32 protein-coding genes, 3 tRNA genes and 1 pseudogene are annotated in these 40,413 nt (G+C 73.3%); 24 read left to right on the forward strand and 12 right to left on the reverse strand.

The features are described from left to right. The 5 genes from AB0K65_RS02295 to AB0K65_RS02315 all read right to left on the reverse strand — a co-directional run. Positions 1-1,323, reverse strand: a 1,323-nt coding sequence (locus AB0K65_RS02295) for a copper resistance protein CopC (protein WP_365713400.1), incomplete at its 3' end; no start/stop codon positions are given. A 20-nt stretch (positions 1,324-1,343) separates the two neighbouring features. After that, a complete protein-coding gene (locus tag AB0K65_RS02300; protein WP_365713663.1) occupies positions 1,344-1,772 on the reverse strand; it encodes a copper chaperone PCu(A)C in 429 nt (142 codons plus the stop codon). 62 nt (positions 1,773-1,834) lie between these two features. Next, a complete protein-coding gene (locus tag AB0K65_RS02305; protein ID WP_365713402.1) occupies positions 1,835-2,575 on the reverse strand; it encodes an SCO family protein in 741 nt (246 codons plus the stop codon). A gap of 35 nt (positions 2,576-2,610) precedes the next feature. Next, positions 2,611-3,444 carry a YcnI family protein gene (locus tag AB0K65_RS02310; protein WP_365713404.1) on the reverse strand — a complete coding sequence of 278 codons (834 nt, stop codon included), beginning with the start codon at positions 3,442-3,444 and terminating at the stop codon, positions 2,611-2,613. Positions 3,445-3,559: 115 nt separating this feature from the next. Then, the gene (locus tag AB0K65_RS02315) at positions 3,560-4,366 is read right to left on the reverse strand and encodes a hypothetical protein (RefSeq protein WP_365713406.1); all 807 of its coding nucleotides are present in this window, start codon (positions 4,364-4,366) and stop codon (positions 3,560-3,562) included. Positions 4,367-4,569: 203 nt separating this feature from the next. Between AB0K65_RS02315 and AB0K65_RS02320 the strand changes: the two genes are divergently transcribed. Further along, a complete protein-coding gene (locus AB0K65_RS02320) occupies positions 4,570-5,031 on the forward strand; it encodes an ATP-binding protein (protein ID WP_365713408.1) in 462 nt (153 codons plus the stop codon). Between the two features lie 115 nt (positions 5,032-5,146). On the opposite strand, the gene AB0K65_RS02325 is transcribed toward AB0K65_RS02320, so the two are convergent. After that, positions 5,147-6,607, reverse strand: coding sequence for an aminopeptidase P family protein (locus AB0K65_RS02325; protein ID WP_365713410.1), 1,461 nt, complete (start codon positions 6,605-6,607; stop codon positions 5,147-5,149). 208 nt (positions 6,608-6,815) lie between these two features. After that, positions 6,816-8,321, reverse strand: a complete 1,506-nt coding sequence (locus AB0K65_RS02330; RefSeq protein WP_365713412.1) for a PP2C family protein-serine/threonine phosphatase — start codon at positions 8,319-8,321, stop codon at positions 6,816-6,818. Positions 8,322-8,736: 415 nt separating this feature from the next. Here AB0K65_RS02330 and AB0K65_RS02335 point away from each other — a divergent pair, with 415 nt between their 5' ends. Both AB0K65_RS02335 and AB0K65_RS02340 read left to right on the forward strand, forming a co-directional pair. Beyond that, positions 8,737-9,507, forward strand: coding sequence for a bifunctional DNA primase/polymerase (locus AB0K65_RS02335; protein WP_365713414.1), 771 nt, complete (start codon positions 8,737-8,739; stop codon positions 9,505-9,507). A gap of 218 nt (positions 9,508-9,725) precedes the next feature. After that, entirely contained in the window at positions 9,726-10,400 is a 675-nt protein-coding gene (locus AB0K65_RS02340; protein WP_365713416.1) for a hypothetical protein, read from the forward strand. A 232-nt stretch (positions 10,401-10,632) separates the two neighbouring features. Here AB0K65_RS02340 and AB0K65_RS02345 read toward each other — a convergent pair whose 3' ends face one another. From AB0K65_RS02345 to AB0K65_RS02355, 3 genes are all read right to left on the reverse strand, one after another. Further along, the gene (locus AB0K65_RS02345) at positions 10,633-11,601 is read right to left on the reverse strand and encodes a DUF5926 family protein (RefSeq protein ID WP_365713418.1); all 969 of its coding nucleotides are present in this window, start codon (positions 11,599-11,601) and stop codon (positions 10,633-10,635) included. Between the two features lie 463 nt (positions 11,602-12,064). Then, on the reverse strand, positions 12,065-12,667 hold the full coding sequence (locus AB0K65_RS02350) for an ATP-binding protein (RefSeq protein ID WP_365713420.1): 603 nt from the start codon (positions 12,665-12,667) through the stop codon (positions 12,065-12,067). 72 nt (positions 12,668-12,739) lie between these two features. Then, positions 12,740-13,561, reverse strand: coding sequence for a glycerophosphodiester phosphodiesterase (locus AB0K65_RS02355; RefSeq protein ID WP_365713422.1), 822 nt, complete (start codon positions 13,559-13,561; stop codon positions 12,740-12,742). Positions 13,562-13,734: 173 nt separating this feature from the next. Between AB0K65_RS02355 and AB0K65_RS02360 the strand changes: the two genes are divergently transcribed. From AB0K65_RS02360 to AB0K65_RS02410, 11 genes and pseudogenes are all read left to right on the forward strand, one after another. Continuing rightward, positions 13,735-15,219, forward strand: coding sequence for a trypsin-like peptidase domain-containing protein (locus tag AB0K65_RS02360; RefSeq protein WP_365713424.1), 1,485 nt, complete (start codon positions 13,735-13,737; stop codon positions 15,217-15,219). A 47-nt stretch (positions 15,220-15,266) separates the two neighbouring features. After that, positions 15,267-15,351 (forward strand) — tRNA-Ser (locus tag AB0K65_RS02365). Positions 15,352-15,708: 357 nt separating this feature from the next. Further along, the gene (locus AB0K65_RS02370; RefSeq protein WP_365713426.1) at positions 15,709-17,406 is read left to right on the forward strand and encodes a DUF2079 domain-containing protein; all 1,698 of its coding nucleotides are present in this window, start codon (positions 15,709-15,711) and stop codon (positions 17,404-17,406) included. 260 nt (positions 17,407-17,666) lie between these two features. Then, positions 17,667-18,845, forward strand: a complete 1,179-nt coding sequence (locus AB0K65_RS02375) for an acyl-CoA dehydrogenase family protein (protein ID WP_365713428.1) — start codon at positions 17,667-17,669, stop codon at positions 18,843-18,845. Beyond that, entirely contained in the window at positions 18,842-19,924 is a 1,083-nt protein-coding gene (locus tag AB0K65_RS02380) for an OB-fold domain-containing protein (protein ID WP_365713430.1), read from the forward strand. Before AB0K65_RS02375 ends, AB0K65_RS02380 begins: the two co-directional genes overlap by 4 nt. A gap of 1 nt (position 19,925) precedes the next feature. Next, entirely contained in the window at positions 19,926-21,098 is a 1,173-nt protein-coding gene (locus tag AB0K65_RS02385) for an acyl-CoA dehydrogenase family protein (protein ID WP_365713432.1), read from the forward strand. After that, positions 21,095-21,463, forward strand: a pseudogene (locus tag AB0K65_RS02390) (MaoC family dehydratase); the annotation flags it as partial. The gene AB0K65_RS02385 and the pseudogene AB0K65_RS02390, both read left to right, overlap by 4 nt. A gap of 191 nt (positions 21,464-21,654) precedes the next feature. Further along, positions 21,655-22,821 carry a lipid-transfer protein gene (locus AB0K65_RS02395; protein ID WP_365713434.1) on the forward strand — a complete coding sequence of 389 codons (1,167 nt, stop codon included), beginning with the start codon at positions 21,655-21,657 and terminating at the stop codon, positions 22,819-22,821. Positions 22,822-22,873: 52 nt separating this feature from the next. Continuing rightward, positions 22,874-23,851, forward strand: a complete 978-nt coding sequence (locus AB0K65_RS02400) for a DUF1906 domain-containing protein (protein ID WP_365713436.1) — start codon at positions 22,874-22,876, stop codon at positions 23,849-23,851. 181 nt (positions 23,852-24,032) lie between these two features. After that, the gene (locus AB0K65_RS02405) at positions 24,033-24,599 is read left to right on the forward strand and encodes a SigE family RNA polymerase sigma factor (RefSeq protein ID WP_365713438.1); all 567 of its coding nucleotides are present in this window, start codon (positions 24,033-24,035) and stop codon (positions 24,597-24,599) included. A 133-nt stretch (positions 24,600-24,732) separates the two neighbouring features. After that, on the forward strand, positions 24,733-26,379 hold the full coding sequence (locus tag AB0K65_RS02410) for a long-chain fatty acid--CoA ligase (RefSeq protein WP_365713440.1): 1,647 nt from the start codon (positions 24,733-24,735) through the stop codon (positions 26,377-26,379). A gap of 94 nt (positions 26,380-26,473) precedes the next feature. Here AB0K65_RS02410 and AB0K65_RS02415 read toward each other — a convergent pair whose 3' ends face one another. Further along, positions 26,474-30,514, reverse strand: a complete 4,041-nt coding sequence (locus AB0K65_RS02415; protein ID WP_365713442.1) for a PAS domain-containing protein — start codon at positions 30,512-30,514, stop codon at positions 26,474-26,476. A gap of 298 nt (positions 30,515-30,812) precedes the next feature. After that, the gene (locus AB0K65_RS02420) at positions 30,813-31,268 is read right to left on the reverse strand and encodes an SSI family serine proteinase inhibitor (RefSeq protein WP_365713444.1); all 456 of its coding nucleotides are present in this window, start codon (positions 31,266-31,268) and stop codon (positions 30,813-30,815) included. A 218-nt stretch (positions 31,269-31,486) separates the two neighbouring features. Between AB0K65_RS02420 and AB0K65_RS02425 the strand changes: the two genes are divergently transcribed. The 10 genes from AB0K65_RS02425 to AB0K65_RS02470 all read left to right on the forward strand — a co-directional run. Continuing rightward, positions 31,487-31,577: transfer RNA gene (locus AB0K65_RS02425), tRNA-Ser, on the forward strand. Between the two features lie 217 nt (positions 31,578-31,794). Continuing rightward, positions 31,795-31,867: transfer RNA gene (locus AB0K65_RS02430), tRNA-Arg, on the forward strand. Between the two features lie 330 nt (positions 31,868-32,197). Next, positions 32,198-32,545, forward strand: coding sequence for a hypothetical protein (locus AB0K65_RS02435; RefSeq protein WP_365713446.1), 348 nt, complete (start codon positions 32,198-32,200; stop codon positions 32,543-32,545). 155 nt (positions 32,546-32,700) lie between these two features. Beyond that, a complete protein-coding gene (locus AB0K65_RS02440; protein WP_365713448.1) occupies positions 32,701-33,066 on the forward strand; it encodes a PH domain-containing protein in 366 nt (121 codons plus the stop codon). Between the two features lie 132 nt (positions 33,067-33,198). Then, positions 33,199-34,203 carry a Bro-N domain-containing protein gene (locus AB0K65_RS02445; protein ID WP_365713450.1) on the forward strand — a complete coding sequence of 335 codons (1,005 nt, stop codon included), beginning with the start codon at positions 33,199-33,201 and terminating at the stop codon, positions 34,201-34,203. Positions 34,204-34,333: 130 nt separating this feature from the next. Next, positions 34,334-35,233 (forward strand): DUF2797 domain-containing protein, encoded by a 900-nt coding sequence (locus tag AB0K65_RS02450; RefSeq protein ID WP_365713452.1) that lies wholly within the window; start codon positions 34,334-34,336, stop codon positions 35,231-35,233. Positions 35,234-35,613: 380 nt separating this feature from the next. After that, positions 35,614-36,567: an amidohydrolase family protein gene (locus tag AB0K65_RS02455; protein ID WP_365713454.1), complete on the forward strand. Its 954-nt coding sequence runs from the start codon at positions 35,614-35,616 to the stop codon at positions 36,565-36,567. A gap of 101 nt (positions 36,568-36,668) precedes the next feature. After that, complete coding sequence (locus AB0K65_RS02460) at positions 36,669-37,406, forward strand: response regulator transcription factor (protein ID WP_365713456.1); 738 nt, start codon at positions 36,669-36,671, stop codon at positions 37,404-37,406. 5 nt (positions 37,407-37,411) lie between these two features. Further along, positions 37,412-38,983, forward strand: coding sequence for a HAMP domain-containing sensor histidine kinase (locus tag AB0K65_RS02465; protein ID WP_365713457.1), 1,572 nt, complete (start codon positions 37,412-37,414; stop codon positions 38,981-38,983). A gap of 26 nt (positions 38,984-39,009) precedes the next feature. Next, a partial coding sequence (locus AB0K65_RS02470) for a bifunctional glycosyltransferase family 2/GtrA family protein (RefSeq protein ID WP_365713458.1) occupies positions 39,010-40,413 on the forward strand: 1,404 nt, incomplete at its 3' end.

The following is a 40,413-nucleotide window of genomic DNA, read 5'->3' on the forward strand; positions in this document are numbered from 1 at the left end:
CTCCGTACCGGCTTCCCCGGTAACCGCCTCCGGCTCGGTTTCTTCCGCGTCGGTCTCTTCCGCCGCCAGGGCGGTCGTCGTCGGTGCGCCCAGTCGCCGGGTCCAACGGCGCGAGACCCAGGCGATGCCCACCAGGACGGCGACCAGACCGATCTTCACCAGGAGGAGCCGCCCGTAGGAGGTGCCGGTCAGGGCCGACCACGAGCCGACCTGGCGCCAGGACTGGTAGAGGCCCGTCGCCGCCAGCACGACGACCGACGCGAAGGCCACCTTCGAGAAGCGTTCCACGGCGGCGCGCTCGATGTCGGGCGTGCGGTAGAGGGCGACGAGCAGTGCCGACAGTCCGCCCAGCCAGGCAGCGACCGCCAGCAGGTGCAGGATGTCGACGGGCATCGCGATCCCCGGCTGGAGGCCGGTGGAGGCGTGTTCGGCGAGGGCCCAGGTGCCGGCGATCCCCGCCGCGACGACCGCGCCGCCGATGGCGAGGCCGAACGTCAGGTCCTTCTTCTCCTTCTCGTCCGTCCGCTTGGTGTAGGCCCCGAAGAGCACGGCGACGAAGAGCGCGGCCGCCCCCAGGAGCATCAGCCGGGAGATCAGCGCGGCGCCGGTCTTGGTCTCCAGGACGGCCTTGAGCCCGCCCAGGTCGAAGGCGTCGGCGAGCTCTCCCGACCCGGTGTACGGGTTGCGGAGGAGCAGCATGACCAGGGTGGCGGCGGTCAGGGTCAGCCAGCCCCGGACCACGAGCCGCTGCACGGGCCGCAGGCCCGCTCCGCGCGGCCAGCAGGCGAGGACGAAGGCGCCGCCGCCGACGAGGACGACGAAACCGCCGTACGAGAGGTAGCGGGCGATGCCGTAGAGCGCGCCGACCAGGCCGCCGCCCGGCTCCTGGTCGGGGAGTGCGACGGAGGTCTGGGACGGGGCGCCGATGGAGAAGGTGAAGGCGCCGGCGATGGGATGGCTGTCGGCGGAGACGGTCTGCCAGGCGACGGTGTAGGTGCCCTCCGGCAGGCCGGAGCGGAGGCCCACTCCGTAGCGGACGATCGATCCGCTGCACAGGTCGCGTATCTCGCCGGTGTCGATGCGCTTGCCCGACGGGTCGAGGACCCGGATCGAGTCGTCGCTCATGGCGACCTGTTCGGAGAAGGTGAGGTTGACTTCCTTGGGGGCGGTGGCGACCACCGCCCCGTCCTGCGGGTCGCTGCCGGTGAGCGCGGCATGCGCGGACGCGGGCGCGGCGGCGGCGAGCAACGCGCCCAGGAGCGCGGCCGCGACGAGCAGCAGCCGGGTCAGGGCGGTTCCGAGGCGCGGGGCGGTGGCTGGCATGTGTCAGTCCCTCGACTGGCTCAGTGTTGCTGCGGGTTGTGGGTGGCGGCCTCGACGGGAAGCTCGACCGTGATGGGGTCGGCCTTCTCGAAGTGCAGCTCGATGCTGACCTTGTCTCCCTGCTTCGGCTTCTGCTTGATGCCCATGAACATGATGTGGCTGCCGCCGCGCTCCAGGTTCAGCTCACCGTTGGCGGGGATGTCGAAGGACTGCACCTCCCGCATCTTCTGGTCCTTCGTCTCGTGGATCTGGACGTCGTCGGAGAGGGGGCTGGTGACGGAGGTGAGCTTGTCCGCCGTGTCGCTGTCGTTCCTGATGGTGAGGAAGCCGCCGGCCATGTCCATCACGGGCTGCGGCATGAAGGCGCCGGTGACCTCGAGCTCGGGCTTGGTCTGCGACGAACACCCCGTCAGGGCCAGCGCCGGGACGAGCGCGCCGACGGCGAGCAGGGTGAGGGAGCGGGTGGTGCGGGGCGTACAGGTGGTGCGGGTGGTACAGGTGGTGCGACGGGTCACGGGTTCTCCCCCTTGATGATCTTCGGCAGGTCCTTGGCGTAGTCGTCCACCGTGGTGTCCTCGCCGTAGAGGACGTAGCCCTGGTCGGTGGTGGGCGAGAACGCGATCACCTGGGCGCCGTGCATCGAGACGACGGTGCCGTCCTTCTCCTTCTTCGGCGGGTCGATGCCGATGCCGATCTGGCGGGCGCCCGCCTGGATCGTGGAGAAGTCGCCGGTGAGACCGATGAAGGAGGGGTCGCCGGCGGCGGGGAGCCACTTGCCGAGCTCGGCCGGGGTGTCCCGCTCGGGGTCGGTGGTGACGAGGACGACCTGGAGCTTGTCCTGGTCCGCCTTGGGGAGCTGCTTCTTGGCGACGGCGATGTTGCTCATCGTCAGCGGGCAGACGTCGGGGCAGTGGGTGTAGCCGAAGTAGATCAGGGTCGGCTTGCCCTTCGTGCGCTCGCGCAGGTCGAACGGCCGGCCCTTGGTGTCCGTGAGGACGAGGTCCGGCTTGGCGAAGGGGCGGTCGAGGACCGTCGCCGCCTTGTCGGTGGCGGTGTCGGAGGAGACCTCGGCCACCGGTGACGTTCCGGCGCCGGTCTTGGTGTCGTCACCGCCGGCGAGGCCGACGGCGGCGGTCACACCGAGGGCGGCGACGATCGCGACGGCGGCGGCGATCAGGGGAGCGCGCCGGCCGGGCCGGGGCTGCTCGTCGTTCCGCCCGTCGTTCCGCTCGTTGTTCTTCTGGACAGACATGTGTTCTCTCTCGGGAAGAGGATCGGGCTCCGGCGTCAGGCGGAGCGGCGGCGACCGGCGAGCACGCCGAAGGCGACGCCCGCGATGCCGACGAGGATGCCGACGACGCCGAGCACACGGGCGGTGGTGTCGCTGTCACCCGACCCGGCGGCTTCGGCGTGGGCGGTGTCGCCCGCCTTCTCGTCGTGACCGGCCTTGTCCTCGGTCTTGGCGCCGTCGGTCTTGCCGTCGGCCGCCGTGCCGCCGCCGTGGTGGTCATCGGTGGCCGCGGACAGCTTCAGCACGGGAGCCGGGTTCTGCGGCTCGCCCGCGCCCTCCTTCGGCTCCTCGATCCAGCGGACGACCTCGTTGTTGTCGTACGTCTGGATGGCCTTGATGACGAGCTGGTCGGTGTCCTCCGGCAGGCGGCCGAGGGAGAGCGGGAACTGCTGGAACTGTCCGGGGCCGATCTTGGCGCCGTCGGCGGTCCAGGTGACCTTGGTGACGGCCTCGGTGATCTTCTTGCCGTGCAGCTCCAGCGGCTTGGCGAGCTTGGCCTTGGTGACGACGGGCGTCCAGCCGGGCACCGGCTGCGGCATCACGGACGCGAGCGGGTGGTCGGCCGGGAAGTTGACCTCGACCTTGATGGTGGAGGCGTTGTCGCGCTCGTTGGGGACCTTGACGTTGACGGTGGCGTAGCCGCCCTGCCGGGCCTCGCCCTGCGGCTGGACGCCTACGTGCGCGAAGGCGGGGCCGGAGAGCAGCACGACGGAGGAGAGGGCGATGCCCCCGGCGACGGCGACGCGGGAGAGGCGGGCGGCACCGGAGCCACGGGAGGCCCCGGAGGCGTGAGCGGTACGGGAGGCGTGAGCGGTACGGGAAACGTTCATGGCAGAAGACACTCCAGCTCAGGAGGATGGGTGGGAGCCCGGCGCGCCGAAGGACCGGGAGGCCGGGCACGCGCGGACGACCGCGGACCCGCTCCGGTCGAGCGAACGGTCCGCGTCAGGCTGCGAGGACGCAGGCGGCGGCCGGCGGGCCGCGCCGGATGACCGTGTGCTGGAGTGCCTCCGCCACCGGCGGCGGATCGTCGACCGCGGTACGGGCGGGGCGGCGCGATGCGGCCGCCGGAACACCCGGAAGCCCGGCGAGCAGCGCCCGTACGAGAACGAGCGCGGCGCGCAGGGAGAGGACGAGGGCGGCCTGGGCCAGCTCCGTCGCTCCCTGTGCCGAGAGCCTGCCGAGCCGGCGCAGGGCCAGGTCGCCCCGGCGCAGCAGCCAGCCCATGGCGAGCGCGGCGAGCAGGTGGCCGAGGGCCATGGGAAGGTCCGGCAGCAGGCCCCCGCTCCCCTGGGCGCCGTCCGCCATGTGGGCGGTGTGCGTACGGCCTCCCGCCGCGGCCGGGTCGAGACCGGCGGCGGTGACGATCCGGGTCGCGTCGGCGGGGCTGAGGGAGGCGGCACCCGCGCCGCAGACCAGCTTGGCGGCCATGCGGATCAGGGCGTCGTTCGCCTCGGGGCCGAGACCTCCGCCGGTCGCGGAACCGGCGCCGAAGGGACGCTGTCCGAGAGCGAAGAGGGTGTGCAGCCCGAACTGTCCGAGGGCCAGGGCCCCGACGACCGCGGGCAGGGAGCGCTCGCGGCCCGTGAAGAGGACCACGAACGCGAACACGCCCAGGAATCCGGCGACCGCGCTCCAGGGGGCGATCCCCGCGCAGGCGGCCAGAGCGTGGCCCAGGCCGGACAGCACGACACAGACCGCGGCGAACACCGCGGCCCGCAGCAGCTGGGGGGCGAGCGTGGGGGCAGACATGGCGGGCCCATCATCGCACCAGGCACCCCACGGCCATGCGGCAGGTCCGGAAGATCACACTTGGGCGTCTTGGACCGACATACACCGGCGCGCGAGGCGAGTGCATCCGCCGAACGAGCGCTGTTGTGCTCCCGGAGGGCTTACGGACGGTCGAGGGCGGCAATACGTATCGGTATGTCGAGCCGCGGCCGGGAGGCTGGAGCATGAGCATCTGGTGGTCTCTCCATCTGCGGCGCGAGGCCGCGAGCGTGCCGCTCGCCAGACGGCTCCTGCTGGGCACGATGGAGACGGCCGGCGTCGATCCGGACATCTCCTTCGAGCTGTCCGTCGCCCTGACCGAAGCGTGCGCCAACGCCGTCGAACACGGCGGCGACCGGAACACCGGGGACACCGGGGACGCCTCGGAGGCGTATCGCGTGACGGCGTACCTGGACGGCGAGACCTGTCACATCGAAGTGGCCGACTCGGGCCCCGGATTTCCGGCGGGACAGCCCGCGCTGGTCCGGCGGGCGGCCCAGGACGAGGAGAACGGCCGGGGTCTGCGCCTGATCGAGGAGCTGGCCGACCACGTCCACTTCGGCAACCGCACGACCCGGGGCGGGGCCGTGGTCACCTTCGACAAGATCGTGAAATGGCGGGCGGACGCCCCGCTGGCGCTCACCTGAACCTCCGCGTGCGCACGGGACCGCGGCCCGCACGCCCCTCCCCGTACGCGCACACGGGAAAGCCCCCGCCGATGCCGTTCGGCGGGGGCTTCTCCGACGACGGGCGGCGGGAGCGTCAGCCCTTCAGGCCGGCCATCCACGCCTCGACCTCGTCGGACCGGCGCGGCAGCGAGTCCGAGAGGTTCCGGTTGCCGTCCTCCGTGACGAGGATGTCGTCCTCGATCCGGACGCCGATGCCCCGGTACTCCTCGGGCACGGTCAGGTCGTCGGCCTGGAAGTAGAGGCCCGGCTCGACGGTGAGGCACATGCCGGGCTCCAGCGTCGTGTCGACGTAGGCCTCGGTGCGTGCCGCGGCGCAGTCGTGCACGTCCATGCCGAGCATGTGGCCGGTGCCGTGCAGGGTCCAGCGGCGCTGGAGGCCGAGCTCCAGGACGCGCTCGACCGGGCCTTCGACGAGGCCCCATTCGACGAGCTTCTCGGCGAGGACGCGCTGGGCGGCGTCGTGGAAGTCGCGGTAGGCCGCGCCGGGCTTCACCGCGGCGATGCCGGCCTCCTGCGCCTCGTACACGGCGTCGTAGATCTTGCGCTGGAGCTCGGTGTACCGGCCGTTGATCGGCAGCGTGCGGGTCACGTCGGCGGTGTAGAGCTCCGTGGTCTCCACGCCGGCGTCGAGCAGCAGCAGGTCGCCGGAGCGGACCGGGCCGTCGTTGCGGACCCAGTGCAGGGTCGTGGCGTGCGGGCCGGCGGCGCAGATGGAGCCGTAGCCGATGTCGTTGCCCTCGACGCGGGCGCGCAGGAAGAACGTGCCCTCGATGTAGCGCTCGCTGGTCGCCTCGGCCTTGTCCAGCACCTTGACGACGTCCTCGAAGCCGCGCGCGGTCGACTCGCAGGCCTTGCGCAGCTCGGCGATCTCGAACGCGTCCTTGACCAGCCGCGCCTCCGAGAGGTGGACGCGCAGCTCCTCGTCGCGCTCGGCGGTGACCTTGTCGGTCAGGGCTGCCTCGACGGCGGCGTCGTGGCCGCGGACCACGCGGACCGGACCGGTGGCCTCGGCGAGGGCGGCGGGCAGCTCGCGCACGTCCTTGGCCGGAAGCCCGAGGAGCTGCTCGGCCTCGGTGAGGGAGTGGCGGCGGCCGACCCACAGCTCGCCCTGGCCGTCGAGCCAGAACTCGCCGTTCTCGCGGTCCGAGCGCGGCAGGAGGTAGATCGTCGCCGTGTGCCCGCCGGCCTTGGCAGGCTCCAGCACGAGGACGCCGTCCTGGGTCTGGTCGCCGGTGAGGTAGGCGTACTCGGTGGAGGCGCGGAAGCTGTACTCGGTGTCGTTCGAGCGCGTCTTCAGATTGCCCGCGGGGATCACCAGGCGCTCGCCGGGAAAGCGCGCGGACAGCGCGGCGCGGCGGGCGGCGGTGTGCTCGGCCTGGGGGATCGGCCGCAGGTCGTGCAGCTCGGTGTCGGCCCAGCCCGACTTCATGTTCTCGGCCAGCTCGTCGGAGACGCCCTGGTACAGGCCGTTCTTGCGCTGCTTGATCGGCTCCTCGGTCTCTTCCGGGGTTTCCGGGGTGAGCTCCTCGGCCACGGGTCTGCCTCCTCTTGGTACGACACTGAACCCCCACCATCGTACGGTCGTACGGAAGGGGGCCCAGGGTCGAAGGACCTGTTACCGGAGTCATCCGCAGTCCGGTCGTCCCCTACCGGCCGGTACCGGCCGGTGACCCGCGGATTCGGGGACGCCGGAGGCGGTACGGGTACGGGGCCGGGGCGGACAGGTCGCGGCGAAGCCCGCCTCAGTCGAACCGGGCCGCGAGGAGGACGACGTCCTCGCCCGCGGGATCCGGGGCGTGCGGGTCGTCGGGCAGCATGCTCCGCAGGACGTGGTCGGCGACGGCGCCCGGGTCACCGCGGTCCGCCTTCGGTACGGAGGCGGCGGCCGCGTGCAGCCGGGCGAAGGCCCGGTCCATGGGGTCGCCGGTGCGGCGGAGCAGTCCGTCGGTGTAGAGGAGCACCGTTTCTCCGGGCGCGGGGGCGAGTTCCACGCTCGGCGCCTCCCAGCAGGCGAGCATGCCCAGCGGGGCCGACAGCGAGGTCTCGACGAACTCGGTGCGGTGCTCGCCGACGACCAGCGGCGGGGTGTGCCCGGCCCCGGCCAGGACGATCCTCCGCCGCGCCGGCTCGGCGTAGGCGAAGAGCGCGGTCGCGGAGCGGGCCGGCTCGGTCAGCCGGAGCAGCAGTTCCAGGTCGGAGAGGACGGCGACGGGGTCCTCGCCCTCCATCACCGCGTACGCCCGCAGGGAGGCGCGCAGGCGTCCCATCGCGGCGAGCGCGCTCGGTCCGGTCCCGGAGACGGAGCCGACGGCGAGCCCGAGGGCGCCTTCGGGCAGGGGGAGCGCGTCGTACCAGTCGCCGCCGCCGTGCGGGCCGGTGCGGTGACGGGCGGCGAGCCGGACGCCGGGGACGCGGGGGAGGCGGCTGGGGAGGAGTTCCTCCGCGATGGTGGCGGCCTGCGCGCGGGCGCGCTCGAGCTCGATGAGCCGGGCGAGGTGCTCGGTGGCGTAGCGGCCGTAGAGGCCGACGAGGTGACGCTGGCGTTCGACGGGCTCGGCGGGTTCGTCGTACAGCCAGACGACGGCCCCGAGCCTGCCCGCGGCCTCGGTCGCCAGCGGCAGGGCGTAACTGGCGGCATAGCCGAGGCGGGCGGCGACCTCGCGGTGGCGGGGGTCGAGTTCCGCCTCGCCGAGCAGGTCGGGGACGGCGATGGGGCCGGGGACGGCCACCGGATCGGGGAGGCCCTCCAGGATGCGGCCGTAGGAGGTGACGCTGCGCGGGACGGTCTCGATGGTGCCGAGGTCGGCGTGGGCGAGACCGAGCCCGACGGTGGTCGCCGGGCCGAGTCCGTCGGCCGGCTCGAGGACCGCCATGCCGCGGCGTGCGCCGACGAGCGTGGCTCCGGCGCGGAGCAGTTCGTGCAGGGCCTCGTCGAGCGAACCGGTCCTGACCAGGCGCTCGGTGAGTTCGTGGAGGGTGGTGAGGTCGGAGACCCAGGAGGCCAGGCGGTCCTGGATCAGCGCACCGGGCGGGAGAGGCGCGGCGGGGACGCCCGGGAGGGGCGCAGTGTGCGTGGGAGAGGGAACCGTTGAATCGATTCCAGCCACTTTCGGCAGGTGAGGGGCGCTCATAGCTGTCGGCTTTCCGACTGGTGCGTTTCGCGCAATAGCATCGCAAACCCCCATGTCATTCTGCGCCGCTATCCATGCGTCCACATGTACACGCACAAGAGGAGCGATGTCCAGCATTGTCCCCACGGGACTTGTGGTGTCTGTGGGGTCGTGCAGAGGGGTTGAACTACTGAGGAAGTTGGCCGAAAATTGCCCACGGCGTGCACCTTTTGCGGTCGACTGGCGTCGTTTGAAAGCGCGTCATTCTGATCGTGACGGGTACGTAAACGGTGACAGTCAGGGGCAGTTGGAGCTGCTCCGGAACCTGACGCGGAGCCCGGGCGTCTTCATCGCCGCAGGCCGCACCCATCCCCGAGTGGCGGGGAACGTGTTTCGAGTGGCCCGAGTGGATGACGAGCTGCGGCTCGGTCCGTCCCGCCCCATCGACGCGGGGCGGCGAACCACCGACCTTGTACGCGCTGATACGCACAGTGAAGTGATCTGCACATGGTGTGATGTGGATTCGGCGTTCAACGGAAAGGAACGAGCGCGCATGCGCGAGATCCTCGGAAGGCGACGCAGGCTCCGGTTCCGGCGCAAGGAGAGGACCGCCCAGCTCGACGCGGCTCTCACCTGCGCGCTCGAGTGGGACTGGCCCGTACTGCCCGGCGTGGGGCTGAAGGCGACGACGCGAACGACGACGCGCTCGGCGGCGCGGACAGCGACGTGGGCGACGAGGCGAACGGCGACCTGGACGGCGGAAGGCGGCGCGGCCGCCTCCGACGAGGCGAGAGGGGCGGGCTGCGCCTGCCCCGACCCGGAATGCGTGGTGCCCGGCGCGCACCCCTTCGACCCGGGGCTGCTCGCGGCCACCACCGACGAGCGCATGATCCGCTGGTGGTGGACCCGCCGGCCGGACGCTCCGCTCCTCCTGGCCACCGGCGGCGGCGCGCCCTGCGCGGTCAGCCTGCCGGCCGTGGCGGGGGCGCGGGCCCTGACCGCCCTCGACGCGATGGGCATGAGGCTGGGCCCCGTGGTGGCGACGCCGACCCGGTGGTCGCTGCTCGTCGCCCCGTACAGCCTCGAACGGCTCGGTGAACTCCTCTACGCGAAGGACAGCGTGCCCAGCTCGCTGCGTTTCCACGGCGAGGGCGGCTACCTCCTGCTCCCGCCGTCGGTCGCGGGCACCGGCCAGGTGCGCTGGGAGCGCGCGCCCCTCGCCGGATCCGCCCGGCCCTGGCTCCCGGACGTGGAGGCGGTGGTGGACGCCCTGGTGGAGGCCAGTACCGGCGCCCCCGGTGGCGGCAGCCGACTCGCCTACTGACGCGGCGCCCCCGGTGGCGGCAGCCGACTCGCCTACTGACGCGGCGCCGGCCCCGCCGCGCGGCGACCGGAGGCCGTCGGGGGCCGCCGCGTCACCCGTACGGGTGCGAGGCGGCCCGACTTGTGCGGAATCGGGCGCGCGGCGGGCCGCGCGCCCACGATCCGCCGATATCTTCGGCGCACCGTTCACGAGTCGCAGCCGGCCGGGCAGGTGGTCCCATGAATCTCCGCATGACCGGGCTCGGCGCCGTCGTGGTGTGCGCCACGCTGCTGCCCCTGGCCGCCTTGGCGGGGCCGGCGGCCGGCCCGGGCCCCGCAGAGGGCACGAAGAGGACCGCGGCCGGCGGCGGGCTCCTCTCGGACGACCGCGGAGCCGGCGGGGACGAGAGCCGCGACGGCGGTGACCGTGCGCTCGGGCTCGGCCCCGACGGGCCGGAAGGCGGGTCCGCTCCGGATGCCACCTCCGCTGCGGACGCCTCCTCCGGACCGGACGGCGCGGCCTCCGAACCGGCCGGCGGCCCCACTTCCGCGCCGGCTCCCGAGCATCCGCCGGCGCGGGCCTCGCGGTGCGGCCCCGAGCTCAGGTCTCCCGACGGGGTCGAGGCGCAGACCTGCCTCCTGACGGAGGGGCCCGACACCTGGGCCCGCACGTACTACCGCAACGCCTCCGGCCGCGCGCTCGACTCCGTGCTCACCCTGATGGGCCCCGGCGGGCGGACCGTACAAGTGCGCTGTGCCGTCACGGCACAGGACGAACCGGGGGTGTGCGAGACGCCGAAGGAGCTTGCGAGGGGCGCGGCTTCGGCATATTCGGCGATCGCGGAATTCGCGGGAGCGGGAGAAGGGGCCAGTACGCCGCTGCTTCTGCGCTCGGGGAGCAACCCTGCCGGATGAGGCGGCAGTTGGGCCCGGAGGGCCGGCGTGCGGCCGGTCGCGGACATGAGAAGGCCCGATCGCTGGCGACGGGGGATGCACCAGCGACCGGGCTTCCAGAACGGTAACAAGAGATCTGCGGTTCGCAAATTCGATCTCGGTTATTCGGACAGTGATTTTCCGGCCCGCGCGAGGAGTTGTGGCGGAGGTCACCGACTGATCGGTCAGTCAGTCACCGCCGCCGACCGGGGCATCAGCTGAGAGTGACCTGACGGTTGGTGAGGCCGCCACGGGCACGGCGCTCCTCCGGTGTGAGCGGGGCGTCCGAGGCCAGCGCCGCGGCCAGTCGCTCGGCGAACTCGGCGGCCGGCTTCTCGCACTCCTCGGCACCCATCGACGTGGGGAGGTCCCACACGGGGACCATCAGGCCGTGGGCGCGGAAGGAGCCCACGAGACGGGTGTCGTCGCCGAGCGAGGACGTCCCGGCGGCGTGCAGGCGGGCGAGCGCGTCGAGGAGCTTCTCCTCGGGGTGCGGCATGACCCAGCGGAGGTGGTTCTTCTCCGGGGTCTCGCACCAGTACGCCGCGTCCACACCGGTCAGCTTGACGGTGGGGATCGCCGCGGCGTTGGCGCGCTCCAGAGAGGCCGCGACCTCGGGGTTGGTGTTGTCCGCGGATTCCGGAATCCAGAATTCGAAGCCCGTGTGCACCTCCGGCGCGAAATCGCCCTTCGGGTCGAGCAGATCCTGCAGACGCGGACCTTCGGCCGGAACTCGGCGGCCGGCGACCGGCGTGCCCGGCTCCGCTTCCAGGGCGCGCTGGAGGGTGTCGGCGAGGTCGCGGGCGAGGTCGCCGGAGGACGAGTCGTTCTGGAGCGCGAGGAGCACGGAGCCGTCGTCGCGGCGCAGCGCCGGCCACGCCATGGGCAGCACGGTGGCGAGGGTGACCGAGGGGACGCCCTCGGGCAGACCGTCCTTCAGGGTGAGGGGGACGGTCGCGGCGGGCACCAGCTCGCGCAGTGCGACCCAGTCGCACTCGCCGGGCAGGCCCTCGAAGGGGCGCTGGACCAGCTCGGTCACGGCGTGCGCGGCGGCCCGGCCGTGACACGCCTTGTAGCGGCGGCCCGATCCGCACGGGCACGGCTCGCGCGCGCCGACGACCGGGATCTCCCCGTTCGTGACCTGTGCCTTGGCGGCCTTCGTCTGGGGGCGCTTCTTGGCCATGGTGTGGCTTTCTCCCGATAGCGGCAGTGCGGTGTGCAGTGCTGTGCCCGGTGCACGGCTCTGTGTCGGGCGAGCCTAGCCGCACGGACGCGCCCCGGGCCTCAGGCTTCGCCCTTCGTACGGCACGCTTCGGCGAAGTCCGCGTAGTCCGTACGTCGTCAGGCGCCCGTCAGGCGCCCGGCAGGTGCCCGGCGGCGGCAGCGGGGTCGGCCAGGATTCGGCAGCCGTCGCCGCTTTTGCGGGGTGGCCAGGATTCGGCAGCCGTCGCCGCTTCCGCGGGATCGGCCGGGCTTGGCGGCCGTCCCCGCTTCCGCGGATTTCCGGCTGCTTTCCGCCCGCGGGGCGGCGGCTTTCCTCCTCGGAGCCTTTCCGCCGCTTTTCCTTTTCCTCGGCGTTCCGCGCGCTTCGCCCCGGCGATCCCCGGCGCTTTCTTCCGCGCTGCGGCCGCTGCGACGCGCGCCCGTCAGTCCAGGTCGTCGTACGCGTCCAGGAAATCGAAGCCCGAGCCGCCGCCGACCCTGGCCGCGAAGTCCTCGCGGCGATGGCCCTCCGTGACGACCACCCAGACGGTGACCTCGCCGGTCGCGCTGTCCCGCACGCCCCAGTCCCGGGCGAGCGCGCTGATGATGTTCAGCCCGCGGCCGCCGCGCGCGGTGACCGAGGGCGTGGACGGAACGGGCCGTGTGGGACCACCGCCGTCCGTCACCTCGACCGTCAGGCCGCCCGCGTCGTCGACGCGCCAGGCGGCCCGCACATCGCCGTCGCCCATCTCCGCCCGCCCCAGCGGCCTGCCGTGCCGGCAGGCGTTGCTGAGGAGCTCGGAAAGGATCAGCACCGCATCGTCGACGACCGATTCCGACATCCCGCTGCGGCTCAGCTGCTCCCGCATGCGGTGTCGCGCCTTGCCCACGCCGGCAGGGCCATGAGGCACGGCCATGCTCGACGACGTGGGCACTTCTTGTGCCACCACCAACGCCACCCCCGAGACCTCCTTTGCCCCACGCCACGGTGTGGATGCCCCAATGGACTGGACCGGAAACCGGCCGATACGCGTGCGGTGACGCACTCGTGACGATCGCGTACGGTCCGAACGCGCCGGTGCACTCCCCGTAAGAGGCGATACGGGAGGGGAAGGGGATTAAAGGCGCCCCAACTGGGACAGGACCTGCTTCGGCCGGTTCGTGATGATCGCGTCCACGCCGAGCCGCTCGCAGAGCTCCACGTCCTCCGGATCGTCCACGGTCCAGACGTGGACCTGGTGTCCCGCCTTCTGCAGCCGCATGATCACGGTGGGGTGGTGGCGGACGATCCGGATCGAAGGACCCGCGATCCGCACGCCCGGGGGCAGACGCCCGTCGCGTAGCCGCGGAGTGACGAACTGCGTCAGGGAGACGGTGGGCAGGGTCGGCGACGCCACCGTGATCCGTTGCAGCGAGCGGGCCGAGAAGCTCATCACGCGCACCGGCGACTCCTCCGGGACGGCCGGCTCGGCGAGGCCGAACCGCTGGAGCAGCTGGAGCAGCCGCTCCTCGACCTGGCCCGCCCAGCGGGTGGGGTGCTTGGTCTCGATCGCCAGCTCGACGCGCCGGCCGGCGTCGGAGACCAGCTCCAGGAGACGCTCCAGGGTGAGGACGGAGGTGAGGCCGGAATCCTTCCAGTCCGGGCTCTCGCCCGCCTCCTCGCGGCCCTTCCAGAGGCCGAAGTCGAGCGCGGCGAGATCGGCGAGCTCGAGGGCGGAGACGGCGCCGCGGCCGTTGGAGGTGCGGTTGACACGCCGGTCGTGGACGCAGACGAGGTGGCCGTCGGCTGTGAGCCGGACATCGCATTCGAGCGCGTCGGCTCCGTCCTCGATGGCCTTCACGTATGCGGCGAGGGTGTGTTCCGGGGCGTCTTCGGAGGCCCCGCGGTGGGCGACCACCTGGGCGGGGCCGCGGTCGGTGTGCTGCCGTGCGTGGGTCACCGCGTCATGGTGCCATTGGCGGAGCGGTCGTATCGGATCGGGTCCGTTCTGTCCGTAAATAAAGAAAGACGTGCGGACGCACAGCTCCGGCTTACAGTGGCCTGACGCCCTGTGGGAAAAGCTGTTCGCACACAGAGCCCGCATCCACCCGCGCAGTAAACGAGGAGAGAGCTGTGAGTACCGAGAACGAGGGCACGGCGGTTCCGGCGGACCCGACTGCCCCGTCCGCCCCTCCCACGCCTCCCACCCCTCCCGTGCCGCCCGCGCCGGCGGTGGACGCGTCAGAGCAGGCAGCGGTGCCGCAGTCGGCTCCGGGACCCTCCCCCCGGCCCGAGCCGGCCACGGCGCCGCTGCCCGTGACACCCCCGGCCGAGGCGCCGCCGCACGGCCCCGCGGCGGCGTACACCCAGGCGCCCGCCGGCGCTCCCGCGCACGCCTCCTCGGGGGCGGCGGGCGGCTGGCCCCCGCCGCCGCCGAACGTACCGGCGTGGGGCGCCGCCGCCCCGGCCTCCCCGGCGGCCCCGCGCAAGCGGACCGGCGGCCTCGTGGCGGCGGTCCTCGCGGCCGCGCTGGTGGCCGGCGGCGTCGGTGGCGGCATCGGCTACTGGGCCGCCGAGCGCGGCGACGGCGGCTCGAGCTCGACCACGGTCTCGGCGGGCGACTCCCCGGCCTCCTTCAAGCGCGACCCGGGCACGGTCGCGGCGGTGGCCAACAAGGCGCTGCCGAGCGTCGTCACCATCCAGGCGAAGTCCGGCGGCGCGCAGGGCGAGGAGGAGGGCGAGGGCGGCACGGGCACCGGGTTCGTCTACGACAAGGAAGGCCACATCCTCACCAACAACCACGTGGTGGCCTCCGCGGCGGAGGGCGGCACGCTCTCGGCGACCTTCTCCAACGGCAAGACGTACGACGCCGAGGTGGTGGGCCGGGCCGAGGGCTACGACGTGGCCGTCGTGAAGCTGAAGGAGGCGCCGGAAGGGCTGACTCCGCTGCCCCTCGGCAACTCGGACAGCGTGGCCGTCGGCGACTCCACGATCGCGATCGGCGCGCCCTTCGGCTTGTCGAACACGGTCACCACCGGCATCATCAGCGCCAAGAACCGCCCGGTCGCCTCGGGTGACGGCTCCAGCGGCAAGAACTCGTACATGAGCGCCCTGCAGACCGACGCCTCGATCAACCCGGGCAACTCCGGCGGCCCGCTGCTGGACGCGAGCGGCGCGGTGATCGGCATCAACTCCGCGATCCAGTCGACGGGCAGCGGCTTCGGCCAGTCCCAGGCCGGCTCGATCGGCCTCGGCTTCGCGATCCCGGTCAACCAGGCGAAGAACGTGGCCGAGCAGCTGATCAAGACGGGTAAGCCGGTGTACCCGGTGATCGGCGCGACGGTGAACATGACCGACAAGGGCGAGGGCGCGACCATCGCCGAACAGGGCGCGGGCGGCACGCCGTCGGTCACCCCCAACGGCCCGGCCGCGAAGGCCGGCCTGAAGGCGGGCGACGTGATCACCGGCTTCGGCGACCGCCAGATCGACAGCGGCCCGACCCTCATCAGCGAGATCTGGACCCACAAGCCGGGCGACGCGATCAAGCTCACCTACGAGCGCGACGGCAAGACGACCACGACCACGGTCACCCTCGGCGAACGCACGGGCGACAACTGACCGGCTAGGCTGTCCCCCGCGCCGCTTCCGTACGGGAGCCGGCGCGGGGTGGGTTGCCCGAGCGGCCTAAGGGAACGGTCTTGAAAACCGTCGTGGCGCGAGTCACCGTGGGTTCAAATCCCACACCCACCGCAGGTGAACGGCCCCTGACCAGGATCAACGGTCAGGGGCCGTTCCGCGCTCGTCGCCCGATCGACACGGCCGCTTCCCGCGGTTTCCCCCGGCTTCGCGGGTGTCGTCGCCCGTCGTGTACTGCCCATCGCTCCCCTGGTTGAGCCCGCTGGTCTTCGCCGTCGCAGTGGCCCCGTCCGGACTGGTCGGCGCAGTGAGGCTGGGTCTTCCCGCACGCAGCGTGCGGGTGCGGGAACCGCACCCGCCTCCCGAGGGAAGCCATGGTGCGAAGCGTCGGCCGGCGCGGCCGGGCGGGGGTTCCTGTCGTTCCACCCCTCTCGCGCGGTGGCCGGGCGGGGGCCCAGTAGGGTCCCGCGCATGGGGATCCGATCGGGGTGGGCGCAGTGGCAGGGGTCCGTCCAGGTGCCCGGCCCGCGAGGCGGTGGGGAAGCGGGGGCGGTCGAGGCGGGGCGTGGCCGTCGGGAGGAGGCCGGGGAGAGCCGTCGGGCGGCGGGCGGGGAGCCGGTCGGGGCCAGGGGCGGCGGCCGGTGGCGCGGGGTCGCGTCGGTGCTGCTGTGCTTCCTGGTGTGCTGCGGGCTGGGGTTGCAGTCCTGGACGGCCCTGCGGGTGACCGGTTTCGACCTCGGGATATTCGACCAGGCCGTACGCGCCTACGCGGACTTCGAACTGCCCAGGTCGCCCATCAAGAACGTGCACCACGAGTTCCCGCCGGACTTCTCGCTCCTCGGCGATCACTTCACCCCCGCCCTGGCCCTCCTCGCGCCGCTCTACTGGGTCTGGGACGACCCGCGGACGCTCATCGTCGCCCAGGCCGGCCTGTTCGCCGTCGGGGTGCCGGTGGTCCGGCGGATCGCCCGCCACTGCTTCGCCGGGGCGGCTCCCGAGGTCGTGCGCCGGGCGGCCGATCTCGCCGGGCCGGCCTACGCGCTGGGGTGGCCGCTCCTGAACTCCTCGTACACCGGCTTCCACGAGGTGGCCTTCGCGGTGCCGGTCACGCTCCTGATGCTGGAGCGCGGGCTGGCCCGGCGCTACGGCGCCGCGGCGCTGTGGGCGGTCGCGCTGTGTCTGACCAAGGAGGACATGGGACTGGTGGCCGGGGCGTTCGGCCTCGTCCTGGCGGTCCGCGCCCACCGCGCGGGCGACCGCACCGGACGCGCCGTGGGGGCCGCGCTGGCGGTCGCGGGGCCGGCGATCTCGGCCTTCGTGATCGTCCGGTTCCTGCCCGCCATGGGCAGCCCTCCCGGCTATTACTGGTCCTACGGCCGCCTCGGAGCGGATCCGGGTGCCGCGCTGGCCCGCGTCCTGACCGAGCCGTGGCTGGTCCTCCAGGTCGCCGTGACCCCCGCCGTCAAGATCGCCATGCTGGCCTGGATCCTCGGCACCCTGGCGCTGCTGCCGGTCGGCTCGCCCACCTTCCTGCTCGCGGTGCCCCTGCTGGCCGAGCGGGTGCTGTCCGACAACCCGAACCACTGGCCGGTGATCAACCACTACGACGCCTTCCTGTGGCCGATCCTCCTCACGGCGGCCCTGGAGACCCTCGCCCGCCTCCACGGGCGCGGCGCCCGGCGCCACACCCTCGTACGGTGGTCGGCGGGCGCGGCGTTCGTCCTCTCCTCGGCGGCGGCCGTCGGCCTCGGGCTCGGCCTCCTGGTGAACCCCGGCTCCTGGCAGCCCCGTCCGGACAAGCGCGCCCTGGCCGTGGCGGCCGAGCGCATTCCCGACGGCGCGACCGTGGAGGCGGACAACACCGTCGTCCCGCGGCTCTCCGCCCGTACGGACGTAATCCTCGTCGACGCCACCCCGCGCGGCGCCGACTGGGTGCTCCTGCGGGTGGACGAACGCACCTTCCCCTTCGCCACGATCGCCGAGCAGCGGCAACGCGTCGCGCTCCTCCTGGACCACGGCTACCGGGAAGTCCTGCGCCAGGACGGTGTGGTGCTGCTGCACCGTGTCCGGCCGGTTCCGGTCCCGGGCGCGCGGCTGCCGGGGCCGGACAGCGTCCCCGTCCGCGAGAAGGTGCCCTCGGACGTGGGCAGCGGGCTCTTCCAGAGGTAGTCGGCCCGTCGGCCGGCCTGCCTGCCGGCCCTTCCGGAGGCAGGGAGGGAGGCGCCTCGGCCCTCCGGCCCCTCGGTGAGGGTCGCGTGGTCCGCGCCCTCGCGCACGTCTCCCCGCCGCGCCCGTACGCGCGTTCCGTCGCGCGCCCCGACCGTCTTACCCGCCTTACCCGTACGCGCGTCCCGCCGGTGACCTTGACAGAGGTCACTTATCTGACGGACAGTCAGAAAACTCGTCGCCGAACCGGGAGGCCCGTCGTCGTGCACCTCGCCCCGACCGAGCGGCAGCTGCGGCTGCGTGCCGAACTCCGTGCCTACTTCCGCGCCCTGATGCCCGACGGCCCCCCGCCCGCCACCGACACCGCCGCCCAGCGCTCCCTGCTGCGCCGGATGGGCGCCGACGCCATGCTGGGGCTCGGCTGGCCACGGGAGTACGGAGGGCAGGGCCGCGGCGCCGACGAGCAGTTCGTCTTCTTCGACGAGGCCTACCGGGCCGGCGCCCCCGTCTCCATGGTCACCCTCAACACCGTCGGGCCGACCCTGATGAAGTACGGGACCGAGGAGCAGAAGGCCGCCTTCCTGCCGGCGATCCTGCGCGGCGAACTCGTCTTCGCCATCGGCTACAGCGAGCCCGAGGCCGGTACCGACCTGGCCTCGTTGCGGACCCGGGCGGTGCGGGACGGCGACTCCTGGCTGATCGACGGACAGAAGGTCTTCACCTCGAACGCCCAGAACGCCGACTGGGTCTGGCTGGCCTGCCGCACCGACCCCGACGCGCCCAAGCACCGGGGCATCTCCATCCTCCTCGTCCCGACGGACGCCCCCGGCTTCTCGTGGACACCGATCGAGACCGTCGGCGGGCTGACCACGACGGCGACCTACTACGACGGCATCCGCGTGCCGGCCGGCCACCTCGTCGGGGAGGAGAACGCCGGCTGGAGCCTGATCACCAACCAGCTCAACCACGAACGCGTCGCCCTCGCCGCGATCGGCATGCAGGCCGAGGACTTCTTCCGGTCCGCGCTCCGCCGGGCCCGTGACCCCGACCCGGTGACCGGGTGCCGCCGCCTCGACGAGCCCTGGGTCCGGATCCGGGCTGCCGAGGCCCATGCCCGGCTTGCGGCGACCCGCCTGCTGAACTGGCGCCTTGTCGCCGACGTGGGGTCCGGCGGGCTCGCCCCGGGCGACGCCGCCGGAGTGAAGTTCGCCGGCACCGAGTCGGCGGTCGAGGTGTACCGCATCTGCCAGGAGATCACGGGCGAGGCCGGCCTGGTCAGGGCGGGATCGCCCGGCGCGGTCGACGGCGGAGAGCTCGAGCGGATGAACCGCGCCGCGCAGATCAACACCTTCGGAGGGGGCGTGAGCGAGGTGCAGCGCGAGATCGTGGCCACGATGCGGCTGGGCATGGGACGTACGCACAGGGGAGAGGGACGTCGATGAGCGCCGACTCCATCCACGCGCGAGGGCTCCCGGGACCCTCGGGCCCGGGCGCCGTCCTTCCCGGCTCGACGACCGGTCCCGAGGCCTCCGTCGCCGGGCTCCCTGACCCGTACGAGCGGCTGAGGTCCTACGAAGGCCGCGCCGCCGTCACCGGAGGCATCGGCAAGGACCCGGTCAACGAGCCGATGATCCGGCACTGGTGCGAGGCCATGGGCGACACCCATCCGGCGTACGCGGGACCGGACGCCGTCGCCCCGCCCACCATGCTCCAGGCGTGGACGATGGGCGGCCTCTCCGGCCACACCGGCCGATCCGGGGCGTACGACGAGCTGCTCACCCTCCTCGACACCGCCGGGTACACCTCCGTCGTCGCCACCGACTGCGAACAGGAGTACCTGCGGCCCCTGCGTCCGGGAGACCCCGTCACCTTCGACGCGGTGATCGAGTCGGTCTCGGAACGCAAGACCACGAAGCTCGGGACCGGGTACTTCGTCACGACCCGCATGGACGTCCGTACGCGCGGCGAACTCGCCGGCACCCACCGCTTCCGCATCCTCAAGTACGCCCCTCGGAGAGCCGGGCAGGAAGCCGCGAAGCAGGGCGGGCAGGAAGCCGGCGAGCAGGGCGGCAAGCAGGCCGCTGATGAGGGGGTGCGGGTGGCGCGGCGGCCCCGGCCCGTGATCAATCGGGACAACGCCGGCTTCTGGGAGGGCGTCGCCGCGCACCGGCTGCTCGTCCAGCGCTGTGGTGCGTGTGCGACCCCGCGCTTCCCCTGGCTGCCCGGCTGCAACGCCTGCGGCTCGCAGGAGTGGGACACCTTCGAGGCGAGCGGGGCCGGAACCGTCTACTCGTACGTGGTGATGCACCACCCGCCGTTCCCCGCCTTCGACCCGCCCTACGCCGTCGGCCTGATCGAACTGGCCGAAGGCGTCCGCATGGTCAGCAACGTGGTCGGTGTGCCGTACGACAAGGTGCGGATCGGGATGCCGGTCCGGCTGGAGTTCCTCCGGGCGGACGAAGAGCTGGAGTTGCCCGTCTTCCGGGCGACGGCGACGGAGACGGTGGGGGGTGAGGGCTGACATGGACTTCACCGCGACGGAGGAGCAGACCGCCGCCGCCGGGCTGGCGGCGCGGATCTTCGGCGATCTCGCCACGCACGAACGGCTCGCCGCGGCCGGCACGGACTCGGACGCGGAGCTGTGGAAGGCCCTCTGCGCGGCCGGGCTGCCGGAGGCGGTCGGGGAGGCCGGGCTGCTGGGCCTGGTACTGCTGGCCGAGGAGCAGGGGCGGACGACCGCTCAGGTGCCGTTCACGGCGAGCTGTGTGTACGGGCTCCTCGCCGTCGCCCGCCACGGTACGAAGACGCAGCGCGCCCGGCTGCTGCCGGGCTTCGAGGACGGTACGTCGGTGGCGACCGGTGCCTTCCCCGCCACGGGGGCCGTACGCGTCGGCCCCGACGGGCGCCTTTCGGGCGAGGTGGCCTGGGTTCCCTGGCTGAGGGACGCGACGCACGTCCTCGTACCGGACGACGAGCACACCCTCTGGCTGGTCCCCGTCGCCGAGGAGATGGCTGCGCGAGAGACGGAGGAGGTGGGTGAGGCTGGAAAGAGAGAAGAGGTGGGTGAGGCCGGAGAGGCGCTAGGAGTAGTCGGGACGGGTGAGGCTGGAGAGGCGCCAGGAGTAGCCGGGGCGGCCGGGGCGCCGGCGGTGGTCGTCACGCCCGTCGAGCTCACCGCTCCCTGGGCCGCCGGCCGGCTCGTCCTCCACCGTGCGCGCGGCGAGCGGCTCGGCGGTCCGGGGTCGTACGAGGACGTGCTGGCCATGGCCCGGATCGCCTTCGCCGGGCTCCAGGCCGGGGTGTGCGCGGGGTCGCTGGCCCGGGCCGTGGCCCACACCTCCGCCCGGGAACAGTTCGGGCGCCCGCTCGCCACCCGCCAGGCGGTGCAGCTGCGGGCCGCCGACGCCCACATGGACACCGAGGCGATCCGGGTCACCGCCTACGAGGCGGCGTGGCGGCTCGACCACGGTCTGCCGGTGGAGGAACAGGCGCTGACGGCCGCCTGGTGGGCCTCCGAGGCCGGAAAGCGGGTCGTCCACGCCGGGCAGCATCTGCACGGCGGCACGGGCGCGGACCTCGACCATCCGGTGCACCGGCACTTCCTGTGGGGCAGGCAGCTCGACGCGTACCTCGGCTGCGGCACCGCGCTCCTCGCCGAACTCGGCGGCCTCCTCGCGAACGGAGAACCGACGTGAAGGCCGGGGACGAACTGCCGCCGCTGGACATCCCGATCACCCGCACCCTGATCGTCGCCGGGGCCGTCGCCTCCCGCGACTACCAGGACGTGCACCACGACGCCGAACTCGCGCGGGAGAAGGGCTCTCCGGACATCTTCATGAACATCCTGACGACCAACGGCCTGGTGGGGCGGTACGTCACCGACCACTTCGGGCCCGGCGCCGTGCTCCGCAAGGTGGCGATACGACTGGGCGCGCCGAACTACCCGGGCGACACGATGACGCTGACCGGCACCGTCACGGAGGTCGACGGCACCACGGCCCAGGTCCGGGTGACCGGCGCCAACGGCCTCGGGCACCACGTCACCGGCACCGTGACCCTCCACCTGGCCGAGAGCCCGCCCTCACGCCCGCCCCGAAGCCGGTACGAGAGCCCGCTCGCGCGTCCGTACGCGCCCCCGCCCCACAGCCCGTACGCGAGCCCCTCCGCCGGCCCGCCCGCGGGCCCGGACACGACCCCGCCCGCGGGCCCGCTCCCTGCCCCTCCCCCGTCCCGCGGCCCGGGAGGCCCGGCATGAGCGTCCGAGGGGTCGACGCGCTCGGGGGCCGCGCCGCCATCGCCGGCATCGGCGCGACGGAGTTCTCCAAGAACTCCGGCCGCAGCGAGCTGAAGCTCGCCGTCGAGGCCGTGCGGACGGCCCTCGACGACGCCGGGCTCACACCCGCCGACGTCGACGGCATGGTCACCTTCACCATGGACACCAGCCCCGAGATCACCGTCGCCCAGGCGACCGGCATCGGCGAGCTGTCCTTCTTCTCCCGCGTCCACTACGGCGGCGGGGCCGCCTGCGCCACCGTCCAGCAGGCCGCCCTCGCCGTCGCCACCGGCGTCGCCGAAGTCGTCGTCTGCTACCGCGCGTTCAACGAACGCTCAGGCCGCCGCTTCGGCTCCGGCGTCCAGCAGCGCGAGCCTTCCGCCGAGGGCGCCGCCCTCGGCTGGCAGCTCCCCTTCGGGCTGCTCACGCCGGCCTCGTGGGTCGCCATGACAGCCCAGCGGTACCTGCACACCTACGGACTGACGCCCGACGCCTTCGGCCATGTCGCCGTCACCGCCCGCCGGCACGCGGCCCGCAACCCCGCCGCCTACTTCCACGGGAAGCCGGTCACCCTCGCCGACCACGCCGCCTCCCGCTGGATCGTGGAGCCGCTGCGCCTCCTCGACTGCTGCCAGGAGACGGACGGCGGCCAGGCGATCGTCGTCACCTCGACCGAACGGGCCCGCGGCCTGCGCCGTCCTCCCGCCGTGGTCCTCGCCGCCGCCCAGGGCGCCGGCCGCCGTCAGGAGGCGATGACCAGCTTCCACCGTGACGACCTGACCGGCCTCCCGGAGATGGGGGTGGTGGCGCGGCAGCTGTGGCGGACCTCGGGGCTCGCACCGGCCGACATCGACGTCGGGATCCTCTACGACCACTTCACGCCCTTCGTCCTGATGCAGCTGGAGGAGTTCGGCTTCTGCCGGCCCGGCGAGGCTGCGGACTTCGTGGCGGAGGACGCGCTGCCGCTGAACACCCATGGAGGGCAGCTCGGGGAGGCCTACCTGCACGGCATGAACGGCATCGCCGAGGCCGTGCGGCAGGTGCGCGGCACGTCCGTGAACCAGGTGCCCGGCGCCGCCAGGACGCTGGTCACGGCGGGCACCGGGGTTCCCACGTCCGGGTTGATCCTGGGCTCGGACGGCTGAGGGGAGGGCCCGAGCGGTGGCCGTGCGGGGCGGGTGGCTCTTCACTCACCCCATGGACAGCTCTCAGGACGTGACGGGGCCTCACGACCGTTCGGCGCGGCCCCGTCACCGTTCGGTACCGCCCCACCGCCGGTCCCTACGGGCGCGGACGACGGTCCCGGCCCTGGCGGCCGCGCTCACCGCAGCCGTGCTCCTCGCCCCGGCGACGGCGCCCTCGCCCCCGGGCCCGTCCCTGGCCGGACCGGCCGCTTCCGCACCGGCCGCCGCCCCGGGAGCCCCGGCGGCCCCCGGCGCCCCTGCCCGGGCCCCGTACCGCCCCTTCGCGGGCAAGGCCTTCGACACCTGCGAGGCGCCCTCCCTCGCCGTGATGAAGGCGTGGCGCGCCTCGCCGTACCGGGCCGTCGGCATCTACTTCGGCGGTCGCGGCCGGGGCTGCCTCACCCAGCGGCATCTCACCCCGGACTGGGTCGCCTCGGTCCACGCCCTGGGCTGGCGGCTCCTGCCGCTCTTCGTCGGCTCGCAGGCGCCGTGCGTCTTCGCCGAGCACAAGAAGGACGTCCCCATCGGCCGCACGCCCTGGCTCCAGGGCACGCGTGAAGGGGCGGACGCCGTGAAGGCGGCCCGCGCCCTGGGCATCGGACCGTCCAGCCCCCTCTACCTCGACATGGAGGCCTACCGCATCACCGACCGGGCCTGCGCCGACACCACCCTCCTCTTCGTCCGTGCGTGGAACCGCGAGGTCCGCCGTCTCGGCTATCTGCCCGGCTTCTACAGCAGCGTCGAGACCGGCATCCGCCACATGGAGAAGGAGCGGACGGAAGGGACCGGAGACCTTCCGTCGGTGCTCTGGTTCGCCCGCTGGCGCGGCACCCCGGCGCTCTACACGGAGCCCGTCCTGCCGTCCTCGGCCTGGCGGGAGTACGGGCGGATCCACCAGTACGCGGGCAATGTCACGGAGTCGTACGGCGGGAGCCGCATGGTGATCGACCGCAACTCGGTCGACGCCCCGGTCGCCGAGGTCCTTCCCTGACCCCGGTTCCGACCCGCGCCCGGTTCCGACCCCCCGGCCGGGCACCCCGACCCTTACTCGGGCAGGGCACCGGCTCCACCTTCAGGAGGTCCAGCCATCCCCACCCCTACAACCTGAGGCGGAGTGCGGGTCGGGACCTGGGGCCGATCCCCCGGCATCTCCCCGCTCCTAGCGTGGAGTCATGACTCCGCCACCTTCTGGCCCCGTCTGCGCCGGCGCCTCCACGGCCGCCCTGGGGGCCGCCGCGACCACCGGCTACCCGTCCTTCTCCTCGTACGTACGGGCCCGTGGCCCCGTGCTGCTGCGCACCGCGCGCTCGCTGACGGCGAACCCGTCGGACGCCGAGGACCTGCTGCAGACCGCGTTGGCCAAGACCTTCGTCGCCTGGGAGCGGATCGAGGACCACCGCGCCCTGGACGGTTACGTCCGCCGCGCGCTTCTGAACACGCGTACGTCCCAGTGGCGCAAGCGCAAGGTCGACGAGTTCGCCTGCGAGGAGCTGCCCGAGCCGGCCGGACTTCCCGAGCCGGACCCGGCCGAGCGGCAGGTCCTGCACGACGCCATGTGGCGCGCGGTGATGCGGCTTCCCGACCGGCAGCGGGCGATGGTCGTCCTCCGGTACTACGAGGACCTGAGCGAGGCCCAGACGGCCGAGGTGCTCGGGGTGTCGATCGGCACGGTCAAGAGCGCGGTGTCGCGGGCTCTCGGCAAGCTCCGCGAGGACCCGGAACTGTCCCCCGTACGGTAGGGGCAGCCCCTCTCCGGCGCTCCTGCCAGTCATCACTGGCAATTCACGTACTCCCGGGTAGTGACATACCGCGTGGTATGTGCGCAGAATCTCCACACCCTTACTGCCACGTAGCGCCCACCGGGAGGACGCCGTGCTGAGCACCATGCAGGACGTACAGCTGACCGTGACCCGCATCCTGAAGCACGGGATGACGATCCACGGAAAGTCCCTGATCACCACCTGGACCGGTGATCCCGAGCCGCAGCGCCGCACCTTCGCGGAGACGGGGGCGCGCGCGACCCGGCTGGCCAACGCCCTGCGCGACGAGCTCGGAGTCACCGGCGACCAGCGGGTCGCCACCCTGATGTGGAACAACGCCGAACACGTCGAGGCGTACTTCGCGATCCCGTCCATGGGCGCGGTCCTCCACACCCTCAACCTGCGCCTTCCCCCCGAGCAGCTCGTCTGGATCGTCAACCACGCCGCCGACCGCGTGGTGATCGTGAACGGCTCCCTGCTGCCCCTCCTCGCCCCGCTGCTCCCCCACCTGCCGACCATCGAGCACATCGTGGTGTCGGGTCCCGGCGACCGTTCCGTCCTCGACGGTGTGACGCCCCGGGTGCACGACTACGACGAGCTGATCGCCGGCCGCCCCACCACCTTCGACTGGCCCGAGCTCGACGAGCGCTCCGCCGCGGCCATGTGCTACACCTCCGGCACCACCGGCGACCCCAAGGGTGTCGTCTACTCCCACCGCTCCATCTACCTGCACTCGATGCAGGTGAACATGGCGGAGTCGATGGGCCTGACCGAGAAGGACACGACCCTCGTCGTCGTCCCGCAGTTCCACGTCAACGCCTGGGGCCTGCCGCACGCCACCTTCATGACCGGCATCAACATGCTCATGCCGGATCGTTTCCTCCAGCCCGCCCCCCTCGCCGAGATGATCGAGCGCGAGAGGCCGAGCCACGCCGCCGCCGTCCCGACCATCTGGCAGGGCCTCCTCGCCGAGGTCACCGCCAACCCGCGCGACCTGTCCTCCATGCGCCAGGTCACCATCGGCGGCGCGGCCTGCCCGCCCTCCCTCATGGAGGCGTACGACAAGCTCGGCGTCCGCCTCTGTCACGCCTGGGGCATGACCGAGACCTCCCCGCTCGGCACCATGGCGCACCCGCCGGCCGGGCTCAGCGAGGAGGAGGCGTGGCCCTACCGCGTCACCCAGGGGCGCTTCCCCGCGGGCGTCGAGGCCCGTCTCGTCGGCCCCGGCGGCGAACACCTGCCGTGGGACGGGGAGTCGGCCGGCGAGCTGGAGGTCCGGGGCACCTGGATCGCCGGAGCGTACTTCGGCGGGATCGACGGTGAGGCGATCCGCCCCGCGGACAAGTTCAGCGAGGACGGCTGGCTGAAGACCGGAGACGTCGGCGTCATCAGCCCCGACGGCTACCTCACGCTCACCGACCGCGCCAAGGACGTCATCAAGTCCGGCGGTGAGTGGATCTCCAGCGTCGAACTCGAGAACGCGATCATGGCCCACCCGGAGGTCGCCGAGGCCGCCGTCGTCGCCGTACCGGACGAGAAGTGGGGTGAGCGCCCGCTCGCCACCGTCGTCCTCAAGGAGGGCGCGACGGCCGACTACGCCGCGCTGAAGGCGTTCCTCTCGGAATCGGTCGCCAAGTGGCAGCTGCCGGAGCGCTGGGCGATCGTGCCGGCCGTGCCCAAGACGAGCGTGGGCAAGTTCGACAAGAAGGTGATCCGCAAGCAGTACGCGGAGGGCGAGCTGGACGTCACGCAGCTCTGACGCGGCTGTTCCCGCGGCTGCGGGAAGAGGAGGGGGAGGGGGCGTCCGGCCCCCTCCCCCTCGTCGCGTTCCGTACGGCCGGGCCGGACCGGGTCTAGTTGGTCCCGATCTTCGCCAGCAGGTCCACGATCCGGGCCTGCACCTCGTCGCTCGTCGACCGTTCGGCCAGGAAGAGGACCGTCTCGCCGGAGGCCAGCCTCGGCAGCTCCGCCTCGTCGAGACCCGCGGAGGTGTAGACGACGAGCGGGGTGTGGTTCAACTGTCCGTTCGCCCGCAGCCAGTCGATGATCCCGGCCCGCCGCCGGCGCACCTGCATCAGGTCCATCACCACGAGGTTCGGCCGCGTCTGCGTGGCCAGCGTGACCGCCTCGGTGTCGGTCGCGGCCCGCGCCACCTGCATCCCGCGCCGCTCCAGGGTCGCGGCGAGCGCCGTTGCGATCTCCTCGTGCTCCTCGATGAGCAGGACGCGCGAGGGATGCTGTTCGCTGTCGCGGGGCGCCAGCGCCTTCAGGAGCACGGCCGGGTCGGCGCCGTAAGCCGCCTCCCGTGTGGCCTGGCCGAGCCCGGCGGCGAGCAGGACCGGCACCTCGGCGGCGACGGCGGCCCGGCGCAGAGACTGCAGGGCGGTGCGCGTGATCGGGCCGGTCAGCGGGTCGACGAAGAGCGCGGCCGGGAAGGCGGCGATCTGGGCGTCCACCTCCTCGCGCGAGTGCACGATCACCGGGCGGTAGCCGCGGTCGCTCAGCGCCTGCTGCGTGGCGACGTCCGGCGCGGGCCAGACGAGCAGACGGCGCGGGTTGTCCAGCGGCTCGGGGGGCAGCTCGTCGTCGACGGGCTGCGGCAGCGGCCTGTTCGCGACCTCGACCGCGCCCCCGGGGCCGTCGAGCGGCTCGGGCCCCTCGGCGGAGCCCTCGGCGGGCGCTCCTATGGCGTACGCGCGCCCCTCGGGGGCGGGGGGTGCGAGCTTGTGCGCGGGGGCGGCGGGCTGGGGGTGCGGCCTGGCCGCCGGATCCGCGGCTGCTGGGGCGGCCGCGGCGGCCGCGGACGGCCGGTCGCCCTCCGGCGGCGTGGCGAGCTTGCGGCGCCGCCCCGAACCGTTGGACCCGTTCGTCCCGTGGGGCACGTACGTTCCCGCTCCGGGAGTGGTTCCCGGGCTGGTTCCGGTGCCGGTGGTGGTGGTCTGGCTCGGCGCGCTCTGCTGCGCGGCCGACTGCTGGGCCGACTGTTGGGCCGCGATCTGCTGGGCGAAGGGCACGCCCTGCCCGAGCGTCCGGACGCTGAACGCCCGCCCGCCCTGCGTCCGGTCCTTGGGAACCTGCTCGCCCGGCGTCTGCTCGCGCGGGACCGGTGCCTCGGCGGGCAGCGGCTGGGCCGGCGGCAGAGGTACGGAGCCGGTGGAGGTCCCGGCCTCCTGGGCGAGGCCCGGGCCACCCGGGGCGCTCGAGGTGACGGCCGAGGCGTCCGGGACGTCGGCCGCCCGGCGACGGCCGGTCGGCTCGCCGACCGGCTGCGTCTGCGCGTACGGCTGAGGGTGCGAGTGTTCAGGCGTGAGACCGGTGTCCGGCAGGGACGGCACGGCCTCGTGTCGCCCCTCGTCGCTCACGGGAAGCGGCGCCGACGGCACGGACGGGCCCTGCGCGGCCCCCGTGACCGGAACGGGCTGCTGGTGCTGGTGAGCCGGGGCCGCGGGCTCGGGCTGCGTGTCCGTGTCCGGGTCGGCGTCCGCCGGCGGCAGCGCGAACGGCGTACGCGGTCCGGCCTCGGCCGCCGCGGCCCGCTCCTGCGCGGCCGCGAGCGCGCGCCGCCGTCGCCCGGTGGGCTGCGCCGCAGCGCCGCCCTCCTCGGGGCTCGCGACGGCGGGCAGGGCACGGGCCAGGGCGGGCGCGGAAGCCTCGACCGGGACGCCTTGCGGAGGCACGGTCTCCCCGAGCGCGGCACGTCCCTGCGCGCTCTCGGCCGCGGTCACCACGGAACCCTCGGCGGGCCTGCCACGGCGGCGCCCGGTGGGCCCGGCCGGGTCGGCCGCGACCACGGCGGAGTTCGGGACGGCGTCGGGGGCCGTACCCGAGTTCTGGGACGGGATCAGCTCGGCCGGGGTCCCGGCATGGGGCGTGGCGGGCGCCTGCGCCGACTCCGTACGCCCGCGGCGGCGCCCCGTCGGCCCGGGGCCGTCCCCGGGGGCCACCGGACTGTCGAGGAAGGCGTCGGTGGACGCGCGTCGGGCTCGCCGCCGGCCGCCGCCCTGGGTCTCGGACGCCTGCGCGGGCAGCGCGAGCTGCCCCGCCGCGGGCCCTTGCTCGGCGCCGGCCGTCTGGCCCGCGCCGGACCCCTGGCCCGGCTGGACCGCGCCGGGCCCCTGGTCCGTGTGGACCGCGCCGGACCCCTGGCCCGCGTCCGTTCCCTGGCCCGCCTGGACCGCGCCGGACCCCTGGTCCGCCTGCGCTTCCCGACCCGCCCGCACTCCAGGGGCCGCCTGGAGCTCCGGCCGCGCCGGCCCGGCAGGCGAGGAGGCGACCGTCCCCCGGCCGGCGCCGATCGGCACCTCCAGGACGTACGCGCTGCCGCCCGTCCCCGGCACCTCGTGCGTCTGCACCACACCGCCGTGCGCCGCCACGATGCCGCGCACGATGGGCTGGTGGACCGGGTCGCCGCCGGCGTACGGCCCACGGACCTCGATCCGTACGACATCGCCGCGCTGCGCGGCCGCCACCACGATCGTCGAGTCGGCGTACCCGGCTCCCGGGACGACCCGGGCCTTGCCGGTCGAGTCGACCCCGGCCACGTCCGCGACGAGATGGGCGAGCGCGGTCGCGAGGCGTCCCGCGTCCACCTCCGCCTCGATCGGCGGCGCGTGCACGGCGAACTGGGCCCGCCCCGGCCCGATCAGCTCCACGGCCCCGTCGACACCGGCGCTCACGGCCGAGTCGAGCAGCACGACGCCCTTGTCGAGCGCCTCCGCCCCGGCGTCCAGCCGCTGGTAGCCCAGGACGTTGTCGACGAGGGTGGTCATCCGCGCGTACCCGGCGGCCAGGTGGTGCAGCAACTGGTTGGCCTCGGGCCACAGCTGCCCGGCGTCGTCGGCGGCCAGCGTGGAGAGCTCCGTGCGCAGCTCCTCCAAGGGGCCGCGCAGCGACTCGCCGAGGACGGCCGTCAGCTGCTCGTGCCGGGCGGCCAGCGCCTCGTACCGCTCCTTCCGGCCCGCCAGCTCCGCCTCGTACCGCTCCTTCTCCTGCGCCAGCTCGGCCTCGTGCCGCTCCTTCAGCCGCTCCAGTTCGGCGGCGTGGCGTTCGGTGAGACCGGTGACTTCGGCGGTGCTCTTCTCGACGAGCTGTTCGTACGGCCGGCGGTCGGTGAAGGTCATCACGGCGCCGACGAGCTGGTCGCCGTCCCGGACCGGGGCGGTCGTCAGGTCGACCGGCACCCGCGAGCCGTTCTTCGCCCACAGCACCTGGTTGCGGACCCGGTGCTTGCGGCCCGACTTGAGCGTGTCGGCGAGCGGCGACTCCTCGTACGGGAACGGCTCGCCGTCCGGACGCGAGTGCAGGATCAGCGGGTGCAGCTCCTTGCCGCCGAGGTCGCTGGCGCGGAAGCCGAGGATCTGCGCGGCGGCGGGATTGACCAGGACGACCCGGCCGTCGGTGTCCGTGCCGACGACGCCCTCCGCCGCGGCGCGCAGGATCATCTCGGTCTGGCGCTGCGAGCGGGCCAGTTCGGCCTCGGTGTCGAGGGTGCCGGTGAGGTCCCGCACGACGAGCATGAGCAGCTCGTCGCCGGTGTAGCCGCTGTAGGAGTCGTAGGCCTCGCGCCCGTCCTCCAGACTGGCGCTGGTCACCTCGACGGCGAACTCGCTGCCGTCGGTACGGCGGGCGATCATCCGGGTCGGCTTGGTGCGGCCCTGCTCGTCGGTGCCCTCGGGCAGCCGCATGGAGCCGGGGATCAGCCGGGAGTCGAAACCGGGCAGCAGATCGAGCAGCCCGCGCCCGACGAGCGCGGTGCCGGGGGTCTCGAACATGCCGAGGGCGATGGTGTTGGCGTTGACGACCGTGCCGTTGCAGTTGACGAGCACGAGGCCGTCGGGGAGGGCGTCAAGTATGGCTGCGAGGCGAGCAGCGCCTCGGGATGGCCTGCTGCTCACGACGACGCTTCCTCCCTGACCCACTGCACCTTGCCTGGCGGCCGGCCGGGCCCATCTTGCCCCTCGGGCCGCGGCCTGTCACTGAAGGAGTCTAAAGGCAGGCCCGGTGGGCGGGGGGCGTGGTCTCATGCCTCCGGCAGGATCCGAACGCCATCCTCACGCGATCGCCGCACGTCACCGCGGCGCGCGATCGCCGCGGGGCGCGCCGGCGCACGTCCGCGCCGAACGTCCGTACCGGGCGCTGTCCCCGCCCCGCCGCCCTCGCGCGGCGTCACCGGGCCGTCGTCGCCGCCCGCCGTCACCTCACGCGGGGCAGGACGGGCTCCAGGTTCTCCCAGCGGTCGATCTCGCATCCGTCGGCACGCGAGAACCGGGCGTCGACGCGACGGCCCTGCCAGGTCCCCTCGACGTGGGCGACGGCGGGTCCGCCGTACTGCTGCGTGCAGAACCGGTCCTTCCCGACCGGCTCGAACGGGTCCTGTCCCTTGTCGGCGAGCTGCCCGAGCCGTCGGCAGGCGTTGTGGGCGGCGGGGTGGTCCCCGCCGGCCTTGGCCCCGCACTCCAGCCGGAAGGTGCCGTCGGCCTCGCGGTGACCGCTCTTGGCGATGGTGACGGTGAGCGCGTCGGGTGCCGAGAGCAGCGGCAGGGGCGGAAGGGGCCCGTCGAGCAGGGCGGTGGTGGCGGTGGCGGGGGTGGTGCCGGCGAGGGTCGCGACAGCGGTGGCGACGGTCGCGAAGACGAGGCGGCGCAGCATACGAACTCCAGGATGGCGGGCTGAGGGCTACGGGTTGGGGCCCCGTCTCCTCTAACGCTCCGTACGCCCGTTCGTTGCGCAAGCGCAGGGCGCGACGAATGCGCCGACGGGCTTTGCCCTCCGCCCCGGAGGGCTAGTACGGTGAGAAGCGATTGGTGACACCCGGCCCGCCTGTGTCATCATCTGCACGCACGATCCGCGCTCGCGCGGAAGTGCATGGAGGCGTCGCCTAGTCCGGTCTATGGCGCCGCACTGCTAATGCGGTTTGGGTCTTAAAGCCCATCGAGGGTTCAAATCCCTCCGCCTCCGCACCACCCGAAGCCCCGGCCCACACGGCCGGGGCTTCGGCCGTTCCCCGGCCCGTCCGCCCCCGGCCCGTTCACCCGTCCGGCGGGCATGGCGCACCCCCGGAATGATGTTTCCGCAGGTCAGAGGGGGTGGAGCTAATGGATTTCGCGCTACGGCGCAGGTCATGTAATGTTGTTCTCGCAACGCCGACCGGCAAGAAAAAAGCCGGGAAGCACAAGCACTCGTAGCTTAACGGATAGAGCATCTGACTACGGATCAGAAGGTTGCAGGTTCGAATCCTGCCGAGTGCACAGCAGGCCGGAGGCCCCCTGGACATCGTCCAGGGGGCCTCTGACATCAGCGGGTGACATCAACGTCCACGAGCAGGCCGATCAAGCGGCCGGTGACTTCCCGGACGCTTCGCCCTTTTCTCGTCGGCGTCGTCCATCCGATCGGCTGCCGCCCCGAGCGTCGTCTGCGGGACGTGGGCGCAGGTGTCGAGCGTCATCGTGATCGTGCTGTGCCCGAGCGGTCTCCATGAGGAGCCGGGCGTCCATGATCGGGGGGCTTGCTTCGCTGACGGACCGCAGCAGCGGCGCAGTAGACTCCGCTCCCTCGGTTCAGCGCGCTGGGGGGGCGTCGTGGCACGTGGTGACAACAGCTCGACGAGACTGCGGCGTGTCGACTTCGGCGTAACGACGCTGTTCGGCGCCGTGTATGCCAGCGCGTTGTTCCTCGTCGTGACGGGCTTCACCGTGGAACCGAGTGGCTGCGGAGGCCGCTTCCAGGCCGCGTGTTCGGCCGGTATCTACTGGCGCCTTGGTGTCGGCTTCGGTCTCGCCGCGGTGGTGGGGCCTGTGCTGTTCAAGGTCCTGCCGAATGTTCCGTTCGAGCAGGGTGTCGGCCGGAGGGCGGCTCTCGCCGCGATGTCGCTGGGTGCGACGGCCGGTATTGCCCTGACCTCGGCGGTTGTTCGAGTGGTGGCCTAGGGCGTGTTTCGAAAGTCCCGCCGGAGTGCGACAGCCCGCGTGAGGTTCTCTCGAACCGCGTGCCACCGCCGTGCGCCCGCACGCGCCTGCCGTCCCTCCACGCGGGCGAGATAAGGTCCGAAGATCCTTTTGTCGTTCTTCTTGGGGGGTCCCACATGGCGCTGTTCGGGAACGCGCACGCGATCGATCCGGCACAGGCCCAGCAGGATTACGCCCGGCTGCTCGGACAGGGCGAGCAGATCCACGCCGCGTACCTGCTGATCCGCGACACCATCTTCTTCACCGACCGGCGGCTCGTGCTCGTCGACAAGCAGGGCATCACGGGCAAGAAGGTGGAGTACCACTCGATCCCGTACCGGAGCATCACGCACTTCGCCGTCGAGACCGCCGGCACCTTCGACCTCGACGCCGAGCTGAAGATCTGGATCTCGGGCAACTCCATGCCCATTCAGAAGACCTTCACCAAGGGCGTCGACATCTACGAGGTGCAGGCCATCCTCACCCAGTTCGTGGCGCGGTAGCCCGCGCCCCGCACACGAGGCGCGAGGCCCCCTGGTTCCCAGGGGGCCTTCCTCTTTCGGGTGAACGTCCGCCCATTTGCATGTCAGTTGAATATGCCATCGGCCTAGCTTCGGTCGTGGAGGTGAGGCTCGATGGACGAGCAGCTCGGACAGCGGGACGCGATCGACGTCGACGACTTCGTGTACGCGGCCACGGGGGCGCGTATCCGGCGGCTGACGATGCCCGACGGGACGCACTGGTTCCCGGCGGCGGACGTGGCCGGAGCACTGGGATACGCCGACACCCGCGGGGCCCTGAGCTCCACCGTCCCCCCACAGCACACCGCTTCGCTCGCCGATCTCGTACGAACCGCCGCGTCGGCCACGTCCGCCGTGCCGGCCGGGCCCGAGGGGCGCACCGACGCCGCGCGAGAGAGCGCGGCCGCCCAGGGGCTCGGGCGATCCGCGCGCATGGTGAACCTCCAGGGGCTCGTCCAGCTGGTCAACGGCTGCGCCGAGCCCTCCGTCGCCCCCTTCAAGGCATGGGTCGGCGACCTCGTCGCCGCCCTGCAGCGGGACGGCTGCTACGCGCTCGACCCCTCTCCCGCCCACCCCGGGTACGTCATGCCGCAGGAGATGGTCGACATCATCGTCCGGCTGGAGGAGCGGAACCTGCGGCTCGGAGCGGAGTTCGCCGCGCACGACGCGGAGCAGGAGGCGGAGCAGGACGCGGAGCAGGAGGCGGAGGACGGCGCCGGGCGTCCCCCGAAGCACGAAACGGAGCGCGACGAACTGCTGCGCGAGGCCCGGCGCGTCCAGCGCGCGACGGCCCGGGCCCTCTCCCGTCTCACCGAGTCCCTCGAACGCCGCCCCTTCCCCGCCCAGCGCACCCGCCCCCCGATGACCCCCGAGGAACTCCTCGACGCCTGGCACACCGACCGCCTCCCCGTCACCGGCGACGTGCACGCCGTCGCCTCCTATCTCGCCCCCGCCCTCGTGCGCGGCGGCGCGCGGTACCGGCTGGAGGACATCGCCCGGCGCACCGGCCTCGCCGTCGAGCGGGTACGGGCCGGTGTGGAGCTGCTCGTCGAGCGGGGGTGCGTGCGGCAGGCCGGGGCGTCGGCCGACGGCGCCCTGATCTTCGTCCTGCCCGAGTGAGGACCGGCCGCTCGCCCGGGTGACGAACCGCCGGCCAAGGCCTCGGATTCGGTCGGCGCAAGCCCCGGCAGCGGTCGGCGAGCCCCGGCAGCGGCCCGGCGTGGCGCAGACTGGTGGCCGGGGATCGATCGTGGATCCGGACGACGGCAGGGCGGAGAGCACGCGCGTGGTGTGGCGGTGTGCCGGGTTGCGGTGGATCGGAGGAGCGCCCGGCCTCCGGTGGGCGGGCGGGCGCGTCTCCCCGCTCGCGTACGGGCAGCGGATCGCCTTCCGGGCCGTCGACGGCCGACGATGCCCCGGCCCCCGGGGCAACCCCTGCCCCCTCGCCGCGACCGTTCCCGCGCGGAGCACCGGCGGCCTCTGCGCCGAGTGCGCCCGTCTCGACCGGCTGCGTTCCGTCGCGGCGGACACCGTCGTCGACGACCCCCAGCCCTACCGCGTGTACCTCGCCTGGTTCGGGCCCGGCATGACCAAGGTCGGGATCACCGCCGAAGCCCGCGGCGACGCCCGGCTCCTGGAGCAAGGGGCCGTCGCGTACGGCTGGCTCGGACGCGGCCCTCTCATGGCCGCCCGGCGGACCGAGGAAGTCCTCCGGCACGCCCTCAAGGTGCCGGACCGGATCCCGTACGCGCGCAAGCGAGACGTACGGCACGACCTGCCGCCCGCTCCCGAGCGGGCCCGGCAGGTGGAGGAGCTGTACCGGCAGGTCATGGCGGTGCCCGGCTGGGCCGAGACGCTGGAACCGGCGGACCTGGAGGTGCGCGACCACGCGGAGGCGTTCCGGCTCGACGGGCTGCCGCCGCCCTCCGGGACCGTGACCGCCCTCGCCGAAGGCGGCGTCGTCGCGGGCCGCCTGCTCGCCGCCGCCGGCCCCGATCTGCACCTGCTCGACGCGGCGGAGCGCTGCCTCGTCCTCGACACCCGCCTCCTGGGCGGCTGGGGGCTCGCTTCGGCCGACCCCGCCGCACCCGTCTCCGTGCCGGTGGCCGGCAGCCGGACCGTACCGCCGGACCAGGACGGGCTCTTCTGACGGGGTAGCGGGAGGGGAGGAGGAACGGTGTGCGCCGGGGACGGCCACCGTCGGTCGGGGACGGCCGACCTCCCTCGACCGGGTCGCTCCCGGGACGGCCGCCGTCGGCCGGAGGCGCCTGAGGACGCCAGCCTCCGTCGACCGGGTCGCTCCCGGGACGGCTGCCGTCGGCCGGAGGCGCCTGAGGACGCCGGCTTCCGTCGACCGCAACGCTCCCTGAGACGACCGCCTTCCGCTGGAGGCATCGAAGGACGCCCGGCCGCCGTCGACCGGGTCACCCCCCAGGGACGCCCGCCCTCGGCCGGGCCCCTCGGCCGGTCACCGCCGTCGGACCGCTCGCCTCTGGACAGGCGCGGCCCTCCCGGACCAGGGTGATCCGCATGACCCAGAGCCCCCTCCCACCGCACGTCACGGACGAGCCGACGGACGTTCCCGTGGACGCGCCGCCCCGGGACGACGAGGTGCCGAGGCGTTTCGTCGAGGCGCTCGGCCTCCCCGGGCTGGTCGACGTCCACACCCACTTCATGCCGAAGAACGTCCTCGACAAGGTCTGGGCCTACTTCGACGCCGTAGGCCCGCTGACCGGCATGGAGTGGCCCATCACCTACCGCGAGGAGGAGGACCGCCGTGTCGAGCTGCTGCGCGGCTTCGGCGTGCTCGCCTTCACGTCGATGCTCTACCCGCACAAGGCCGGCATGGCCGGGTGGCTGAACGGCTGGGCCGCCGACTTCGCCGCCCGGACCCCCGGCTGTCTGCACACCGCCACCTTCTACCCGGAGGCGGAGGCCGCCGGCTACGTGGACATGGCCCTGGCGTCCGGAGCCCGGGTCTTCAAGGTGCACCTCCAGGTCGGCGGCTTCGATCCCGGCGACCCGCTCCTCGACCCCTGCTGGGGACTGCTCGCCGAGGCGGGCGTGCCGGTCGTCGTCCACTGCGGCTCCGGGCCCGCCCCCGGCGCGTACACCGGTCCCGGACCCATCGGGAAGGTGCTCGCCCGCCACCCCCGCCTGCGGCTGATCGTCGCGCACATGGGGATGCCCGAGTACGCCGACTTCCTCGACCTCGCCGAGCGGTACGCGGGCGTCCACCTCGACACGACCATGGCCTTCACCGATTTCAGCGAGCGGCTGGCGCCCTTTCCCGCCGAGGAGCTGCCGCGCCTGCGCGCCCTCGGCGACCGGATCCTCCTCGGGTCCGACTTCCCGAACATCCCCTACCCGTACGCCCACCAGCTCCACGCCCTCGAACGGCTCGGGCTCGGCGACGACTGGATGCGCGGGGTCCTCCACGGCAACGCGGCCACACTCTTCGGCCTGCCCCTGAGTCACCCCTGAGTGAGTGACCCCCGCGCGACGTCCGGCGGCCGGTAGCCGTTCTCAGGCAATTCACAGGGAAGGGCAAGGGTGCTCTCAGCACCTCCGGCCAGCGTGGCAGCATGACCGCGACCACGCCGCGACGGCGCACCGACATGATCCGGCCCGACGGCTCAGCCGTCCGCGTCCTCGTCGTGGACGACGAGGCGTCACTCGCCGAACTCCTCTCCATGGCCCTGCGGTACGAGGGCTGGCAGGTGCACAGCGCCGGCGACGGGGCCGGGGCCCTGCGCGTCGCGCGGGAGTTCCGGCCCGACGCGGTGGTCCTGGACGTGATGCTGCCCGACATGGACGGCCTCACCGTCCTCGGCGGGCTGCGGCGCGAACAGCCCGACGTCCCCGTCCTCTTCCTCACCGCCAAGGACGCCGTCGAGGACCGGATCGCCGGGCTGACGGCGGGCGGCGACGACTACGTCACCAAGCCGTTCAGCCTGGAGGAGGTCGTCGCGCGGCTGCGCGGGCTCATCCGGCGTTCCGGGACCGCGCTGGAGCGCAGCGAGTCCCTCCTCGCGGTCGGCGACCTCACCCTCGACGAGGACAGCCACGAGGTCACCCGCGGCGGAGCGTCCATCCACCTCACCGCCACCGAGTTCGAGCTGCTGCGCTATCTCATGCGCAACCCTCGCCGGGTGCTCAGCAAGGCGCAGATCCTCGACCGGGTGTGGTCGTACGACTTCGGCGGGCAGGCGAACGTCGTCGAGCTGTACATCTCCTACCTGCGGCGGAAGATCGACGCCGGACGGTCCCCGATGATCCACACCCGGCGCGGCGCCGGCTACCTCATCAAGCCGGGGGAGTAGCGCCGGTGGCCGGACCCCGCGGGCCGTGGTCGCTGAGGACGCGCCTGGTGGTCTCGGCCGTCGCCCTGATCGCCGTCGTCGCCGCCGTGATCGGGACGGTGACGACGTTCGCCTTCCGCTCCTACCTCTACGACCAGGCCGACGCCCAGCTGCGGAACGTCGCGAACCGGGCCGCCGGGCCCCCGACCAGCCTGCCGGGCCTGCCCGGCGTCGACGGCTCGCGCGACCCGCTCGGCTTCGTCGTCGGCCCCGGCGCCCCGCTCGGCACGCTCGGCGCGGCGGTCGTCGACGGCGAGCTGGGGACGGCCGAACTCTCCGAGCCGCCGGAGCAGGGTGCGTACGGCCCGGCGTACAAGGTGCGCGCGCTGGACGACGCCCAGCGCGCCGCCCTCGCCGCCGTCCCGCGCGACGGCGAGCCGCACACGGTCGAGCTGCCCGGCCTGGACGACGCCTACCGGGTGCGGTACGCCGCCGGGGAACGCGGCGACTTCCTCGTGGGGCTCCCGCTCGGCGACGTCGAGGACGCCCTCTCCACTCTGATCCTCGTCGAGGTGAGCGTCACCGGCGCCGGACTCGTCGCCGCCTCCCTCGCGGGCGGCGCGATGGTCGGGATCGCGCTGCGGCCGCTGCGCCGGGTCGCCGCCACCGCCACCCAGGTCTCCGAACTTCCCCTCCACAGCGGTGAGGTGGCCCTGCCGCAGCGGGTACCGGAGGCGGAGGCCGACCCGCGGACCGAGGTCGGCCAGGTCGGTGCGGCCATCAACCGCATGCTCGACCACGTCCACTCCGCGCTCCACGCCCGGCAGCGGAGCGAGACACGGGTGCGGCAGTTCGTCGCCGACGCCGGCCACGAGCTGCGGACGCCCCTCGCGTCGATCCGGGGCTACGCCGAGCTGACCCGGCGGGGCCGCGAGGAGTGCGGTCCCGACACCCGTCACGCCCTCGGCCGGATCGAGTCCGAGGCGACCCGGATGACCGGCCTGGTCGAGGACCTGCTGCTGCTCGCCCGGCTGGACACGGGACGCCCCCTGTCGTACGAGACCACGGAACTGACACCCCTGGTCGTGGACGCCCTGAGCGACGCCCGCGCGGCCGGCCCGGACCACCACTGGCGGCTCGTACTGGACGGGCCGGGCGAGGACTTCGCGGCATCCCGGGACGCCGCCGTCGTCGTCCGCGCCGACGGTGCCCGGCTGCACCAGGTCCTCGTCAACCTCCTCGCCAACGCACGTACCCACACTCCGCCCGGCACCACCGTCACCGCGCGCGTACGCGGTCTGCCCGGCCAGGCCCTGGTCGAGGTGGAGGACGACGGCCCGGGAATCCCCGCCGCGCTCCTGCCGCACGTCTTCGAGCGCTTCGCCCGCGGTGACGCCTCCCGCTCGCGCCAGGCGGGCAGCACGGGACTCGGGCTGGCGATCGTCCGGGCCGTCGCGCTCGCGCACGGCGGTGAGGTGAGCGTCGACAGCGTCCCCGGCCGGACCGTCTTCACCGTCCGGCTGCCCCGCGACGACGACGCCTGGCGAGCCCCCGGGAACGACTCACAGGCAGGGCACAGGCTCATCACACAGCCGTGACAGCGGCCCTCGCGAGGGTCTGTCCCATGCGAACCCGATCGACCACGGGGCCCACGTCCGGCACCCTCCCCACCCTCCCCGCCAGGGAGCACCTCCCCGCCAGGATGCACCTCCCCGCCGGTGCGGCCGGGCGGCCCGTCCTCGACGTGGTGATTCCCGTCTACAACGAGGAGAAGGACCTGGAACCGTGCGTGCTGCGGCTCCACGACCACCTCTCCCGCACCTTCCCCTACGGCTTCCGCATCACCGTCGCCGACAACGCCTCCACCGACCGCACCCCGGCCGTCGCGGGCGCCCTGGCCGCCGCGCTGCCCGAGGTGCGTTCCGTACGTCTGGAACAGAAGGGCCGCGGCCGGGCGCTGCGGACCGTCTGGTCGCACTCGGACGCGCCCGTCCTCGCCTACATGGACGTGGACCTGTCCACGGACCTCAACGCGCTCCTGCCGCTCGTCGCGCCCCTCATCTCCGGGCACTCCGACCTGGCGATCGGCTCCCGTCTCGCCCGCTCCTCCCGGGTCGTGCGCGGGCCGAAGCGGGAGTTCGTCTCGCGGGCCTACAACCTCATCCTGCGCGGCTCGCTGGCCGCCCGGTTCTCCGACGCGCAGTGCGGCTTCAAGGCGATACGGGGCGAGGTGGCGCAGCGCCTGCTGCCGATGGTCGAGGACACCGGCTGGTTCTTCGACACCGAGATGCTGGTCCTCGCCGAGCGGGCGGGGCTGCGCATCCACGAGGTGCCCGTCGACTGGGTCGACGACCCCGACTCCACCGTCCACATCGTGCGGACCGCGACCGACGACCTGAAGGGCGTCTGGCGCGTGGGCCGTGCGCTGGCCACCGGCTCGCTGCCGCTCGACCGGCTCGCCCGCCCCTTCGGGGACGACCCGCGCGACCGGCGACTCGCGGGCGTGCCGGGAGGCCTGGCCCGCCGGCTCGTCGGGTTCTGCGTCGTGGGCGCGCTGTCCACCCTCTTCTACCTGGCGCTGTACTCGGTGTTCCGGGTCGGCCTGAGCGCCCAACTCGCCAACGCCGGGGCCCTCCTGGTCTCGGCGGTCGCCAACACCGCCGCCAACCGGCGCCTCACCTTCGGGGTCCGGGGCAGGGACCGGGCCGTCCGGCACCAGGCGCAGGGGCTCGTCGTCTTCGGCATCGGACTGGCGCTGACCAGCGGTTCGCTCGCCGCGCTCGCGGCGGCGACCGGGGACCCCGCCCACTCCACGGAGCTGGCGGTCCTGATCACGGCCAATCTGGCCGCGACCGTCCTGCGCTTCCTGCTCTTCCGGCTCTGGGTCTTCCCGGACCGCCGCACGGACGACACCGTCGCCCCTTCCCCCTCCTCTGCCTCGTCCCGCACGGCGACCGCCTCCGCCTCCGGCTCCTCTGCCTCGTCCCGCACGGCGACCGCCTCCGCCTCCGGCTCCTCTGCCTCGTCC

Origin of the sequence: Streptomyces sp. NPDC053755, from assembly GCF_040677675.1 — a bacterium.
Taxonomy (GTDB): Bacteria; Actinomycetota; Actinomycetes; order Streptomycetales; family Streptomycetaceae; genus Streptomyces.

What these genes read in the sequence shown, in the direction of transcription:
- AB0K65_RS02330 (WP_365713412.1), bottom strand. Translation starts at nt 8,321, where the DNA reads ATGCTGGACATCGCTCCTCTTGTGCGTGTACATGTGGACGCATGGATA.
- AB0K65_RS02380 (WP_365713430.1), top strand. Translation starts at nt 18,842, where the DNA reads ATGAGCGCCGACTCCATCCACGCGCGAGGGCTCCCGGGACCCTCGGGC.
- AB0K65_RS02340 (WP_365713416.1), top strand. Translation starts at nt 9,726, where the DNA reads ATGAATCTCCGCATGACCGGGCTCGGCGCCGTCGTGGTGTGCGCCACG.
- AB0K65_RS02345 (WP_365713418.1), bottom strand. Translation starts at nt 11,601, where the DNA reads ATGGCCAAGAAGCGCCCCCAGACGAAGGCCGCCAAGGCACAGGTCACG.
- AB0K65_RS02385 (WP_365713432.1), top strand. Translation starts at nt 19,926, where the DNA reads ATGGACTTCACCGCGACGGAGGAGCAGACCGCCGCCGCCGGGCTGGCG.
- AB0K65_RS02395 (WP_365713434.1), top strand. Translation starts at nt 21,655, where the DNA reads ATGAGCGTCCGAGGGGTCGACGCGCTCGGGGGCCGCGCCGCCATCGCC.
- AB0K65_RS02405 (WP_365713438.1), top strand. Translation starts at nt 24,033, where the DNA reads ATGACTCCGCCACCTTCTGGCCCCGTCTGCGCCGGCGCCTCCACGGCC.
- AB0K65_RS02440 (WP_365713448.1), top strand. Translation starts at nt 32,701, where the DNA reads ATGGCGCTGTTCGGGAACGCGCACGCGATCGATCCGGCACAGGCCCAG.
- AB0K65_RS02420 (WP_365713444.1), bottom strand. Translation starts at nt 31,268, where the DNA reads ATGCTGCGCCGCCTCGTCTTCGCGACCGTCGCCACCGCTGTCGCGACC.
- AB0K65_RS02335 (WP_365713414.1), top strand. Translation starts at nt 8,737, where the DNA reads ATGCGCGAGATCCTCGGAAGGCGACGCAGGCTCCGGTTCCGGCGCAAG.
- AB0K65_RS02305 (WP_365713402.1), bottom strand. Translation starts at nt 2,575, where the DNA reads ATGTCTGTCCAGAAGAACAACGAGCGGAACGACGGGCGGAACGACGAG.
- AB0K65_RS02400 (WP_365713436.1), top strand. Translation starts at nt 22,874, where the DNA reads ATGGACAGCTCTCAGGACGTGACGGGGCCTCACGACCGTTCGGCGCGG.
- AB0K65_RS02460 (WP_365713456.1), top strand. Translation starts at nt 36,669, where the DNA reads ATGACCGCGACCACGCCGCGACGGCGCACCGACATGATCCGGCCCGAC.
- AB0K65_RS02310 (WP_365713404.1), bottom strand. Translation starts at nt 3,444, where the DNA reads ATGAACGTTTCCCGTACCGCTCACGCCTCCCGTACCGCTCACGCCTCC.
- AB0K65_RS02445 (WP_365713450.1), top strand. Translation starts at nt 33,199, where the DNA reads ATGGACGAGCAGCTCGGACAGCGGGACGCGATCGACGTCGACGACTTC.
- AB0K65_RS02455 (WP_365713454.1), top strand. Translation starts at nt 35,614, where the DNA reads ATGACCCAGAGCCCCCTCCCACCGCACGTCACGGACGAGCCGACGGAC.
- AB0K65_RS02320 (WP_365713408.1), top strand. Translation starts at nt 4,570, where the DNA reads ATGAGCATCTGGTGGTCTCTCCATCTGCGGCGCGAGGCCGCGAGCGTG.
- AB0K65_RS02370 (WP_365713426.1), top strand. Translation starts at nt 15,709, where the DNA reads ATGGGGATCCGATCGGGGTGGGCGCAGTGGCAGGGGTCCGTCCAGGTG.
- AB0K65_RS02315 (WP_365713406.1), bottom strand. Translation starts at nt 4,366, where the DNA reads ATGTCTGCCCCCACGCTCGCCCCCCAGCTGCTGCGGGCCGCGGTGTTC.